43 protein-coding genes, 2 tRNA genes and 1 pseudogene (1 of these 46 running past the window's edge) are annotated in these 57,422 nt (G+C 69.2%); 21 read left to right on the forward strand and 25 right to left on the reverse strand.

Annotation, left to right across the window (positions count from 1 at the left end; all coding sequences use genetic code 11):
- From BM109_RS35250 to BM109_RS35325, 16 genes and pseudogenes are all read left to right on the forward strand, one after another.
- Window positions 1-94, forward strand: a pseudogene (locus BM109_RS35250) (elongation factor Tu); the annotation flags it as partial.
- Between the two features lie 18 nt (window positions 95-112).
- Window positions 113-188, forward strand: a tRNA-Trp gene (locus BM109_RS35255).
- Window positions 189-323: 135 nt separating this feature from the next.
- Entirely contained in the window at window positions 324-707 is a 384-nt protein-coding gene (gene secE, locus BM109_RS35260) for a preprotein translocase subunit SecE (protein ID WP_093353725.1), read from the forward strand.
- A gap of 6 nt (window positions 708-713) precedes the next feature.
- Window positions 714-1,316, forward strand: a complete 603-nt coding sequence (gene nusG / locus BM109_RS35265; protein WP_064262260.1) for a transcription termination/antitermination protein NusG — start codon at window positions 714-716, stop codon at window positions 1,314-1,316.
- A gap of 137 nt (window positions 1,317-1,453) precedes the next feature.
- Window positions 1,454-1,885: a 50S ribosomal protein L11 gene (rplK, locus tag BM109_RS35270; RefSeq protein WP_093206996.1), complete on the forward strand. Its 432-nt coding sequence runs from the start codon at window positions 1,454-1,456 to the stop codon at window positions 1,883-1,885.
- The gene (rplA, locus tag BM109_RS35275; protein WP_093353727.1) at window positions 1,886-2,584 is read left to right on the forward strand and encodes a 50S ribosomal protein L1; all 699 of its coding nucleotides are present in this window, start codon (window positions 1,886-1,888) and stop codon (window positions 2,582-2,584) included.
- A 298-nt stretch (window positions 2,585-2,882) separates the two neighbouring features.
- Window positions 2,883-3,416, forward strand: coding sequence for a 50S ribosomal protein L10 (gene rplJ / locus BM109_RS35280; protein ID WP_093353730.1), 534 nt, complete (start codon window positions 2,883-2,885; stop codon window positions 3,414-3,416).
- Window positions 3,417-3,467: 51 nt separating this feature from the next.
- On the forward strand, window positions 3,468-3,842 hold the full coding sequence (gene rplL, locus BM109_RS35285) for a 50S ribosomal protein L7/L12 (RefSeq protein ID WP_093353732.1): 375 nt from the start codon (window positions 3,468-3,470) through the stop codon (window positions 3,840-3,842).
- 301 nt (window positions 3,843-4,143) lie between these two features.
- Window positions 4,144-8,268: a DNA-directed RNA polymerase subunit beta gene (gene rpoB / locus BM109_RS35290; protein ID WP_093353734.1), complete on the forward strand. Its 4,125-nt coding sequence runs from the start codon at window positions 4,144-4,146 to the stop codon at window positions 8,266-8,268.
- A 19-nt stretch (window positions 8,269-8,287) separates the two neighbouring features.
- Window positions 8,288-12,517, forward strand: coding sequence for a DNA-directed RNA polymerase subunit beta' (gene rpoC / locus BM109_RS35295; RefSeq protein ID WP_093353736.1), 4,230 nt, complete (start codon window positions 8,288-8,290; stop codon window positions 12,515-12,517).
- A gap of 135 nt (window positions 12,518-12,652) precedes the next feature.
- Entirely contained in the window at window positions 12,653-13,273 is a 621-nt protein-coding gene (locus BM109_RS35300; protein WP_093353739.1) for a LemA family protein, read from the forward strand.
- A 116-nt stretch (window positions 13,274-13,389) separates the two neighbouring features.
- Window positions 13,390-14,715, forward strand: coding sequence for a 16S rRNA (cytosine(967)-C(5))-methyltransferase RsmB (gene rsmB / locus BM109_RS35305; RefSeq protein ID WP_093354083.1), 1,326 nt, complete (start codon window positions 13,390-13,392; stop codon window positions 14,713-14,715).
- Window positions 14,696-15,334, forward strand: a complete 639-nt coding sequence (locus BM109_RS35310; RefSeq protein ID WP_093353741.1) for a DUF4390 domain-containing protein — start codon at window positions 14,696-14,698, stop codon at window positions 15,332-15,334. The genes rsmB and BM109_RS35310 overlap by 20 nt, the downstream gene beginning before the upstream one ends.
- The gene (locus tag BM109_RS35315) at window positions 15,331-17,646 is read left to right on the forward strand and encodes a sensor histidine kinase (protein ID WP_093353743.1); all 2,316 of its coding nucleotides are present in this window, start codon (window positions 15,331-15,333) and stop codon (window positions 17,644-17,646) included. The genes BM109_RS35310 and BM109_RS35315 overlap by 4 nt, the downstream gene beginning before the upstream one ends.
- A 72-nt stretch (window positions 17,647-17,718) precedes the next feature.
- Window positions 17,719-18,420 carry a response regulator gene (locus BM109_RS35320; protein ID WP_057596622.1) on the forward strand — a complete coding sequence of 234 codons (702 nt, stop codon included), beginning with the start codon at window positions 17,719-17,721 and terminating at the stop codon, window positions 18,418-18,420.
- An 81-nt stretch (window positions 18,421-18,501) separates the two neighbouring features.
- Window positions 18,502-18,577 (forward strand) — tRNA-Phe (locus BM109_RS35325).
- An 85-nt stretch (window positions 18,578-18,662) separates the two neighbouring features.
- Here the strand turns inward: BM109_RS35325 and BM109_RS35330 are convergent.
- The gene (locus tag BM109_RS35330) at window positions 18,663-18,953 is read right to left on the reverse strand and encodes a hypothetical protein (protein ID WP_093353745.1); all 291 of its coding nucleotides are present in this window, start codon (window positions 18,951-18,953) and stop codon (window positions 18,663-18,665) included.
- Between the two features lie 260 nt (window positions 18,954-19,213).
- Between BM109_RS35330 and chrA the strand changes: the two genes are divergently transcribed.
- Window positions 19,214-20,455 carry a chromate efflux transporter gene (gene chrA, locus BM109_RS35335; RefSeq protein ID WP_093353747.1) on the forward strand — a complete coding sequence of 414 codons (1,242 nt, stop codon included), beginning with the start codon at window positions 19,214-19,216 and terminating at the stop codon, window positions 20,453-20,455.
- Window position 20,456: 1 nt separating this feature from the next.
- On the opposite strand, the gene BM109_RS35340 is transcribed toward chrA, so the two are convergent.
- From BM109_RS35340 to BM109_RS35350, 3 genes are all read right to left on the reverse strand, one after another.
- Window positions 20,457-20,885, reverse strand: coding sequence for a DUF1810 domain-containing protein (locus BM109_RS35340; protein WP_093353750.1), 429 nt, complete (start codon window positions 20,883-20,885; stop codon window positions 20,457-20,459).
- An 89-nt stretch (window positions 20,886-20,974) separates the two neighbouring features.
- Entirely contained in the window at window positions 20,975-21,955 is a 981-nt protein-coding gene (locus BM109_RS35345) for an alpha/beta fold hydrolase (RefSeq protein ID WP_093353752.1), read from the reverse strand.
- A gap of 132 nt (window positions 21,956-22,087) precedes the next feature.
- A complete protein-coding gene (locus BM109_RS35350; protein ID WP_093353754.1) occupies window positions 22,088-22,564 on the reverse strand; it encodes a MarR family winged helix-turn-helix transcriptional regulator in 477 nt (158 codons plus the stop codon).
- A gap of 239 nt (window positions 22,565-22,803) precedes the next feature.
- Between BM109_RS35350 and BM109_RS35355 the strand changes: the two genes are divergently transcribed.
- Complete coding sequence (locus BM109_RS35355; protein WP_057593223.1) at window positions 22,804-23,244, forward strand: hypothetical protein; 441 nt, start codon at window positions 22,804-22,806, stop codon at window positions 23,242-23,244.
- Window positions 23,245-23,310: 66 nt separating this feature from the next.
- Here BM109_RS35355 and BM109_RS35360 read toward each other — a convergent pair whose 3' ends face one another.
- From BM109_RS35360 to BM109_RS41400, 10 genes are all read right to left on the reverse strand, one after another.
- Window positions 23,311-24,291 (reverse strand): ferritin-like domain-containing protein, encoded by a 981-nt coding sequence (locus BM109_RS35360; protein ID WP_093353757.1) that lies wholly within the window; start codon window positions 24,289-24,291, stop codon window positions 23,311-23,313.
- 125 nt (window positions 24,292-24,416) lie between these two features.
- Window positions 24,417-24,884 carry a response regulator gene (locus BM109_RS35365; RefSeq protein ID WP_093353759.1) on the reverse strand — a complete coding sequence of 156 codons (468 nt, stop codon included), beginning with the start codon at window positions 24,882-24,884 and terminating at the stop codon, window positions 24,417-24,419.
- A 105-nt stretch (window positions 24,885-24,989) separates the two neighbouring features.
- Window positions 24,990-30,140, reverse strand: a complete 5,151-nt coding sequence (locus BM109_RS35370) for a malto-oligosyltrehalose synthase (RefSeq protein ID WP_093353762.1) — start codon at window positions 30,138-30,140, stop codon at window positions 24,990-24,992.
- A complete protein-coding gene (gene treZ, locus BM109_RS35375; RefSeq protein WP_218159443.1) occupies window positions 30,130-32,004 on the reverse strand; it encodes a malto-oligosyltrehalose trehalohydrolase in 1,875 nt (624 codons plus the stop codon). Before treZ ends, BM109_RS35370 begins: the two co-directional genes overlap by 11 nt.
- Window positions 32,001-34,145, reverse strand: a complete 2,145-nt coding sequence (gene glgX, locus BM109_RS35380; RefSeq protein ID WP_093353764.1) for a glycogen debranching protein GlgX — start codon at window positions 34,143-34,145, stop codon at window positions 32,001-32,003. The genes treZ and glgX overlap by 4 nt, the downstream gene beginning before the upstream one ends.
- A 70-nt stretch (window positions 34,146-34,215) precedes the next feature.
- Window positions 34,216-35,076, reverse strand: coding sequence for a mechanosensitive ion channel family protein (locus BM109_RS35385; RefSeq protein ID WP_093353767.1), 861 nt, complete (start codon window positions 35,074-35,076; stop codon window positions 34,216-34,218).
- 30 nt (window positions 35,077-35,106) lie between these two features.
- Complete coding sequence (gene treS, locus BM109_RS35390) at window positions 35,107-38,445, reverse strand: maltose alpha-D-glucosyltransferase (RefSeq protein WP_093353769.1); 3,339 nt, start codon at window positions 38,443-38,445, stop codon at window positions 35,107-35,109.
- Between the two features lie 11 nt (window positions 38,446-38,456).
- Window positions 38,457-40,652: an alpha-1,4-glucan--maltose-1-phosphate maltosyltransferase gene (locus BM109_RS35395; protein ID WP_093353772.1), complete on the reverse strand. Its 2,196-nt coding sequence runs from the start codon at window positions 40,650-40,652 to the stop codon at window positions 38,457-38,459.
- Window positions 40,649-42,556, reverse strand: a complete 1,908-nt coding sequence (gene glgB, locus BM109_RS35400; protein WP_093353774.1) for a 1,4-alpha-glucan branching protein GlgB — start codon at window positions 42,554-42,556, stop codon at window positions 40,649-40,651. Before glgB ends, BM109_RS35395 begins: the two co-directional genes overlap by 4 nt.
- Window positions 42,557-42,821: 265 nt before the next feature.
- Window positions 42,822-43,298 (reverse strand): response regulator, encoded by a 477-nt coding sequence (locus tag BM109_RS41400; protein ID WP_177239547.1) that lies wholly within the window; start codon window positions 43,296-43,298, stop codon window positions 42,822-42,824.
- A gap of 431 nt (window positions 43,299-43,729) precedes the next feature.
- Here BM109_RS41400 and BM109_RS35410 point away from each other — a divergent pair, with 431 nt between their 5' ends.
- Window positions 43,730-44,362, forward strand: coding sequence for a response regulator (locus BM109_RS35410; protein WP_057593235.1), 633 nt, complete (start codon window positions 43,730-43,732; stop codon window positions 44,360-44,362).
- 10 nt (window positions 44,363-44,372) lie between these two features.
- Here BM109_RS35410 and BM109_RS35415 read toward each other — a convergent pair whose 3' ends face one another.
- From BM109_RS35415 to BM109_RS35450, 8 genes are all read right to left on the reverse strand, one after another.
- A complete protein-coding gene (locus BM109_RS35415) occupies window positions 44,373-45,134 on the reverse strand; it encodes a sulfite exporter TauE/SafE family protein (protein ID WP_093353779.1) in 762 nt (253 codons plus the stop codon).
- A 52-nt stretch (window positions 45,135-45,186) separates the two neighbouring features.
- Window positions 45,187-45,813: a helix-turn-helix domain-containing protein gene (locus tag BM109_RS35420; protein ID WP_143129326.1), complete on the reverse strand. Its 627-nt coding sequence runs from the start codon at window positions 45,811-45,813 to the stop codon at window positions 45,187-45,189.
- A gap of 19 nt (window positions 45,814-45,832) precedes the next feature.
- Window positions 45,833-48,076: a hypothetical protein gene (locus tag BM109_RS35425; RefSeq protein ID WP_256222994.1), complete on the reverse strand. Its 2,244-nt coding sequence runs from the start codon at window positions 48,074-48,076 to the stop codon at window positions 45,833-45,835.
- Window positions 48,077-48,090: 14 nt separating this feature from the next.
- The gene (locus BM109_RS35430) at window positions 48,091-48,591 is read right to left on the reverse strand and encodes a pyridoxamine 5'-phosphate oxidase family protein (protein WP_093353784.1); all 501 of its coding nucleotides are present in this window, start codon (window positions 48,589-48,591) and stop codon (window positions 48,091-48,093) included.
- A gap of 240 nt (window positions 48,592-48,831) precedes the next feature.
- Window positions 48,832-49,035, reverse strand: coding sequence for a hypothetical protein (locus BM109_RS35435; RefSeq protein WP_093353787.1), 204 nt, complete (start codon window positions 49,033-49,035; stop codon window positions 48,832-48,834).
- Between the two features lie 59 nt (window positions 49,036-49,094).
- Window positions 49,095-50,108, reverse strand: coding sequence for an AraC family transcriptional regulator (locus tag BM109_RS35440; RefSeq protein WP_256222996.1), 1,014 nt, complete (start codon window positions 50,106-50,108; stop codon window positions 49,095-49,097).
- A 38-nt stretch (window positions 50,109-50,146) separates the two neighbouring features.
- Complete coding sequence (gene gntK / locus BM109_RS35445) at window positions 50,147-51,706, reverse strand: gluconokinase (RefSeq protein WP_093353790.1); 1,560 nt, start codon at window positions 51,704-51,706, stop codon at window positions 50,147-50,149.
- A gap of 13 nt (window positions 51,707-51,719) precedes the next feature.
- On the reverse strand, window positions 51,720-53,072 hold the full coding sequence (locus tag BM109_RS35450) for a GntP family permease (protein WP_093353792.1): 1,353 nt from the start codon (window positions 53,070-53,072) through the stop codon (window positions 51,720-51,722).
- 186 nt (window positions 53,073-53,258) lie between these two features.
- Between BM109_RS35450 and BM109_RS35455 the strand changes: the two genes are divergently transcribed.
- On the forward strand, window positions 53,259-54,296 hold the full coding sequence (locus BM109_RS35455) for an HTH-type transcriptional regulator GntR (protein ID WP_093353795.1): 1,038 nt from the start codon (window positions 53,259-53,261) through the stop codon (window positions 54,294-54,296).
- Between the two features lie 15 nt (window positions 54,297-54,311).
- Here the strand turns inward: BM109_RS35455 and BM109_RS35460 are convergent, their stop codons facing one another.
- Together BM109_RS35460 and BM109_RS35465 are read right to left on the reverse strand one after the other, a co-directional pair.
- Window positions 54,312-54,854, reverse strand: coding sequence for a YbhB/YbcL family Raf kinase inhibitor-like protein (locus BM109_RS35460; protein ID WP_093353797.1), 543 nt, complete (start codon window positions 54,852-54,854; stop codon window positions 54,312-54,314).
- 4 nt (window positions 54,855-54,858) lie between these two features.
- Window positions 54,859-55,650 carry a fumarylacetoacetate hydrolase family protein gene (locus tag BM109_RS35465; protein WP_057593206.1) on the reverse strand — a complete coding sequence of 264 codons (792 nt, stop codon included), beginning with the start codon at window positions 55,648-55,650 and terminating at the stop codon, window positions 54,859-54,861.
- A 121-nt stretch (window positions 55,651-55,771) separates the two neighbouring features.
- Between BM109_RS35465 and BM109_RS35470 the strand changes: the two genes are divergently transcribed.
- Complete coding sequence (locus tag BM109_RS35470; protein WP_256222998.1) at window positions 55,772-56,686, forward strand: helix-turn-helix transcriptional regulator; 915 nt, start codon at window positions 55,772-55,774, stop codon at window positions 56,684-56,686.
- A gap of 1 nt (window position 56,687) precedes the next feature.
- On the opposite strand, the gene nadE is transcribed toward BM109_RS35470, so the two are convergent.
- Window positions 56,688-57,422: the 3' portion of an ammonia-dependent NAD(+) synthetase gene (gene nadE / locus BM109_RS35475; protein WP_093353800.1), read on the reverse strand. The gene runs 111 nt beyond the window's last position; 735 of the gene's 846 nt are visible here — the last part of the coding sequence; its start codon lies beyond the right edge, outside the window — the gene reads right to left on this strand; it ends in the stop codon at window positions 56,688-56,690.

Consider the following 57,422-nt stretch of genomic DNA (forward strand, 5'->3'; position numbering starts at 1 on the left):
CCCGATCGCGATGGAAGAAGGCCTGCGCTTCGCCATCCGCGAAGGCGGCCGTACCGTGGGTTCGGGCGTCGTGGCCAAGATCCTCGACATCTAAGTCGGGCAAGAGTACCGGAGGGGTATAGCTCAATTGGCAGAGCGTCGGTCTCCAAAACCGAAGGTTGTAGGTTCGATTCCTACTGCCCCTGCCACCTAGGGTGGCCTCCGAAAACGACCCGCCGGACTCCGGCGGGAAGGCAAAAAAGCCCGTCGAGACCCGATGGGCTTCGCCGTCTCAAAACGGCGGCATGAATTGAGGCCGAAAGGCCGCAGGAAATCAGCCGAACATGGCCACTTCTCAAATCGAAACCGTGAGCACCGGTGCCGACAAGGCCAAGCTGGCCGTGGCGGCGCTGCTGGCAGTGGGCGCCATCGTGGCGTTCTATCTGCTGTCGCGCCAGGGCTCGCTGGTTCAGTGGGCCGCGCTGCTCGTGGGCCTGGCCGCCGCCGTGGCGACCTTCGGCAGCTCCGAGAACGGCCGCCAGCTCTGGGCTTTCGGCCGCGATTCGTGGCGCGAGGTCAAGAAGGTCGTCTGGCCGACCCGCAAGGAAGCGATGCAGATGACGGCTTATGTGTTCGCCTTCGTGGCGATCATGTCCGTCTTCCTCTGGCTCACCGACAAAACGCTCGAATGGGTGTTTTTTGACCTCATTCTGGGCTGGAAAAAGTAAGAACCAATGACCGACGACGCTGTTGAAACCACGCCGCCGGAGGAAAACGCCTCCGTCCTTGCGCCTGCTGCCAATCCCGATCTGCGTTGGTATGTGGTGCATGCCTATTCGGGCATGGAGAAGGCCGTCGAGCGGAACATCACCGAGCGCATCAACCGCGCCGGCATGCAGGACAAGTTCGGCCGCATCCTGGTCCCGACCGAGGAAGTGGTCGAGATCAAGAACGGCCAGAAGCGCACCACCGAGCGCCGCTTCTTCCCGGGCTACGTGCTGGTCGAAATGATCATGGACGACGAGAGCTGGCACCTGGTGAAGCACACCAACAAGGTGACGGGCTTCGTGGGCGGCGCCAAGAACCGTCCGGCTCCGATCTCGCAGAAAGAGGTCGAGGACATCGTCAGCCAGATGCAGCAGGGCACCGAGAAGCCGCGCCACAAGGTCGAGTTCACCGTGGGCGAACTCGTGCGCGTCAAGGAAGGTCCGTTCACCGACTTCAACGGCTCGGTCGAGGAAGTCAACTACGAGAAGAGCAAGGTGCGTGTCTCGGTCATGATCTTCGGCCGCGCCACCCCGGTGGAACTCGAATTCAGCCAGGTCGAGAAGACCTGACGCCCGCCCGGTCTTCGGATCGGGTCCCATTCCGGCAGCGCGCTATCCGACTCGGCGCGCGGCCTTGATCGAAGAGTCGTTCACCCCGGGGAGCCCAGGCCACAGGCCTCGGCGATATCACCCGCAAGGAGTAAAGCATGGCGAAAAAAATCGTCGGCTTCATCAAGCTGCAAGTGCCAGCTGGTAAGGCCAACCCGTCCCCGCCGATCGGTCCCGCACTCGGTCAGCGCGGTCTGAACATCATGGAATTCTGCAAGGCGTTCAACGCCCAGACGCAGAGCTACGAGCCGGGTCTGGCGCTGCCGGTGGTCATCACCGCCTTCGCCGACAAGAGCTTCACCTTCATCATCAAGTCGCCGCCCGCTGGCGTCCTGATCAAGAAGGCGATCAAGCTCGAGAAGGGCTCTGCGCGCCCGCACACCGACAAGGTCGGCAAGATCACGCGCGCCCAGCTCGAAGAGATCGCAAAGACCAAGATGAAGGACCTGACCGCTGCCGACATGGACGCAGCAGTTCGCACCATCGCTGGTACGGCCCGTTCCATGGGCGTGAATGTGGAGGGCGTGTAAATGGCCAAGATCACCAAGAAGCAGAAGTCGCTCGAAGGCAAGGTCGACAGCACCAAGCTGTACCCGCTGACTGACGCGATCACCATCGTCAAGGAAGCCGCCACCGCCAAGTTCGACGAATCGATCGACGTGGCCGTGCAGCTCGGCATCGACGCGAAGAAGTCGGACCAGGTCGTGCGTGGCGCCGTCGTGCTGCCCAATGGCACCGGCAAGACCAAGCGCGTGGCCGTGTTCGCCCAAGGCGCCAAGGCTGAAGAAGCCAAGGCCGCCGGCGCCGACATCGTCGGCATGGACGACCTGGCTGCCATGGTCAAGGCGGGCGACATGCCCTTCGACATCGTGATCGCCGCACCCGACGCCATGCGCGTGGTCGGTACGCTCGGCCAGATCCTCGGCCCGCGCGGCCTGATGCCGAACCCGAAGGTCGGCACCGTGACGCCCGACGTCGCGACCGCCGTGAAGAACGCCAAGGCTGGCCAGGTTCAGTTCCGCGTCGACAAGGCCGGCATCGTGCATGGCACGATCGGCCGTCGTTCGTTCGACACCGACAAGCTGCAAGGCAACCTCGCCGCGCTGATCGATGCCCTGGTCAAGGCCAAGCCGGCCTCGAGCAAGGGTATCTACCTGCGCAAGGTCGCCGTGTCGTCGACGATGGGCGTGGGTGTCCGCGTGGACACGCAGACCATCGCCGCTGCCTGATCGGGCGGAAGCGAAGGCAAATGTAGATTGGCCCGGCTCCGGCTCCGCAAGGATTTGGAACTGGGCGAATGTGGTGGGTCGCGGCGGCTTCGGTTGCCGCGGGCCATCCAAGACCGCTGGTGTGCAGGTTGCCTGCACTTAATCACCCGGCCCCCGCCGGGCAGCCAGCGCAGATGGCGATCCCGCTGCAAGGAATTCGAGTTTTCTGACGAATGGGTTCCGAAACAGTTGGTCGCTGCATGAGGCGCGGTCCGAGGTTCATGAAACAACCGAAGACCGCATTGAAAAGGAGTAGACCTTGAGTCTGAATCGCAGTGAGAAAGAAGCGGTCATCAATGAAGTGACCAGCCTCGCCGCAAAAGCTCAAACGCTCGTGATGGCGGAATACCGTGGCATCACGGTGGCCGATATGACCAAACTGCGCGCCGAAGCTCGCAGCAAGGGTGTGAGCCTGAGTGTTCTGAAGAACACCCTGGCCCGCCGTGCTGTGGCTGGCAGCTCGTTTGAGATCGTCGGCGACCAGATGACCGGTCCGCTGATCTATGGCTTCTCCGAAGACGCCGTGGCCGCCGCGAAGGTGGTGGCCGATTTCGCGAAAACCAACGACAAGCTGGTGATTCGCGGTGGCGCATTCGGTGGCAAGGCCCTGGACGTCGACGGCGTGAAGCAACTGGCCAACATCCCTTCCAAGGAAGTGCTGCTGGCGCAACTGCTGGGCTTGATGCAATCGCCGATCTCTCGTACCGCCCGCGTGCTCGCGGCGCTGGCCGAGAAGCGCGGTGGTGGCGAAGCTGCACCCGCCGATGCACCGGCAGAAGCGCAGGCGGCTTGATAGCCCAAGCCTTGCGTTTGAAAAATTCAACCCAATTGTTAGGAAACCAAAATGGCATTCGATAAAGACGCATTTCTGACCGCGCTGGACAGCATGACGGTCCTCGAGCTCAACGACCTGGTCAAGGCCATCGAAGAGAAGTTCGGCGTGAGCGCCGCTGCAATGTCGGCTCCGGCCCAAGGTGGTGGCGCAACCGCTGCCGTGGTCGAAGAAAAGACCGAATTCAACGTCGTGCTGGCCGATGTCGGCGCGAACAAGGTGTCGGTCATCAAGGCCGTGCGCGAAATCACCGGCCTGGGCCTCAAGGAAGCCAAGGACCTGGTGGAAGCCGCTCCCAAGGCCGTCAAGGAAGGCCTGTCGAAGGCTGACGCCGACGCTGCCAAGAAGAAGCTGGAAGAAGCCGGCGCCAAGGTGGAACTGAAGTAATTCAGACCCCCTCGAGGGCTGGAGGTGCCTGAAAAAGGCCCTCCAGCCTTTGCCGCTTTCAGAGCGCACTCAAAAGTCGGCTTGATGCCGGCTTTCCGGAGACCAGGAGGTCGAGGGAAATGCCAAATCAAGACGTTTTTTGAGTGTCTTCTGACCCCGACTGCAGAAGACCCCTTGGTTCGGGCGATGTGCAACGCATCGCTGTCCGCCAACGGCTGGTAGTGGCCAGCCGCCAAGCAGTGGTGCCGTTCGTCCCGGCATTGCTGACAAGTCGCTGAAGATCTCAAGCACCGGAGCTCTCATGGCCCAATCGTCCGCGTACAGTTACACCGAACGCAAGCGCATCCGAAAAAGTTTCGGCAGCCGCGACAGCGTCGTCGAAATTCCCTACCTGCTGCAGATGCAGAAGGACGCCTACACGGCGTTCCTGCAAGCGGGCATCGCTCCGCAAAAACGCACCGTCGAAGGCCTGCAGGCCGCGTTCGACGCCGCCTTCCCGATCGTCTCGCACAACGGTTTCGTCGAGATGAAGTTCCTCGAGTACAACCTGGCGAAGCCGGCGTTCGATGTGCGCGAGTGCCAGACCCGTGGTCTGACCTTCGCCTCGGCGGTGCGCGCCAAGGTCCAGCTCATCATCTATGACCGCGAGTCGTCGACCTCGCAGTCGAAGGTGGTCAAGGAAGTGAAGGAGCAAGAGGTCTACATGGGCGAAGTGCCGCTCATGACCGAGAAGGGCTCGTTCATCATCAACGGCACGGAACGCGTGATCGTTTCGCAGCTGCACCGTTCGCCGGGCGTGTTCTTCGAACACGACAAGGGCAAGACGCACAGCTCGGGCAAGCTGCTGTTCTCGGCCCGCGTGATTCCCTACCGCGGTTCGTGGCTCGACTTCGAGTTCGACCCGAAGGACATGCTGTACTTCCGCGTCGACCGTCGCCGCAAGATGCCGGTCACGATCCTGCTGAAGGCCATCGGCCTGAACCCGGAATCGATCCTCGCGAACTTCTTCGTGAACGACAACTTCCGCCTGATGGACAGCGGCGCGCAGATGGAGTTCGTCTCCGAGCGCCTGCGCGGCGAAGTCGCGCGCTTCGACATCACCGACAAGTCGGGCAAGGTCGTGGTCGCCAAGGACAAGCGGGTCACCGCGCGCCACACGCGCGAACTCGAGCAGGGCGGCACCACGCACATCAGCGTGCCGGAAGACTTCCTGATCGGCCGCGTGATCGCACGCAACATCGTCGATGCCGATTCGGGCGAGATCCTGTCCAAGGCCAACGACGAGCTGACCGAAGCGCTGCTGAAGAAGCTGCGCGGCGCCGGCGTGCAGGACATCCAGGTCATCTACACCAACGAACTCGACCAGGGCGCGTACATCTCGCAGACCCTGCGCATCGACGAAACGGTGGACGAGTTCGCCGCGCGCGTGGCGATCTACCGCATGATGCGCCCCGGCGAGCCGCCGACGGAAGACGCGGTGCAGGCCCTGTTCCAGCGCCTGTTCTACAACCCGGACACGTACGACCTGTCGCGCGTCGGCCGCATGAAGTTCAACGCCAAGGTCGGCCGCGACGAATCGACCGGCCCGATGGTGCTGACCAACGAGGACATCCTGGCCGTCGTCAAGATCCTCGTCGACCTGCGCAACGGCAACGGCGAAGTCGACGACATCGACCACCTCGGCAACCGCCGCGTGCGTTGCGTCGGCGAGCTGGCCGAGAACCAGTACCGCACCGGCCTGGCCCGTATCGAGAAGGCCGTGAAGGAACGTCTGGGTCAGGCGGAGCAAGAGCCGCTGATGCCGCACGACCTGATCAACAGCAAGCCGATCTCGGCCGCGCTGAAGGAATTCTTCGGCGCCTCGCAGCTGTCGCAGTTCATGGACCAGACGAACCCGCTGTCCGAAATCACCCACAAGCGCCGCGTGTCGGCCCTTGGCCCGGGCGGTCTGACGCGCGAACGTGCCGGCTTCGAAGTGCGCGACGTGCACGTGACCCACTACGGCCGCGTGTGCCCGATCGAAACGCCCGAAGGCCCGAACATCGGCCTGATCAACTCGCTGGCCCTGTATGCCCGCCTGAACGAATACGGCTTCATCGAGACGCCGTATCGCCGCGTGGTCGACAGCAAGGTCACGAACGAGATCGACTACCTGTCGGCCATCGAGGAAGGCAAGTACGTCATCGCCCAGGCCAACGCGGCCCTGGACAAGGACGGCGTGCTGACCGGCGACCTGGTCTCGGCGCGTGAAGCCGGCGAATCGATCCTGGTCGGTGCCGAGCGCATCCAGTACATGGACGTGTCGCCCGCACAGATCGTGTCGGTGGCCGCCTCGCTGGTTCCGTTCCTCGAGCACGACGACGCGAACCGCGCGCTGATGGGCGCCAACATGCAGCGTCAGGCCGTGCCCGTGCTGCGCCCCGAGAAGCCGATGGTCGGCACCGGCATCGAGCGCGTCTCCGCGGTCGACTCCGGCACCGTGGTCACGGCCACCCGCGGCGGTATCGTCGACTACGTCGACGCGACCCGTGTCGTGGTGCGCGTGAACGACGACGAGGCCGCGGCCGGCGAAGTCGGCGTGGACATCTACAACCTGATCAAGTATCAGCGTTCGAACCAGAACACCAACATCCACCAGCGTCCGATCGTCAAGCGCGGCGACAAGATCGCCAAGGGCGACGTGGTGGCCGACGGTGCATCGACCGACCTCGGCGAACTGGCCCTGGGCCAGAACATGCTGATCGCGTTCATGCCCTGGAACGGCTACAACTTCGAAGACTCGATCCTGATCTCCGAACGCATCGTGGCCGACGACCGCTACACCTCGATCCACATCGAGGAACTGGTGGTGATGGCCCGCGACACCAAGCTCGGTGCCGAGGAAATCACGCGCGACATCCCGAACCTGGCCGAACAGCAGCTCAACCGCCTCGACGAGTCCGGCATCATCTACGTGGGTGCCGAAGTCATGCCCGGCGACACGCTGGTGGGCAAGGTCACGCCGAAGGGCGAGACCACGCTGACGCCGGAAGAGAAGCTGCTGCGCGCCATCTTCGGCGAGAAGGCTTCGGACGTGAAGGACACCTCGCTGCGCGTGGACCAGGGCTCGCAAGGCACCGTGATCGACGTGCAGGTGTTCACCCGCGAAGGCATCCAGCGCGACAAGCGTGCCCAGCAGATCATCGACGACGAGCTCAAGCGCTTCCGCCTCGACCTGAACGACCAGCTTCGCATCGTCGAGGCCGACGCGTTCGACCGGATCGAGAAGCTGCTGATCGGCAAGGCCGCCAACGGCGGCCCGAACAAGCTCGCCAAGGGCACCAAGCTCGACAAGGCCTACCTGTCGTCGGTCGAGAAGTTCCACTGGTTCGACATCCGTCCGGCCGACGAGGAAGTGGCCTCGCAGCTGGAGTCGATCAAGAACTCGCTCGAGCAGACGCGCCACAGCTTCGACCTCGCGTTCGAAGAAAAGCGCAAGAAGCTCACGCAGGGCGACGAGCTGCCCGCGGGCGTGCTCAAGATGGTCAAGGTCTACCTGGCCGTCAAGCGCCGCCTGCAACCCGGCGACAAGATGGCCGGCCGCCACGGCAACAAGGGCGTGGTGTCGAAGATCGTTCCGATCGAAGACATGCCGCACATGGCCGACGGCACGCCGTGCGACATCTGCCTGAACCCGCTGGGCGTGCCCTCGCGGATGAACGTGGGGCAGGTGCTCGAGGTGCATCTGGGCTGGGCCGGCAAGGGCATCGGCCAGCGCATCGGCGATCTGCTGCAGCAGGAGGCCAAGGCGGCCGAGCTGCGCAAGTTCATGGAGCAGCTGTACAACGGCTCGGGCCGCGAAGAGAACATCGCCTCGCTGAGCGACGGTGAAGTGCTCGAGATGGCATCGAACCTGCAAAACGGCGCGACCTTCGCGACGCCCGTGTTCGACGGCGCCTCGGAAGAGGAAATCCGCGGCATGCTGAAGCTGGCCTACCCGGACGACATCGCGAAGGCCAAGGGCCTGACCGAGACGCGCACGCAGGCCTACCTGTTCGACGGCCGCACCGGCGACCAGTTCGAGCGTCCCGTCACCGTCGGCTACATGCACTTCCTGAAGCTGCATCACCTGGTGGACGACAAGATGCACGCCCGCTCGACCGGCCCGTACTCGCTGGTCACGCAGCAGCCGCTGGGCGGCAAGGCGCAATTCGGCGGCCAGCGTTTCGGGGAAATGGAAGTGTGGGCGCTCGAAGCGTACGGCGCTGCCTACGTCCTGCAGGAAATGCTGACCGTGAAGTCCGACGACGTGCAGGGCCGTACCAAGGTCTACGAAAGCATCGTCAAGGGCGAGCATTCGATCGAAGCCGGCATGCCGGAATCGTTCAACGTGCTGGTCAAGGAAATCCGTTCGCTGGGTCTCGACATCGAGCTCGAGCGTTCGTAAACGAAGGGGATAGAGTCTTATGAAATCGCTACTCGACCTGTTCAAGCAGTTCACCCCGGATGAGCATTTCGATGCCATCAAGATCGGCATGGCTTCGCCCGAAAAGATCCGCTCGTGGTCTTTCGGCGAGGTGAAGAAGCCCGAGACGATCAACTACCGCACGTTCAAACCCGAACGCGACGGCCTGTTCTGCGCCAAGATCTTCGGCCCGATCAAGGACTACGAGTGCCTGTGCGGCAAGTACAAGCGCCTCAAGCACCGCGGCGTGATCTGCGAGAAGTGCGGCGTCGAAGTCACGCAGACCAAGGTCCGCCGCGAGCGCATGGGTCACATCGACCTGGCCGCTCCCTGCGCGCACATCTGGTTCCTGAAGTCGCTGCCGTCGCGCCTGGGCCTCGTGCTCGACATGACGCTGCGCGACATCGAACGCGTGCTGTACTTCGAAGCCTACGTGGTGACCGACCCCGGCATGACCCCGCTGAAGAAGTTCAGCATCATGTCCGAGGACGACTACGACACGAAGCGCAAGGAATACGGTGACGAGTTCATCGCCAAGATGGGCGCCGAAGGCATCAAGGACCTGCTGGAAGGCATCGAGCTCGACAGCGAGATCGAGAAGCTGCGCGGCGACCTGACCGGTTCCGAAGTCAAGGTCAAGAAGAACTCCAAGCGCCTGAAGGTGCTCGAGGCCTTCCGCAAGTCGGGCATCAAGCCCAACTGGATGGTGCTCGACGTGCTGCCCGTGCTGCCGCCGGACCTGCGTCCGCTGGTGCCGCTGGACGGCGGCCGCTTCGCGACCTCCGACCTGAATGACCTGTACCGCCGCGTCATCAACCGCAACTCGCGTCTGCGTCGCCTGCTGGAGCTCAAGGCCCCGGAAATCATCGCGCGCAACGAAAAGCGGATGCTGCAGGAAGCCGTCGACTCGCTGCTGGACAACGGCCGCCGCGGCAAGGCCATGACGGGCGCCAACAAGCGCGCGCTCAAGTCGCTGGCCGACATGATCAAGGGCAAGAGCGGTCGCTTCCGCCAGAATCTGCTGGGCAAGCGCGTCGACTACTCGGGCCGTTCGGTCATCGTGGTGGGCCCGACGCTCAAGCTGCACCAGTGCGGCCTGCCGAAGCTGATGGCGCTCGAGCTGTTCAAGCCCTTCATCTTCTCGCGCCTCGAAGCCATGGGCATCGCGACCACGATCAAGGCGGCCAAGAAGGAAGTCGAATCGGGCACGCCGGTGGTCTGGGACATCCTGGAAGAGGTGATCAAGGAACACCCGGTGATGCTGAACCGTGCGCCTACGCTGCACCGTCTGGGCATCCAGGCCTTCGAGCCGATCCTGATCGAAGGCAAGGCGATCCAGCTGCATCCGCTGGTGTGCGCGGCCTTCAACGCCGACTTCGACGGCGACCAGATGGCCGTCCACGTGCCGCTGTCGGTGGAAGCGCAGATGGAAGCCCGCACGCTGATGCTGGCCTCCAACAACGTGCTGTTCCCGGCTTCGGGCGAACCGTCGATCGTTCCCTCGCAGGACGTGGTGCTGGGTCTGTACTACACGACCCGTGACCGCATCAACGGCAAGGGCGAAGGCCTGATCTTCTCGGACATCGGTGAAGTGCAGCGCGCGCTCGACGCCAACGTGGTCGAGCTGACCGCCAAGGTCGCCGTGCGCATCACGGAGTACACCAAGAACAAGGAAAGCGGCGAATTCGAGCCGTCGACCTCGCTCGTGGACACCACCGTGGGCCGTGCCCTGCTGTCCGAGATCCTGCCGAAGGGCCTGCCGTTCTCGAACATCAACAAGGCGCTGAAAAAGAAGGAAATCTCCAAGCTCATCAACGTGAGCTTCCGCAAGTGCGGCCTGAAGGAGACCGTGGTCTTCGCCGACAAGCTGCTGCAGAACGGTTTCCGCCTCGCGACCAAGGCCGGCATCTCGATCGCCATCGACGACATGCTGGTGCCCGCTGAAAAGCACGGCATCATCGATCGCTCGGCCAAGGAAGTGAAGGAGATCGAACAGCAGTACGTCTCCGGTCTCGTGACCTCCGGCGAGCGCTACAACAAGGTGGTGGACATCTGGGGCAAGGCCGGCGACGAAGTGTCGAAGGTCATGATGGCCAAGCTGTCGAAGCAGAAGGTCATCGACCGCCACGGCAAGGAAGTCGAGCAGGAGTCCTTCAACTCGATCTACATGATGGCCGACTCGGGTGCCCGCGGTTCCGCGGCCCAGATTCGCCAGGTGGCCGGCATGCGTGGCCTGATGGCCAAGCCGGATGGCTCGATCATCGAGACGCCCATCACCGCGAACTTCCGCGAAGGCCTGAACGTGCTGGAGTACTTCATCTCCACCCACGGTGCCCGTAAGGGTCTGGCCGACACGGCGCTGAAGACGGCGAACTCGGGTTACCTGACCCGCCGTCTGGTCGACGTGACGCAGGATCTGGTGGTGATCGAGCAGGACTGCGGTACGCACGACGGCGCGCTGATGCGCGCGATCGTGGAGGGCGGTGAAGTCATCGAATCGCTGCGCGACCGTATCCTTGGCCGCAGCGTGGCCGAAGACGTGCTGCACCCCGAGACGCGTGCCGTGCTGGTCAAGGCCGGCGACATGCTCGACGAAGACACGATCGACGCCATCGAAGCCGACGGCGTGGACGAAGTCAAGGTCCGCACCGCGCTGACCTGCGCCACGCGCTTCGGCATCTGCGCCAAGTGCTACGGCCGCGACCTCGGCCGCGGCGGCCTGGTGAACAACGGCGAAGCGGTCGGCGTGATCGCGGCGCAGTCGATCGGCGAACCGGGCACGCAGCTCACGATGCGTACCTTCCACATCGGTGGTGCGGCTTCGCGCGCGGCGGTCGCTTCGAGCGTCGAGGCCAAGTCCAACGGCGTGATCGGCTTCAACGCCACGATGCGCTACGTGACCAACAGCAAGAACGAGCTGGTGGTGATCGCACGTTCGGGCGAGATCGTCATCCATGACGAGCACGGCCGCGAGCGCGAACGCCACAAGGTGCCGTACGGCGCGACGCTGACGGTCAAGGCCGACCAGCAGATCAAGGCCGGCCACGTGCTCGCCAACTGGGACCCGCTGACGCGCCCGATCATCACGGAATTCGCCGGCAAGACCCAGTTCGAGAACGTCGAGGAAGGCCTCACGGTCGCCAAGCAGGTGGACGAAGTGACCGGTCTGTCGACCCTGGTCGTGATCGACCCGAAGCGCCGCGGCGCTGCCAAGGTCGTGCGTCCGCAGGTCAAGCTGATCGATGCCTCGGGCGCCGAGGTGAAGATCCCCGGCACCGACCACTCGGTGACGATCGGCTTCCCGATCGGCGCGCTGATCCAGGTGCGTGACGGCCAGGACGTGGGCCCCGGCGAAGTGCTGGCGCGTATTCCGGTCGAAGGCCAGAAGACCCGCGACATCACCGGCGGTCTGCCGCGCGTGGCCGAGCTGTTCGAAGCCCGTTCGCCGAAGGACAAGGGCATGCTGGCCGAGATGACCGGCACCGTGTCGTTCGGCAAGGAAACGAAGGGCAAGATCCGCCTGCAGATCACCGACCCGGAAGGCAAGGTCTGGGAAGAACTCGTGCCGAAGGAAAAGAACATCCTGGTGCACGAAGGCCAGGTGGTGAACAAGGGCGAAAGCGTGGTCGACGGTCCGGCGGATCCGCAGGACATCCTGCGCCTGCTGGGTTCGGAAGAACTCGCGCGCTACATCGTGGACGAGGTGCAGGACGTGTACCGCCTGCAGGGCGTGAAGATCAACGACAAGCACATCGAGGTGATCGTTCGCCAGATGCTGCGCCGCGTCGTGGTCGACAACGTCGGCGACACCAGCTACATCTCGGGCGAACAGGTCGAACGCAGCGAAATGCTCAACACCAACGACGCCCTGCGCGCCGAAGGCAAGATCCCCGCGACGTTCACCAACCTGCTGCTCGGTATCACGAAGGCGTCGCTGTCGACCGACTCGTTCATCTCCGCCGCTTCGTTCCAGGAAACGACGCGCGTGCTGACCGAAGCCGCGATCATGGGCAAGCGCGACGAGCTGCGCGGCCTGAAGGAAAACGTCATCGTCGGCCGCCTGATTCCCGCGGGCACCGGCATGGCGTACCACCTGGCACGCAAGGCCAAGGACGAGATGGACGAGGCCGAGCGCCGCGCCATCGCCGAGTCCGAAGCCGCCGAGCTCGCCGGTTCGTCCAGCGATGCCACCAGCACGGTCGACGCCAGCGAAGGCGCCGCGACCGAATAACTGGTTAGCATCGCCCGGCCGTGACCGGTCGTGAACGCCTCCCGGCTTGACGGTCGGGAGGCGTTTTTCATGGGGGGCCGCGGTTTTCCGCGCGTCCTCCCGTCTTCCTTTTCAGCTTTTCCTGGAGTGCCATCGATGAGCGTGTTGCCCGATTCGCTGGCCGGCTGGATCGTCGTGGCCGTGCTGCTGTTCTGGTTTGTCGGCGCTTACAACCGGCTGGTGCGCCTGCGGGCCGCGGTGCTGCAGGCCTATGCCACGCTGGACGCCGCGCTGACGCGCCAACTCGACTTCGTGCAGACCAGCCTGAGCGCGCCGTCGGCCGCCGAGGAATCGACCGATCCCGCGGCGGGCGCCTCTTCGCTGCAGGCCGCGACCACGCAGATGGCCACCCTGCTCGGCGCGACCCGGCAGCGTCCGCTCGAGGCCGGCAGCATGTCGGCGCTCGCGACCGCGCTGCAGGTGCTGCTGACCGCCTGGCAGCGCCGGCATCCGGATGCGGTGACCTCCTTCCATCCCGACGGCACGCTGTCGCGTCCCGCGGGCCAGGCTTCGACGGCGAACGCGCTGGTGCCCGTGACGGCCACCGGCGCGATCGCGGCCGAGCCGATGGCCTGGCCCGAACCCTCGGCCGCCGCCGAGATCGCGCGCACCCAGTTCAACCTCGCGGTCGCCAGCTACAACGCGGCGCTCGCCCAGTTCCCGGCGCTGCTGGTGGCATGGGCCGTGCGTCTGAGGCCCGCGGCGCCGCTGCACTGAACTTCGGCCGCCGATTTCGTTCATGACATTGCCTGGGTGGCGGACATCCGGGCCCTTTAACATCGCCCGCATTGCCTGCTCTTCCTTCTGACCCCTCGCACGGCGGCGCTTCGCCGCTGCAACCTCCGCTCTGGCGCCAACTGCAATTGACCGCAGGGGCGCTGGCGTCGATCCGCGCCGGCACCTCGGGCTCGGTCGCCTTCGAGGCCGTCGAACCCGCGCTGCGCCCCGGCGTCCAGGCCCTGGGCTTCCAGGTGCTGCGCTGGCTGGGCCGTGCCGAAGCCCTGCGCCGCCACCTCGCCAAGCGCACGCCGCCGCCGCTGCCCGATGCGCTGCTGTGCACCGCGCTCGCGCTGGCCTGGGACGCGGGGCAGTCGCCCTACGAGCCCTTCACGCTGGTCGACCAGACCGTGGAGGCCGCCAAGCGCAACCCGGCCACGCGCGCGCAGGCCAGCTTCATCAATGCCTGCCTGCGGCGCTTCCTGCGCGAGCGCGACGAACTCGTGGCCGCGACCGATGCCGAACCGGTGGCGCACTGGAACCATCCGCGCTGGTGGATCGAGAAGCTCAAGCGCGACCATCCGCGCGACTGGCAGCGCGTGCTGCAGGCCGACAACGCCCAGGCGCCGATGACCTTGCGCGTGAACCTGCGCAAGACGGCCGCCGGCCCTTACCGCAACGAACTTGCGGCACTCGACATGCCGGCCACGCCGGTCGCGGCCAGCGGGCTGCAGCTCGCGCGCGCGCGGCCGGTGCAGCAGCTGCCCGGTTTCGCCGACGGCGCCTGCTCGGTGCAGGACGCCGCGGCCCAGCTCGCGGCGCCGCTGCTGCTCGACGGGCTCGCGGCGCCGGCCGGCCGGCGGCTGCGCGTGCTCGATGCCTGCGCCGCGCCCGGCGGCAAGACCGCCCACCTGCTCGAACTCGCAGGCCCCGATGTGCTCGAACTGACCGCGCTCGAGGTCGACGCCGTGCGCAGCCGCCGCATCGACGAGACCCTGGCCCGCCTGGACCTGCAGGCCAAGGTGGTGGTGGCCGACGCGGGACGGCCCGCCGACTGGTGGGACGGCCAGCCTTTCGACGCCATCCTGCTCGATGCCCCGTGCACCGCCTCGGGCATCGTGCGCCGCCATCCGGACGTGCGCTGGCTGCGCCGCGAGAGCGATACCGCCCAGCTCGCCCTGCAGCAGGCCGCGCTGCTGGCGGCGCTCTGGCCCCTGGTCCGGCCCGGCGGACGGCTGCTTTACTGCACCTGTTCGGTGTTTCGGGAAGAGGGTTCGCAACAGATCGATGCGTTTCTTGCACACAACACCGACGCCCGATTGCGGCCATCGCCGGGGCATTTGCTGCCTCAAAGCGGGGCGAATGCCCGTGCCGTCCAGGACAATCCCCTGGGTGACCACGACGGCTTTTTCTACGCCCTGCTTGAAAAGCACCCGGGTTGAACCGCGCAAGCCCCGGTGGCTGGTGCTGCTGGCGCTGGTGGTCGTGCTGCTCGTCACGGTGCTGGCGCCGCCCGTGCTGGCCCAGACGCGCAATGCCGCCGCCGTCACCCAGATGCGGCTCGAGCAGTCCGACGATGCCGTCTACCTCAATGCCGCCGTGCAGTTCGAGCTGCCCGCGCTGGTCGAGGACGTGCTCGACAAGGGCATCGCGATCTACTTCGTGGCCGAGGCCGAGATGTTCCAGGAGCGCTGGTACTGGACCGACCGCAAGGTCGCGCAGGCCACGCGCCACATGCGGCTGGCCTACCAGCCGCTGACCCGCCGCTGGCGGCTCAACATCTCGCCGCTGCCGCTGTCGGGCTCGGCCAGCTTCAGCCTGTCGCTGAACCAGAACTTCGACAGCCTCGCCGATGCGCTCGAGGCCGTGCGGCGCGTGGGCCGGCTGCGCATGGGCGATCCGGCCGAGATCGGCGACGACCCGCTGCATCAGGTCACCTTCCGCTTCCGGCTCGACACCTCGCAGCTGCCGCGGCCGTTCCAGATCGGCGTGGCCGGCCAGGCCGACTGGAACATCTCCGCCGAGCGCAGCGCGCGCCTGGCGGTGGAGAAGCAGCGGTGAGTTCCAAGCCGCGCAGCGGTGCCGCGGCCACGCCCGCCGCGCGCCGCTCGCGCGCGATGCGCTGGGCCGTGGGCGTCGGGGCCGCGCTGGTCACCGCCATCGGCCTGGTGCTGATGTTCCTGCTGGCCCAGGCCACCAACAACCGCGAGCTCTACGAGCGCTACTACGTGCGCCTGTTCGGCATCAACGTCGTGGTGGCGGTGGTGCTGGTGCTGGTGATCGGCTGGGTCGCGTTCCGGCTGCTGCGCCGGTTGCGGCAGGGCAAGTTCGGCAGCCGGCTGCTGATCAAGCTCGCCGCCATCTTCGCGCTGGTGGGCGTGGTGCCGGGCGCGCTGGTCTACGTCGTGTCCTACCAGTTCGTCGAGCGCTCGATCGAGAGCTGGTTCGACGTCAAGGTCGAGGGCGCGCTGAACTCGGGCCTGAACCTCGGGCGTGCCACGCTCGATGCGCTGTCCGACGACCTCGCGGCCAAGACGCGTGCGGCCGGCGGCCAGCTCGCGCAGGTCTCCGATGCCAGCGCCGGCCTCGCGCTCGAACGCATCCGCGACCAGCTCGAGGCCACCGACGTGGTGCTGTGGACCAACGCGGGCCAGCTCATCGCCACCGCGGGCGCGTCGCGCTTCCAGCTCAATCCCGAGCGGCCCACGCCGCAGCAGTTGCGCCAGGTGCGCGCCGACCGCGCGATCGCCCACATCGAGGGACTCGACGAGCCGCCGCCGGGCATCCTGCTGCCGCCGGCCACCGTGCGCGCGCTCGCGATGGTGCAGCGCCCGGGCTTCGACCTCGATGCCGCGCCGCGCTTCCTGCAGGTCACGCGGCCGCTGCCGCCCAACGTGGTGGCCAACGCGCTCGCGGTCGACAAGGCCAACCGCGAATACCAGGAGCGCGCGCTCGGGCGCGTGGGCCTGCGCCGCATGTACATCGGCACGCTCACGCTGAGCCTGTTCCTCGCCGTGTTCGGTGCCGTGCTGCTCGCGGTGCTGTTCGGCAACCAGCTCGCGCGGCCGCTGCTGGTGCTGGCCGATGGCGTGCGCCAGGTGGCCGCCGGCGACCTGCGGCCCACGGCCGTGTCGCAGGGCAAGGACGAGCTCGGCGGCCTCACGCGTTCGTTCGCCGTCATGACGCAGCAACTGGCCGAGGCACGCACCGCGGTCGAGAAGACCATGGGCCAGCTCGATGCCGCGCGCGCCAACCTGCAGACCATCCTCGACAACCTGACCTCGGGCGTGATCGTGCTCGATGCCGGCGGCACCGTGCTGTCGACCAACCCCGGCGCCACGCGCGTGCTGCGCGCGCCGCTCGCGGCCTACGAAGGCCAGCTGCTCACCGAGGTGCCGGGCCTGGCCGACTTCGGCGCCGCCGTGCAGCAGCAGTTCGAGGACTTCCTCGTGGAGCGCATGCAGCATGGCCTCGACCACTGGCAGCATGCCTTCGAACTGCACGCCACCGGCACCGACCTGCCGCAGCAGGAAGGCGCCATCAACATCGTGGCGCGCGGTGCCGAGCTGCCGGGCGCCGCGCGGCTGCTGGTGTTCGACGACATCTCCGAGATCGTCTCGGCGCAGCGCGCGCAGGCCTGGGGCGAGGTCGCGCGGCGGCTTGCGCACGAGATCAAGAACCCGCTCACGCCGATCCAGCTCTCGGCCGAACGGCTCGAGATGAAGCTCTCGGGCAAGGTCGCCGCGCCCGAGCAGGCGGTGCTGGTCAAGTCGGTGAAGACCATCGTCGACCAGGTCGATGCGATGAAGCGGCTGGTCAACGAATTCCGCGACTACGCGCGCCTGCCGGCCGCCGACCTCAAGCCCGTCGACCTCAATGCGCTGCTGGTCGACGTGCTTCATCTCTACAACGTCGAGACCATGCCGATCGCGCTGCGCTTCGAGCCCGACGAGCGCTGCCGCCCGATCCGCGGCGACGCGCAGCAATTGCGCCAGGTCATCCACAACCTGCTGCAGAACGCGCAGGATGCCGCCGAGGCCGCGGCCGGTGCCACCGGACGGCGCGGCGAGGTCGTCATCCGCACGCGGCTCGGCGATTCTGGACAGCGCGTGCGGCTCACCGTGCAGGACAGCGGACCGGGCTTCGCCGAGAACATTCTCAAGCGCGCGTTCGAGCCCTACGTCACGACGAAAACAAAAGGTACAGGTTTGGGGCTCGCGGTCGTCAAGAAGATCGCCGACGAGCACGGCGCGCGCATCGAGCTGTCCAACCGCGTCGTCGACGGGGCTATAGCCGGGGCGCAAGTCTCGCTATCATTCGCGCTGGCAGGCGAGCCGCAGGCAGCGGCCGCTCACACCGAAGATTCGAAGTAAGTCTTCCGCCGCGCGGCGCGACCGAACGAGGCCGTCGCACCAACACACCAGCGCATACAACAAGCAGCACTCATGGCAAACATTCTCGTGGTCGATGACGAGCTGGGCATCAGGGACCTGCTCTTCGAAATTCTCAATGACGAAGGCCACAACGTCGAACTCGCGGAGAACGCGGCCGAGGCACGTGCCGCGCGTCAGCGTGCGCGTCCCGATCTCGTGCTGCTCGACATCTGGATGCCCGACACCGATGGCGTGACCTTGCTCAAGGAGTGGTCCACCGCGGGCCTGCTCACGATGCCCGTCATCATGATGAGCGGCCACGCCACCATCGACACTGCCGTCGATGCCACGCGCATCGGTGCCTTCGCGTTTCTCGAAAAGCCCATCACCCTGCAGAAGCTGCTGAAGGCCGTCGAGCAGGGACTCGCGCGCGAGAGCGCGCGCCGCGCCGCGGCCGGTGTCGTTCCCACGCCCACCGGCCATGGCCAGCCGAGCGCCATCACCACCACCGGCGACAGCCTGCTGATGGCATCGCTCGCGTCGGTGCCCGTGCCCGACCAGGGCCCGCAGTCCACGCAGAGTTTCGATCTCGACCGTCCGTTGCGCGATGCGCGCGACGGTTTCGAGAAGGCCTACTTCGAATTCCACCTCGCGATGGAGAACGGTTCGATGACCCGCGTGGCCGAAAAGACCGGCCTCGAGCGCACCCATCTGTACCGAAAGCTCAAACAACTTGGTGTGGATCTTTCGCGAGGCCGCAGAAGCGCTGTATAATCGCAGGCTCCACACCGCAGCACGGTGGTTGAACAGGCCTCAAAGCCGGTTCTCCCGGTGATTCGGTGAGGTGCCATACCAGGCCCGGTAGCTCAGTTGGTAGAGCAGCGGATTGAAAATCCGCGTGTCGGTGGTTCGATTCCGCCCCAGGCCACCAAATTGCGAGGCGCTGCAACTTTCCGAGTTGCAGCGCCTTTTGCTTTTGGGCGTTGGTTCGAGTGCGCCAGCGGTAGCGGGCCCGCTCAGCGATAGGCCACGAGCAACAGCAGAATCAGCGTGATCCCCGCAGCGAGCATGCCCGCCTTGAGCAGCCTGCCGCCCAGTCCCTGGTGCGGCAGAAACTGCCGATCCGCCAGCGAGCGCAGGTCGAGGGCATCGGGATCGAAGCGCGCGAGGCCGACGCGGCGCCGGGCCTCGGTCTCGAGCAGATGGGCCGTGCCCCTGGCGTGCAGCTCGCCCTCGAGCGCGCGCTTGCGCCAGACGCGTGCCTGCTCCTCGAGTTCTCGGTCCGACAGTCCCTCTACGTTTCGCATGCCTGGATTTTGCCTACGGAATTCGGTTGACGTTGTCGCGCGCGCATTTGCGTCAAAAAGGCCAATGGAACGCGGGCCGAAAAAAAGCCCGCACGAGGCGGGCCGAATGGTCCGTACTCGCATGGGACCAGGGAGGAAGCCCACCCGAGGGGGGAGGAGAGGTGGGCGGATGGATTCTGGCGATCGATCTGGGAGACATCTTGTCGATGCAGGGCCGGTCGAACTTTCATGGGCGTGACCGATACTGCCGCGCCGCCTCCATGAACCCGCAGCAGCAATCCGACCCAGGCCCTTCCGATGAAGGCCACGACACCGCCCGCGCACGCGGCTCGGTGCTCGAGGTCTTTCTCGCCTTCCTCCAGCTCGGCCTGACTTCCTTCGGCGGCCCGGTGGCCCATCTGGGCTACTTCCGCGCGGCCTTCGTAGAACGCCGCGGCTGGCTCGACGACAGGAGCTACTCGGACCTGGTGGCGCTGTGCCAGTTCCTGCCCGGGCCCGCGAGCAGCCAGGTGGGCATCGCGCTCGGCTTGGGTCGTGCGGGCTGGGGCGGGGCGATCGCGGCGTGGATCGGGTTCACGCTGCCATCGGCCGTGGCGCTCGTGCTGTTCGCGACCGGCGTCACGCAGTGGTCCGCGCTCTCGCAGTCGGGCGCCGTGCATGGGCTGAAGGTGGTCGCGGTGGCCGTGGTCGCGCAGGCGGTCTGGGGCATGGCCAGGACCTTGTGTCCCGATCGCTTGCGCGCGGGCGTGGCCATCGTCGCGGCGCTGCTGGTGCTCGCGGTGCCTTCGGCATGGGGGCAGATCGCGGCGATCGTCGCGGGTGGCGTGGTGGGGCGATGGGCGCTGCAGCTGGTTCCTCTGCCCGCGGCCCGGCATCGCGATTACGGCGTGGGCAAGACGACCGGCGCCGTACTGCTCGGGTTGTTCGTCGTGCTGCTCGTGGCGCTGCCCTTCGTGGCCGCCGCATGGCACTCGCCAGGGCTTGCCGTCGTTGCCGACTTCTACCGGGCCGGTGCTCTGGTGTTCGGCGGCGGGCACGTCGTGCTCCCTCTGCTGCAGGCCGGCGTGGTGCCGAGCGGGCTGGTCTCGAACGAGGTCTTCCTCGCGGGCTACGGCGCCGCGCAGGCGGTGCCGGGCCCCTTGTTCACCTTCGCCGCATTCCTCGGCGCCGTCATGCCCGGCCCCTTCGGTGGCTGGCTCGGTGGACTGGCCTTGCTGCTCGCGATCTTCCTGCCCGCGTTCCTGCTGGTGGCGGGTGCGCTGCCGTTCTGGGAGACGCTGCGCCAGCGCGAGGGCGTGCAGCGCGCGATGGCCGGTGTCAACGCGGCCGTGGTCGGCGTGCTGGTGGCGGCGCTCTACGACCCGGTGTGGACCAGCGCCATCCGCACGCGCGCCGATTTCGGATTGGCGCTCGCGGCCTTCGGGCTGCTGGTCTGGGCGCGCATGTCGCCGGTGCTGGTGGTCGCGTTGGCGGCTGTCGCCGGCGGGTTGATGGCGCTCTGAATCAGGCGCCGAGCAGCGCGAGCGTCGCTTCGTCGCGCACTCCGCCGTAGTAGCGCGCGAGCACCTCGCCGAAGACCGGCTCGCCGCGCGCGGCGACCTCGAACAGCGTCATGCACGAACACAGCTTCAGATCGTCGGGCGAGCCGAAGATCTGGTGCGCGCTCTTGCCTTGCACGTCGAGCACGAGCTGCGTGCACTGCCGCAGCCTTTGCGAGAGCACCGGATGCGCCCAATAGGCCGCCGCCTCAGCTATGCCCTCGAGCCCGAAGAAGCGCGCCGTCGAGCTGCGTCCCAGCGCCGCGAGCTGCGGGAACACGAACCAGATCCAGTGGCTGCGCTTGCGCCCCGCGGCGAGTTCGGCGCAGACCTCGGCGTACACCGGGTCCTGCGCGCTCACGAAGCGTTCGAGGTCCCAGGGGGGCGATGTCATCTCGAGGTCCTTGGTGGATGCGGCGTGTGCATGCCCGCATCAGACGCAAGCCCGGCGCGCGCGTCAAGCCCGCGCGCCGGATGTCCCGCTCAGGACTTGATGAACGCGAGCAGGTCCGCGTTGAAGCGATCCTTGTGCGTGTCGGTCAGGCCGTGCGGCGCGCCCGGGTAGACGATCAGCTTGTTGTTCTTCACCAGCTTGGCCGAGGCCAGGCCGGCGGCGCCGATCGGCACGATCTGGTCGTCGTCGCCGTGCACGATCAGCGTGGGCACGTCGAACTTCTTCAGGTCCTCGGTGAAGTCGGTTTCCGAGAAGGCCTTGATCGAGTCGTAGGTGTTCTTGTGGCCCCCTTGCATGCCCTGCGCCCACCACGAGTCGATCAGGCCCTGCGAGGGCTTGGCGCCGGGCCGGTTGAAGCCGAAGAAGGGACCCGAGGGCACGTCCTTGTAGAACTGCGAGCGGTTCGCGAGCTGCGCCGCGCGCAGGCCGTCGAACACCTCGATCGGCAGGCCACCGGGGTTGGCGGCCGTCTTGAGCATCAGCGGCGGCACGGCCGAGATCAGCGCGGCCTTGGCCACGCGCTTCGTGCCATGGCGGCCGATGTAGCGCGCGACTTCGCCGCCGCCGGTCGAGAAGCCGACCAGCACCACGTTCTTCAGGTCCAGCGTCTCGATGACGGTGGCGAGGTCGTCGGCGTAGGTGTCCATGTCGTTGCCGTTCCACGGCTGGCTCGAGCGGCCATGGCCGCGGCGGTCGTGCGCCACCGTGCGGAAGCCCTGCGAGGCGAGGAACAGCATCTGCGATTCCCAGCTGTCGGAATTCAGCGGCCAGCCATGGCTGAAGACCACGGGCTGCCCGCTGCCCCAGTCCTTGAAGTAGAGCTGCGTGCCGTCCTTGGTGATGATGGTGTTGCCCGAGCTGCGCTGGCCCTTGGCCGCGCGCGCGGGCGCGGCCTCGGCGTTGCGCGCGAGGCCCGCGCCGACGAGGGCACCGGTCGCGAGCGTGGCGGCGCTGCCGGTCAGCAGGCTGCGGCGCGTGGTGGAAGAAGAGGTGGTCTGGTTCGAGGACATGGTGATTTCCTTTGGCTGGAGGGGAGGGAACGGGTGGACGGGAGAACTAGCGTATGAATGAATATCGCATGCGATATAAATGCCTTGAAAAAAGGCAGCCGGCAAGGGCTGCCTCGCGAGGGAGTGGAGTGGTCATGCGTTCCTGTCGAGGCTGGCGCGCAGCGTCTGCAGTTGTTGGCGCAGGCCGTCGATCTCGTCGCCCGACAGCTCCATCGCCTGCGCGACGCAGGCCGGGATGGCCTTGGCCTTGGTGCGCAGCGCGCGCCCCTCGGCGGTGAGCGACACGATGACCTGCCGTTCGTCGAGCGCCGAGCGTGCGCGCACGATGAGCCCGCGGGCCTCGAGCCGCTTGAGCAGGGGCGTGAGCGTGGTGGTCTCGAGCGAGAGGCGCGTGCAGATCTCGGACACGTTGAGGCCGTCGCGCTCCCACAGCACCAGCATCACGAGGTACTGCAGGTAGGTGAGATCGAGATCGCGCAACAGGCCGCGGTAGACCTTGTTGAGGCTCAACATGGTCGAGTAGACGGAGAAGCACAGCTGCTCGTCCAGCGTGAGCCGGTCGGCACTGGGGGCGACAGGCTGGGCGGAGGAAGCTTTCTTGGCTGGCATGGGCCGAATATTAGATCGCATGCGATTCAATTGCAAGCGCTTTATTTGGTGGGGTGCGATGCGGTCCACGAACAGGCACGCCCGCCTGCGACGGCGCCGCGCGCCTTTCTCCTACGGCATCGCGCCGCTCGGCCGCTATCTTGAAGCTTCGCGGCGCAGGCCTTCGGCCTCCTTCGAGCCAGGCGGGTCCTCGATCCGCCCGCCGGCGCCATTCCCCGATCCCAGCCTTTGCATCCATCATGAAGACTTCTCGCACCCTCTGGCCCCTGGGCCTCGCCGCCGCGCTCGCGCTCGGCGCCTGTTCCACCGGCACGCCCAAGGTCTCGGCCGTCGACAACCAGGCCGAGCCCACCGTGCTGCTCGTGCCGCTGCGCGTCGAGGACCCGGCGCACGGCTCCGGCTGCTGGGCCCAGTTCTATTCGAAGCGCGACTTCCAGGGCGACGTCGTGACGCTGGTCGGCCCCGCCACCCTGCAAAGCCTCGACAAGGGCACGGCGCGGCAGCTGCAGCGCGACATCGACAGCGTGACCGTGGGCCCGCGCGCCACGCTCGAGGTCTACCAGCACGCGATGTTCCGCGACCGCACCGTGAGCTTCCCGGCCAACAGCCGCGAAGGCGGGCTGATCAGCCGGCTTGGCTTCGGCGGGCGCATCGAGGCGATGAAGCTCAACTGCAAGTAATCGCCACGCGGCCCCCCAAAAAAAGAGCCCGGCATGCCGGGCTCTTTCTCGTTCATGACGCCGCGATCAACGCGCCGCGCGCTCCGCGTTGCGCAGGTCGCGGATCTGGTCATGGTTGCGCTGCGCCCCGCGTGCCTGCGTCGCGACGATCTCGCGCACGCCCGCCGGCAGCATCTGCTTGAGCGCCTTGCGGTAGCGCGCCACGGCCGTGTCCTCGCCGCGCTCGCATTCCTCGAGGATCGACAGCTTGCTGTTGGCGCCGACCGCGCCCTTCACATGCACCCAGCCGCGATGCATGGCACCACTGGCCGTGCCGCCCGCGGCCGGCTGGCCGCCATAGGACTCCACGACGCGCACCAGCTGCGCCGCCGCATCGGCGCATTCGACCGCGCGCGCCGCGAACACGCGCTTGAGCTGCGCGTCATCGATCTCCTCGGCGCAGACACGGAAGCCGTACTCGCCATCGCGGCTGGTCTCAAGCAGGTCGTTGATCACGTCGACCACGTCGTCGTTGGCCAGCGGGACCCCATCCACCGCGGGAATCGCGCTGTCCTCGTCGCTGTAGTAGAGACGATCGGCACGCTCCCAGGCGGCCTGCGACGCGGGCCGGGCGCGCGTCCAGTCGAGTGTCGAAGTACCGCGGCGCGCTTCCCATTCGCGCGCGAGCGAGGGCTCGACGGACGCGAACTCGTCATGGCCCGCGGCACGTCCGCTCCAGCCCAGTTCGTAGGCCGGTGCGTAGTCGTCGTAGCTGCGGCCGGCTTCGTAGTAGGGCTCGCGTTCATAGGCCGAGGCCCAGTGCGCGCGTTCCACGCTCGGGTTCACGCGTTCCGCGACGGCCTTGCCGCCCATGCCGCCGAGCACGGCGCCCGCGATCAGGCCGGCCGCCGCGCCCGCGGGGCCGCCGACCGCGCCGACCGCCGCGCCCGCGAGCGCGCCACCGGTGGCGCCGACGCCGGTGCCCACCGGGTGCGAGCCGGGCTCGCCGGTGATCGGGTCGCGGTGCAGGTTGTTGTTCGTGTCGAGCAGATGCTTTTCCTTGGCCATGTCTGACTCCTTTCAGTGAGTGAGGTGTGTGGATGAAGTGGGGAAAGAAACTTCATCCTGGGACCGCACCGGCCGCGCATCGTCGGTGCGCCGCCTGCATCGCTGTAGGCGGTGGCGCGCGCCGCTCAGACGCGTCCGGTCGCGCGCGACGTGGCCGCCGGCTGCGCCGCCGGCAAACCCATCGACCTGCTCTCGCAGAAGCTCAGGAACTCGTTGATCTCTTCGGACTTGTCGAACACCGCATCGGCGCCGAGCTGCAGGCACTGCGCGCGGTTCGCGCGCGTGGCCGCGTTGGTCAGCGCGATCACCGTGCGGCCGTTCTTCATCGGCGCGAGCCACGACAGCACGCCCAGGCCGGTGCCCTGCTGCAGGAACAGGTCCACCACGGCGATCCGCCAGGCATCGTCGTGCGCCTGCAGCCACGAGATCGCCTCGGCCTCGCTGTTCGCCGAGCCCACCACCTCGGCGCCGAGGAAGCCGCCGAGCACCACGCGCAGGCTGTCCTGCACCAGCGGCTCGTCCTCCACCATGAAGATGGAGAGCGGGCCGCGCGGCGGGCGCGCGCGGCGGGTCGTGGCGGATGCGGTGGGCATGGCAAAGGGACGTGGAGCGGTGTGCTGGCACTGTGGGGCCACGCCGCCGCCCAACGAGGCGCCCTTCGTCGCGACAGCGCGTAGGACCGCGCCGCCGCGCGCGGCTCAGTCGCCGGGCGCGCCGCGCCACAGCGCGGCCCATGGCAGGTGCGCGAACAGCAGTGCGAGATCGAGCTCGCTGCCCGATTCGAACGGTGCGTCGGTCAGCAGCTCGGTGAAGCCCGCCCTCGCATCGGCCGTGCCTTCCTCGGACAGCCACACCCGCGTGCCGCGCCAGGCCTCGCCCACCGGCAGCACCGGCGCGGCCTCGTCGGCCATGCCGCCGCACAGCCCCGCGAAGAAGCGCGCGGCCACCACCACCAGCGTGCGTCCCTCGTGGCGCCGCTCGAACGCGACCACGTGCCGCGCGAGCGGTCCTTCGACGCGCAACCCGCGGTAGTCGGCATCGCGAAAGAAAGCATCCTGCGCGCGGCGCAGCGCCAGCAGCCGCCAGGCGAACCAGAGCTTGGCGCGGCCGTCGTGCGGCGCGCGCGCGAACGCCTCCACGCTCTCGGCGGAGCGCGCGCCCGCCGCGCGCTGCTCGAAGTCCTCGAGCAGGTCTTCGCGGCACGCATAGTCCACGGCGCGCCGGTTGTCGGGGTCCACCAGCGTCAGCGGCATCAGCTCGGTGCCCTGGTAGACGTCGGGCACGCCGGGCGAGGCGAACTTCAGCAGCGTCAGCGAGAGGCTGTTCCAGGCCCCGAACAGCGCGATGCGCGACGCGAAGGCCCGCAGGTCCGTCCACCACGCGGCCGGTTGCGCCGCATCGAGCGTCAGTTCCACGAAGCGCCGCAGCGCGTCCTCGTAGCCCGCGTCGGGCCGGGTCCACGCGGTGCGCAGCTTGGCTTCGCGCGCGGCCTTGTGCATGTACTGCACGATGCGTTCGCTGTAGTCGGCCAGCGCCTCGGCTTCGAGCCCTTCGGCGGGCAGCGTGCCGACCAGCGTCTGGCACAGCAGGTAGAGGTCGGCGCCCGAGGGCGCATCGGCCGGCGCACCCTCGGCGGCCATGCGCTCGCGCAGCGGCTGCTGCAGCCGGCGCCAGCGCATCAGCGCGGCGCGCCATTCGCGCGGGATCTCCGACAGCACGTCGATGCGCGTGCGCACGTCCTCCGAGCGCTTGTTGTCGTGCGTCGAGGTCGCGAGCATGGTGTGCGGCCAGCGCGCGGCGCGGTCGGCGCTCGCGGCGTGGAAGTCCTCCACGTCGACGCCGAACACGTCGGGATCGCCGCCCACTTCGTTGAGCGCGGCGAGCGGAAAGTAGCGGTAGAAGGCCGTGTCTTCCACGCCCTTGGCCGCCACCGGCGCGCTGAACTGCTGGAAGCGCACCGCGAAGCGCCGCACCCGGTCGCGCAGCGCGGGGCCGGCCGTGGGCACGGCCTCGCCGCTCAGGGTCTGGCGCAGGAACTCGTAGACCGAGGTGTCGCCGTCGCCGAAGTGCCGCTCGGCCGCGGCCACCGCTTCGTCGATGAAGCGGCGGTCCTGTGCCGAGGGCACGTCGACGATGTAGCTGCGGTAGACCGGCAGGCAGGCCACCACCGCCGCGAGCGCGCGGCGCAGCGTGTTGAGCGTGTGGTCGCGCGTGTCGCGGTCGGCGCGCGCGATGCGCAGCAGCGCGTTCGACAGCACCGAGAGCTCCGAGGCCAGCGCATGGCGCATCACGGCCGCCTTGCCATCGCGCACATGGGCCTCGAAGTGCGCGGGCGATCCGGTGAAGCGATGCCACAGCACCGCGAAGCGTCCCGCGGCGGCGGTGTCGATCAGCACGCCGTTGGCCACGTTCGCGAAGCGGTAGCCGGTGGTGCCGTGCACGTGCCAGTCCTCGGGCACCTCCTCGCCGCGCGCCACGATCTTCTCGGCCACCACGTACAGCGGCCGCGCCGGGCGGCCCCGCGCATCGTCGCCGGCCAGCGGCAGGCCGGCGCGGCGCGCATAGCCTTCCTGCAACTGGCGGAAGTAGCGCGCCGGATCGTGCAGGCCGTCGGGATGGTCGATGCGCAGCCCGTCGACGATGCCCTGCGCCGCGAGGTCCAGCGCCAGCGACTGCGTGGCCTCGAACACCTCGTCGCGCTCCATGCGCAGTGCCGCGAGGTCGTTGATGTCGAAGAAGCGCCGGTAGTTGATCTCGTCGGCCGCCACGCGCCAGTAGGTCAGGCGCCAGTGCTGGGCCTCGATCAGCGCATGCAGCGCATCGCGCGCGCCGCCGTCATTGAAGGCTGCCGTGGCCTGCGCCAGCGCCTGCGCCACCTCGGCATGCGCATCGGCGAGCTCGCCCAGCCGCGCCTTCAGCAGCGCATGCTCGCGCGAGCGCGCCTCGCGCACGGCCGAATCGGCAGCGGGCGCATCGTCGGCGCTGGCATCGTGCACCGGCCATTGCGCCCAGGCCTCGGCCAGCGCCAGCAGCCGCGCGCGCGGTCCTTCCGCGAGCTGTTCGGCGGCGCGCGCCAGCGCCGTGGCGTGGCTGCGCGGCGCGATCGGGAAGCGGTGCTCGTAGTAGCGCAGCGCGAAGCCGGCCTCGCCGCGCGCCGTACCTTCGCCGCGCTCGAAGTGCAGCACCAGCGCGCCCTCGGCGAGCGCCTCGCCGTAGGGCACGCCGAGCACCGGCAGCAGAACCTTGCCGCGCAGCTCGGGGTTCAGCGGCTCCCAGTCGATGTCGAAGTGCTGCGCATAGACGGAGGCCGGCCCGTGCTCGAGCACGTCCATCCACCAGCCGTTGTCGGCGCCGAACACGCCCATGTGGTTGGGCACCATGTCGAGCAGCAGCCCCAGGCCCTGCGCATGCAAGGTGCGCGTGAAGCGTTCGAAGCCCTCGGCCCCGCCGAGCTCGGGATTGATCTGGTCGTGCGCGACCACGTCGTAGCCGTGCATGCTGCCGGCGCGCGCGCGCTGGATCGGCGAGCAGTAGACATGGCTGATGCCCAGCCGCGCGAGATAGGGCACGATCGCAGTCGCGGCATCGAAGCCGAAGTCGCGGTGCAGCTGCAGCCGGTAGGTGGCGCGAGGAATGCGCGCCGCGGGCACGTGCTGCCCGGTGTCCTGCGTGGGGCTCGCGCGTGGCCGCTCGGCGGCCAGCCGCGCCGCCACCGCGCGCACCGTCTCGCGCGTGGCCAGGGTCTCGAGCTCGGCCTCGAGCTTGCGCCGCCAGTTGGGCTGCAGCTCGTCGGTGGTGCCCGGCAGGTTCGCCTGGTCGAGCGTGCCCAGCAGGTCCTCGGGCTGCACCATCGCGAGCGTGCAGGGCGTGGCACCGATGTAGGCATGCACGGCGGCCGTCAGCGCGGCATCGGGCTGCGTGGCCGTGGCGGCCGCGGCCATCTGCTCGGCCGACAGCAGGCCCTGCCGGTGCAGCGCGCGCAGCAGGCCCACGCGCTGTGCCGCGCGGTCGGCCTGCTGCTTTTCGAACAGTTCCTGCGAGGGGAACAGCCCGAGCTGCGCGCGCAGCCGCAGGTCGTGGCCCGACCACCAGCCGGCCAGGGTCGCGAGGTCGTGCGTGCCGAAGGTCGCGAGCGCCGCGCCCGGGTAATCGGCGGGCGGCAGGAACTCGCTGCCGCGCGTCTCGAAGACGAGCACGCGGTACGACAGCACGTCGGCCCGGGCCAGCGCCTCGCGCACGCGCGGCGCCACCGTGCCCAGGTCCTCGCCGATCACCATGCAGCGGTGGCGGTGGCTCTCGAGCGTGAGGATCGCGAGCATCTCCTCGAGCGGGTACTGCACGTAGGCGCCATCGCGCGGCGAGCTGCCCTCGGGAATCCAGAACAGCCGCATCAGTCCCATCACGTGGTCGATGCGCAGTGCGCCGCCATGGCGCATGTTGGCGCGCAGCGTGTCGGCGAACAGCCGGTAGCCGCTCGTGCGCAAGCGGTCGGCGCGCAGCGGCGGCAGGCCCCAGCCCTGGCCCTGGGGGTTGAACTCGTCGGGCGGCGCGCCCACGCTCGCGCCGAGCGCGAACACCGACTGGCCACCCCAGGCGTCCGAGCCCGCGCGGTCGACCGAGATCGCGAGGTCGAGGTACAGGCCCACGCGCATGCCGAGCGCGCGGCAGCGCGCCCCGGCCTCCGCCAGCTGCATCGATGCCAGCCACTGCAGGTACTGGTGGAAGTGCAGCTCGCTCGCATGCGTGCGCTCGAACTGCGCCACCGCCTCCGAGGCCGGATCGCGATAGGCCTCGGGCCAGCCGGTCCAGCCATGCACCGAGGCGTCGGCGGCATGGAAATGCGCCTGCAGCGCCTCGAACAGCGCATGGCGGTGCAGCGCCTCGCCGCGGTCGGCCACGAAGGAGCGGAAGATGCGCGCGCGATCGCTGCCGGGCTCGGTGTCCGGGCCCAGGTGTGCGCGTTCGAAGTGCGCGAACAGGCAGCGCAGCACCTCGTGCTTGGCCTGCGCCACGCCCGCGCGGTCGACCAGTGGCGCGGCGCGCAGCGCCTTCAGCCGGGTCTGGAACGCGGGCTCGGCGACCATGCGCCGCGCCTCCTCGCACTCGGCGAAGTCGGGTACCGCTTCCACCGCGATGTAGAGCGCGTCGATCTGTTGCCGCGTCGACGGGCTGTAGGGGCTCGCATGCAGCGGGTTGTGGGCGAACAGCGCATGCAGCGGATTGAGACCGATCGCATCCACGCCCAGCGGCGCCATGCGCGCGGCCAGTTCCGAGAGATCGCCGAAGTCGCCGATGCCCCAGTTGCGCCGCGAGCGCAGCGCGGGCAGTTGCACCGCGAGGCCCCAGGCGCGGCCGCCGCCCTCGGGCGCGAGCGAGGGCGGGCGGTAGCAGCGCCCCGGCGTCGCGATCAGCAGCGTTTCGCCCTCGGCGCCTTCGATCGACAGGCGGTGGTAGCCGGGCTGCAGCTCGACGTCGAAGCTCAGCGTGCCATCAGCCTCGATCCGCGCATCGCCCGTGCTGGGCTCGCCGTACTCGTCGCGCAGGTGCCAAAGGTGACGGCCATCGGCCGAAGGTGGCAGGACAGCAGGATCGAGCGCCAGCGACCACGGCGCCTGCTCGGCGCGCACCACGTGCACCGCGGGCAGCACGGCACCGGCCTCGGGCGGCACCGCGGCCGGCGTGTCGTCGTCGTCGCCGCGCCAGGCCACGCCGAAGGCCGACAACAGCGCGCGCAGCGTGGCGCGCGGCGCCTGGTGCTCGGTGCCGAAGACGTCGTGGTAGCGGGTGTCGATGCCGAAGCGCGCGCACAGCGCCTCGATCGTGGGGGGCTCGCGGGATTCACTCGACATCGGACACCTGCAGGCTCAGATGCACCGCGCCGCGCGCGAGGCGCAGCCGTTGCGGATGTTCGTCGGGTGCGCTCGCGGCATCCACCGCCTCGCCGAGCGCGCCGACCGAATGCAGCGTCTCGCCCGGTGGCGCGTCGACCGCATGTTGATGCTCGCCGAAGCAGGCCAGCAGGTGCAGCACCGTGCCGTCCGACAGCGTCCAGCGCACGCGCAGCAGGTCGTCCTCGACGTCGTAGTCGCCGCCGTGCTGGCGGCCGCCGAAGTGCGGCACCAGCCGCTCGCGGCGCAGCTGCAGCAGCTGCCGCACGCCCTCGAGGTTCTCGCGGTGCGGCGAGCGCTCGCGCTCGCTCCAGTCGAGCTTGGCGAGCGCGAAGCTCTCGGGCGCGTTGCAGTCGGGGATCGCCGCGCGCGCTGCTTCGTCGGCGAAGGCGGCGAAGCGGCCGAACTCGTCGCGCCGGCCCTGCGACACCGCGGCCGCGAGCTCGGGCCCGAAGTCGCAGAAGTAGGGGAAGGGCGTGGCGGCCGCGTACTCCTCGCCCATGAACAGCATCGGCGTGTGCGGCGACAGCAGCAGGCAGGCGCGCGCGGCGCGCACCAGCACCGGGTCGGCCAGCGCATCGATGCGTTCGCCGAAGGCGCGGTTGCCGACCTGGTCGTGCGTCTGCAGGTAGGACACGAAGGCGCCCGAGGGCAGGTTGGCGCTCGGCTCGCCGCGCGTCTCGCCCTCGCGGAACACCGAGGCCTGGCCCTGGTAGACGAAGCCCTCGGCCAGCGCGCGCGCGAACAGTTCGAGCGGCTGCTGCGCATAGTCGGCGTAGTAGCCGTCGCGCTCGCCGGTCAGCAGCACGTGCGCCGCATGGTGCAGGTCGTCGTTCCACTGCGCGGTGGCGATGCGTGGCCGGCCCTGCGCGTCGCGCTCGAGCAGATGCGCGAGGTTGCGGTCTTCCTCGAGCACCACGTGCACCTCGCGCGTGCGGCCCGGGCCTTCGCGCAGCGCATCGCAGATGGCCTGCACGATGCCCACCGGCGAGTCGTCGCGGATCGCATGCACCGCGTCCATGCGCAGGCCGTCGGCATGGAACTCCTCGATCCAGTAGAGCGCGTTGTGGATGAAGAAGTCGCGCACGGTCGCGCTGCCGGGCCCGTCGTAGTTGATCGCGGCGCCCCAGGGCGTGCGGTGCGCGTCGTTGAAGAACTGCGGGCAGCAGGCGTGCAGGTAGTTGCCTTCGGGCCCGAAGTGGTTGTAGACCACGTCGACCAGCACCATCATGCCGAGCGCGTGGGCCTCGTCGATCAGCGCCTTGAGCGCCTCGGGCCGGCCGTAGATGGCATCGGGCGCGAAAGGCAGCACACCGTCGTAGCCCCAGCCGCGCCGGCCCGGGAAGTCCGCGAGCGGCATCAGCTCGATGGCCGTGATGCCGAGTGCCGCGAGCTCGGGCAGCCGCGCGCGCGTGGCGTCGAAGGTGCCCTCGGGCGTGAAGCTGCCCACGTGCAGTTCGTAGATCACGGCCTCGGACCAGGGCCGGCCGCGCCAGCCGCCATCGCGCCAGGCGTAGGCGGCGGGGTCGATCACCTCGCTCGGGCCGTGCACGTCGTCGGGGTTGAAGCGCGAGGCCGGGTCGGGCACCTGCAGCCCGTCGGGCATGCGGAAGCGGTAGCGGTCGCCGGCGCGCGCCTGCGCGAGCCGCAGCCGGTGCCAGCCCTCGGCATCGCGCGCCATGGCATGCGCCTCGGTGCCGAGCTCGAGCTGCACCTGCGGCGCATCGGGCGCCCAGAAGCGGAAGTCGACGCCACCGGCGGGATTCGGCAAGGCGCCGAAGGGCATCGCGTGTAGGCGCGGCTGCGTGAAGATGGCATCGTTCATTCGGAAGCTCCCGTGTTCTCTCGTCCCAGCAGCACCAGCGAGCGGCTCGGCAGCGCATAGGTGGCGCCCTCCAGCTTTCCTGCCTCGCCGGCGCCATCGTCCTTCGTGGTGTCGAGCAGCACGCGCCAGGGCGCCGCGCTCGGCGGCAGCTGGAACGGGATCGCGTCGTGGTGCGCGTTGAGCAGCAGCAGGAAGTCGTCGTCGCGCAGCGTCTCGCCGCGCGGCCCGCGGTCGGGCAGGGCGCTGCCCGAGACCAGCGCCGCGAGGCAGCGCACGTGGTCGGTGTTCCAGTCCTCGGAGCTCATCTCTTCGCCGTCGGGGCGCAGCCAGCAGATGTCCTTGGCCGACTGCCCCTCGGGCACGCGGCCCTCGAAGAAGCTGCGACGGCGGAACGCCGGATGCCGGCGCCGCAGCGCGATGGCGCGTTGCACGAAGCGCGTGAGCGCGCTGCGCTCGGGCGTGTCGCTCCAGTCGATCCAGCTCAATGCGTTGTCCTGGCAGTAGGCGTTGTTGTTGCCGTTCTGGCTGTGGCCGCGCTCGTCGCCCGCCAGCAGCATCGGCACGCCCTGCGACAGCAGCAGGGTGGCCAGCAGGTTGCGCTTCTGCCGCGCGCGCAGCGCGTTCACCTCGGCATCGTCGGTCGGGCCCTCGGCGCCGCAGTTCCACGACACGTTGTGGTTGCTGCCGTCGCGGTTCTCTTCGCCGTTGGCCTCGTTGTGCTTGTCGTTGTAGGAGACCAGGTCTTCGAGGTTGAAACCGTCGTGCGCGGTCACGAAGTTGATGCTCGCGAACGGCCGCTTGCCCGACCAGCCATAGAGGTCCTGCGAGCCCGTGAGGCGCTGCGCCATCTCGCCGGTGACGCCCGCGTCGCCCTTCCAGAAGCCGCGCATGCCGTCGCGGTAGCGGTCGTTCCACTCGGCCCAGCCGAGCGGGAAGTTGCCGACCTGGTAGCCGCCATGGCCCAGGTCCCAGGGCTCGGCGATCAGCTTCACGCGGCTCAAGGTCGGGTCCTGGCGGATCGCGTCGAAGAAGCCGCCGAGGTTCTCGACCCGGCCCGACTCGCGCGCCAGCGCCGAGGCCAGGTCGAAGCGGAAGCCGTCGACGTGCATCTCCTCGACCCAGTAGCGCAGCGAGTCCATCACCAGCTGCAGCGCGCGCGGATGCTCGAGGTTGACGGTGTTGCCGCAGCCCGTGAAGTCGTCGTAGTAGCGGCGCTGGTCGCCGTTGAGGATGTAGTAGGAGGCGTTGTCCACGCCGCGCATCGACAGCGTGGGCCCGAGCTGGTTGCCCTCGCAGCTGTGGTTGTAGACCACGTCGAGGATCACCTCGATGCCGGCCGAGTGCAGGGTCTTGACCAGGGTCTTGAACTCCTTCACCTTGCCCGAGGCGCTGTAGCGCATCTCGGGCGCGAAGTAGGTCAGCGTGTTGTAGCCCCAGTAGTTCTGCAGGCCGCGCTCGGCCAGGTGGCGATCGTTGAGGAAGCCGTGCACCGGCAGCAGCTCGACCGTGGTCACGCCCAGGCGGCGCAGGTGGTCGATCACCGGCGCGCAGCCCAGGCCCGCGTAGGTGCCGCGCAGCTGCGGCGGTACCTCGGGATGCTGCATCGTGAAGCCGCGCACGTGCAGCTCGTAGATCACCATGTCCTGCCAGGGGATCGACGGCCGGCGGTCCTCGCCCCAGGTGAAGGCGGTCTCGAGCACGCGGCTCTTGGGCATCAGCGGCGCGCTGTCGCGGCGGTCGAAGGACAGGTCCTCGCGCCGGCCGCCCACGGTGTAGCCGTAGAGCGCGTCGCCCCAGCGCAGCGAGCCCACGAGGTCCTTGGCATAGGGGTCGACCAGCAGCTTGTGCGGATTGAAGCGGTGGCCCTCCTCGGGCTTGTAGGGGCCGTGCACGCGGTAGCCGTAGGCCAGGCCGGGGCGCGCCTCGGGCAGGTAGCAGTGCCACACGTCGTCGGTGCGGTCGCGCAGCTCGATGCGCTGCAGCTCGCGCCGGCCGCTCTCGTCGAACAGGCACAGCTCGACCTTGTGCGCATGCTGCGTGAACAGCGCGAAGTTCACGCCCTGGCCGTCCCAGGTCGCGCCGCGCGGATAGGGCTCGCCGGGCCAGACGGCGGAGATGGGGCTGTAGGTGGCCTTCTTCATGAATGGGTCAATGCGAGGAATCGGTCGGGGTCGGGAAACACGAAAAAGGTCGAAGTGCCGATGGCCGCGTTCAGCGCGGTGGCGGCCAGCGCTCGCCGCTGTCGTACGGGCCCGGCGCGTGGTCGCTGCGTGGTGCCACGGGCTGGCGCACGGCGGGTGCCGGGGCGCTTTCGGTGCCGGTGGCGGCAGGCGTTGTCGGTGTGACGGGCGTGACCGGCGTGGTCGGCGTCACCGGCGTGCGCGCCGGCACGCCAGAACCGCGCGGGCGTTCGCGCGGCCACCAGTGCTCGATGCGCTCGGCCGCCCAGTCCTTGCCCGCGAGGCCGAAGGCCAGTGCAAGAGCAAGAACGATGCCGGCGAGCATCACGAGGAAGGTCTCGCGCACGATGTCGCCGCCCACCTTCACCTGGTCGAGCGCGATCAGCACCACGAACACCATCACCGCGTACTGCGCGGCCTTGCCCAGCAGCTGGCCGTCCTGCATGCCGGCATTGCGGCAGTAGGTCTGCACGGCGCCGCCGACGAAGCGCGCGAAGTAGGCGCCGAAGGCCAGCACCAGCAGCGCGATGAAGATGTTGGGCACGAACCAGACCGCGCGCCCCAGCAGGTCGGCGATGTAGCTCAGCCCCAGCCCGTTGAAGGCGATCAGCAGCGCGGCCAGGATCACGAGCCAGTAGAACAGCACGCCGATGATGGCCGAGGTGTCGCTCGTGAGCCCGCCCTGGCGCCAGAAGTTGTCCAGCCCCGAGCGCTCGGTCAGCACGTTGAAGTTGAACGCGCGCAGCGCCTTGATGACCGCGAAGCGCACCACCTTGGCGATCAGCCAGCCCGCGAACACGACCACCAGCGCGACCAGCAGCCGCGGCAGGTAGGCGCCGATCTGGTAGAGGATCGCGCGCAGGGGTTCCAGGTGGAAGCCGAAGTTGTCCATGATGAGTTCCTCCTTCTGTGGACCGTCGCGTCAGCGCGCGGTGGAATGGTTCGGCGCAACGAGGGCGAGCAGGCCGTGCAGCGGCACCTCGACCCAGTCGTTGCGGTTGTTGAGCTCATAGCGCAGTTCGTAGAGCGCCTTCTCGATCTCGAACAGGCGCAGCAGCCCGGCATCGGCCGGCACCGCCTCGGCCGCGCCGGCCAGCGTGCCGGTGTAGGCCGAGAGGAAGGCGTCGCGCGTCACGCGCTCCCAGTCGCGCACCGCGGCATCGAGGCGCGCGGCCTCCTCGGCGTTCTGCGCCACGCGCCGCAGCGCGGTCCAGCGTGCGTAGTTGAACGAGCGCAGCATGCCCGCCACGTCGCGCAGCGGCGAGGCCTTGGCGCGGCGCTCCTCGAAGTCGCGCGCGGGCTCGCCCTCGAAATCGATGATCACGAAGTCGTTGCCGCTCACCAGCACCTGGCCCAGGTGGTAGTCGCCGTGGTAGCGGGTCTTGAGGCCGCCGCCCTGCGCGGGCACGCTGGCGGCCACCGCCGCGTGCAGCGCCTCGCGCAGGCCCAGCAGCTGCTGCGCCTGCTCGCGCACCGGGTCGCTCAGCTGGCCCAGCCGCTGCTGCAGCAGCGCCAGCGTGGTGTCGACCTCGGCCTGCGCATGCGTCTGCAGCGCCGTGGCATCGGCCGCGCTCGTGGGCTCGGGATCGAAGGCCGGGTCGCCGGTGCGGCGCGCCAGCGCGAGGTGCAGCTCGGCGGTGCGCTGGCCCAGCGTCGCGGCCAGCGCCACGAAGCCGCCGTGCGCATCGGCCGGCGCCAGCGCGTCGGCCGGCGCGGTGCGCAGCTCCTCGAGGTAGCGCTCGACGTAGTCGCGCGTGAAGGTCCAGCCGTCGCCCTGGTTCGCCATGTACGACTGCACCATCGCGAGCGCCATCACCCGGCCGTCGTTGCCCACGTACTCGAGCGCGCCGAGCACCGGCACGCAGTTGGCGTACTGCACCACGTCGGTCAGGAAGCGGCCCATCTCGAGCTCGGGGTTGATGCCCCAGCGCACCCGGCGGTAGCCCTTGAGGAACAGCGTGTCGTTGAGCGTCACCACCGTGTTGCTGCTCTGCGCACTCGGCCGGCCCACCGGCAGTGCATCGATATCCAGCCCGAGCTTCGCGAACGCCGCCGTGGGACGGAAGTGCAGCCGGCCCGCGGCCGTGGGCAGCTCCAGTCCCTGCGCGATGGTGCGCACCAGCGCGCGGCAGAAGGGCTCGTCGTAGAAGGCGTCGCCCATCAGTCCCACCTGGGCCTGCTGGCGCACCTTCGCGAGGCCGGCCTGCGCCAGGCGGTTCATGCGTTCCTCCTCGCGCTCCTCCCAGGCCAGGGTCAGCGGCATGAAGTAGGTGGCGCTCTCGCGCGGGCCCTCGAGGTCGAACAGCGGCAGCAGGTAGCGGTCGGCGCCGTCCTCCCACACCGCGTGGTCGGCCAGCCGCGCACGCTCGATGGTCTCGCCCTTGGAGGCATACCAGCGCTGGATCTCGATGTGGCGCGGCAGCGTGTCGGTCTCGAACTGCGTGCGCATGCGCTCGGCCATGCCGATGCGCCACGGCATCACGCGCTCGCGGAAGAAGCTGTCCCAGCCGTCGAACAGCACCAGCGTCGGCTGCTCCTGCAGCGCCACGCCCTCCTGGTGCCACACCGGCATCTCGGCATCGAGCGTGAGCTTGAACCAGTAGAAGCCGTACGAGGCCAGCGTGAGCAGGTAGGGCAGCTCGCCGATCGGCGGGAACGGCGCGCGCCCGAGCATCTCCACCGGCACCCGGCCCTTGAAGGCCGCGAGGTCGAGCTCGACTGGCTGCGCCGCGCGCGACAGGTTGAACACCGTCAGGATGATGTCGTCGTCGTACTCGCTGACATAGGCCAGGATCTTGCGGTTGCCGGGCTTGAGGAAGCGGCGCCGGCCGCGCCCGAAGGCATGGCTGGTCTTGCGCACCGCGAGCATGCGGCGGGTCCAGTTCAGCAGCGAGCTCGCGTCGCGCGCCTGCGCCTCCACGTTGAGCGCCTCGTAGCCGAACATGGCGTCCATGATCGGCTGCAGGTACAGGCGCTGCGGGTCGGCGCGCGAGAAGCCGGCGTTGCGGTCGGGGCTCCACTGCATCGGCGTGCGCACGCCGTTGCGGTCGCCGACGAACACGTTGTCGCCCATGCCGATCTCGTCGCCGTAGTAGATGATCGGCGAACCCGGCATCGACAGCAGCATGCCGTTCATGAGCTTCACGCGGTCGAGGTCGTTCTCCATCAGCGGCGCCAGCCGCCGGCGGATGCCGAGGTTGATGCGCGCGCGCTGATCGGCCGCGTACATGTTGTACATGTAGTCGCGCTCCTTGCTGGTCACCATCTCGAGCGTGAGCTCGTCGTGGTTGCGCAGGAAGATCGCCCACTGGCAGCCCTCGGGGATGTCGGGCGTCTGCTGCAGGATCTCGACCACCGGGTGCCGGTCCTCCTGCGCGATCGCCATGTACATGCGCGGCATCAGCGGGAAGTGGTAGGCCATGTGGCACTCGTCGCCGTCGCCGAAGTACTCGCGCACGTCCTCGGGCCACATGTTGGCCTCGGCCAGCAGGAAGCGGTTCTTGTACTCGGCGTCGATCGCCGCGCGCAGCTTCTTGATCACCGCGTGCGTCTCGGGCAGGTTCTCGTTGCTGGTGCCGTCGCGCTCCACCAGGTAGGGGATGGCGTCGAGCCGGAAGCCGTCCACGCCCATGTCGAGCCAGAAACGCATGACCTTGAGCACCGCCTCCAGCACCGCCGGGTTGTCGAAGTTCAGGTCGGGCTGGTGGCTGAAGAAGCGATGCCAGTAGTAGGCCTTGGCCACCGGGTCCCACGACCAGTTCGAGGTCTCGGTGTCGGTGAAGATGATCCGCGTGCCCTGGTAGAGCTGGTCGGTGTCGCTCCAGACGTAGAAGTCGCGCTCGGGCGAGCCCGGCGGCGCCTTGCGCGCGGCCTGGAACCACGGGTGCTCGCTCGAGGTGTGGTTGATGACCAGCTCGGTGATCACGCGCAGCCCGCGCTTGTGCGCCTCGTCGAGCATCTCGCGGAAGTCGTCGAGCGTGCCGAACTGCGGGTTCACGTCCTCGTAGGCCGAGATGTCGTAGCCGTCGTCGCGCAGCGGCGAGGGATAGAAGGGCATCAGCCAGATCGTGTTGACGCCCAGCTCCTTCACGTAGTCGAGCTTCGCGGTCACGCCCTTGAAGTCGCCGACGCCATCGTTGTTGGTGTCGAAGAAGGCCTTGACGTTGAGCTGGTAGATCACCGCATCGCGGTACCACAGCGGATCGTCGCTGTTGTCGATCTCGACGGTTTCCAGCGCGATGCGCGAAACGGGTGCATTCATCGCTCTCTCCCTCAGAGGAAGTAATCGAAATCGCGCTCGCTGCGCACGCGCCGGCGCACCACGAGGATGTGGGCGGGCACGCTGTGCGGATCGAGCTTCACGTAGTGGTGGTGGCCGCGCCAGGTGTAGCGCTGGTTGGTGAGCAGGTCGTGCACCTGGAAGTCCTCGTCGGGACCGACGCCGATGCTGGCCGGGTCGAGGTGGATCCAGCCCGACTGCGCCTGGTGCGGATCGAGGTTGACCGCGACGATCACCACGTTGGCCTCGAGCGCGTCGTTCTCGGGCGTCGACTCGCGCGCATAGGCCAGCAGCATGTCGTTCTCGACCGGCAGGAAGCGCACGCCGCGGTGCGTCTGCAGCGCGGGGTTGTCGTGGCGGATGCGGTTCACGCGCGCGATGAAGGGCGCGAGGCTCTCGGGATCGTCGTGGTTCCAGTGCCGCAGCTGGTACTTCTCGGAGTCGAGGTACTCCTCGCTGCCGTGCTCGCGCGGGCGGTGCTCGCGCAGCTCGTAGGCCGGCCCGTAGATGCCGTAGCTGCCCGCGAGCGTGGCCGCGAGCACCAGCCGCGCCATGTAGGTCGGCGCGTCGCCGGCCTGCAGCTGCTCGTGCAGGATGTCGGGCGTGTTGGGCCAGGCGTTGGGGCGGAAGTAGTCGGCGCCCGGGCCGCTCGACAGCTCGGTGAAGTACTCGACCAGCTCGGCCTTGCCGGTGCGCCAGGTGAAGTAGGTGTAGGACTGGGTGAAGCCCAGCTTCGCGAGCCGGTGCATCACCTTCGGCCGCGTGAAGGCCTCGGCCAGGAAGATCACCTCGGGATGCTCGCGGTTGACCGCGCCGATCGCCCACTGCCAGAACGCGAAGGACTTGGTGTGCGGGTTGTCGACGCGGAAGATGCGCACGCCCTCGCCGATCCAGTGGTCGAGCACGCTCTTGAGCTCGGCCCACAGCGCGCGCCAGTCGTCGCTCTCGAAGTGGAAGGGGTAGATGTCCTGGTACTTCTTCGGCGGGTTCTCCGCGTACTGCACGCTGCCGTCGGGCCGGCGGCGGAACCACTCGGGGTGGTCCTTCACGTAGGGATGGTCGGGCGCGCACTGGAAGGCGATGTCGAGCGCGATCTCGATGCCCTGCGCGTTCGCGGCCTGCACCAGGTGGCGGAAGTCCTCGGGCGTGCCGAGCGCGGGCAGGATGGCCTTGTGCCCGCCTTCCTTGGCGCCGATGGCCCAGGGGCTGCCCACGTCGTCGGGGCCGGCCACCAGCGTGTTGTTCGGGCCCTTGCGCTGCTCGCGGCCGATCGGATGGATCGGTGGCATGTACAGCACGTCGAAGCCCATCGCGGCGATCGCGGGCAGCCGTGTCTCGACGTCGCGGAAGGTGCCGTGGCGGCCGGGCTCGGGCGAGGCCGAGCGCGGAAAGAGCTCGTACCAGGTGCTGAAGCCCGCGCGCGTGCGCTGCGCCCACAGCGGCAGCTCGGCCGAGGTCACGGCGAGGCTGCGGTCGGGATAACGGCGCGCCACCTCGGCCAGCGAGGCGTCGAGCGCGAGTGCCTGCACCGCGCGCAGCTCGGTCGCGCCATCGGCCGCGGCGCGCGCCAGTTCCTCGCCCCAGCGCGCGAGCGCCTCGCGGTCGGCGCCGTCGGCGCGGCCCGCAGCCGCCACGATGTCCTTGGCCGCGGCGAGCGCCGCGATGCGGATGTCCTCGCCCACGCGGCGCGCCATCTCGTGGCGCCACGACTCGAAGGAATCGACCCAGGCGCTCACGCTGTAGAGGTAGCGCCCGATCGCGGGCGGCGCGAACGCGGCCTCCCAGACATCGTTGCCGAGCGCGCGCATCGGCAGTTCGCGCACCGCGTCGTGCGCCTCGGGGCGCCAGCGCAGCATCACGCGCAGCACGTCGTGGCCGTCGGTGAAGCAGTGCGCCGTGATCGTCGTGCGCTGGCCCACGATGGCCTTGACCGGGAAGCGGCCCTCGTCGACCGAGGGCAGCACCGCGCCGATCACCGCGCGGATGCGGCCGTCGGAGCCGTCGGCCGGGGCGGGTACATCGGGCGCGACGGTTGCTGGCGCGAAGCTCAGCGGCGGCTCGGGCGGCGGCAGCGAACGCTTGCGCGCGGGGGCCTTGGTCTCGGTGCGGGGGAGGGGAGTGCTTTCGCTCGCGGTCTGGGTCTTGCCCTTCGGTGCCTTGGCGCCGATCGGGGTGGTTTCACGCTTCATCGTTGGCCCTCGGATTGCAGGATCACGGTGGACAGCGGCGGCAGCGTGAGGCTCAGCGAGTGGCGCCGGCCGTGCGAACGCACGGGCGATGCCTCGACCTCGCCGAAGTTGCCCCAGCCCGCGCCGCCGAACTCGGTGGCGTCGGTGTTGAGCACCTCGCGCCAGATGCCGCCGCACGGCACGCCGACCAGCAGGTCGGTGCGCGGCACCGGCGTCATGTTCACGGCCACCAGCACCGGCGGGCCGTCGTGCGCGGGCTTGCGCAGGAACACGAACACGCTGCGCTCGGCATCGTCGGCCTCGATCCATTCGAAGCCCGCGGGCGTGAAGTCCTGGCTGTGCAGCGCCGGCTGCTCGCGGTAGACGCGGTTGAGCTGCCGCACCATGCGCTGCAGCCCGGCATGCGCCGGCAGGCCGCAGACCCACCACTCGAGCTCGCCGTCGTGCGTCCATTCGCGGCGCTGGCCGAATTCGGCGCCCATGAACAGCAGCTTCTTGCCCGGGTGCGCCCACATGAAGGCCAGCAGCGCGCGCAGGTTGGCGAACTGCTGCCAGTCGTCGCCCGGCATCTTGTTGATCAGCGAGCCCTTGCCGTGCACCACCTCGTCGTGCGAGAGCGGCAGCACGAAGTTCTCGTGAAACGCATAGACCAGCGAGAAGGTCAGCGCGTGATGGTGGTGGCGGCGATGCACCGGGTCGTGGCGCATGTAGTCCAGCGTGTCGTGCATCCAGCCCATGTTCCACTTGAGGCCGAAGCCCAGCCCGTCCATCTCGATCGGGCGCGACACGCGCGGCCAGGCGGTCGATTCCTCGGCCACGGTGAAGGTGTCGGGATGGTCGCGGTAGACCGCGCGGTTGAGTGTCCGCAGGAACTCGATGGCCTCGAGGTTCTCGCGCCCGCCGTGGCGGTTGGGCACCCAGCCGCCCGGGCCGCGCGCGTAGTCGAGGTAGAGCATCGAGGCCACCGCGTCTACCCGCAGGCCGTCGATGTGGTACTTGTCGAGCCAGAACAGCGCCGACGACACCAGGAAGCTGCGCACCTCGGGCCGGCCGTAGTTGAAGATCGCCGAGTTCCATTCGGGATGGAAGCCCTGGCGCGGATCGGCATGCTCGAACAGGTGCGTGCCGTCGAAGAAGGCGAGGCCGTGCGCGTCGGTCGGGAAGTGCGAGGGCACCCAGTCCAGCAGCACGCCGATGCCGCGCTGGTGCAGGTGGTCGACGAAGTACATGAAGTCCTCGGGCGTGCCGTAGCGCGCGGTCGGCGCGAAGTAGCCCGTGGTCTGGTAGCCCCAGGAACCGTAGAACGGATGCTCGGTCACGGGCATCAGCTCCACGTGCGTGAAGCCCATGTCGTTCACGTAGTCGGCCAGTGCGTGGGCCAGCGCGCGGTAGCCCATGAACTGGCCGTCCTCGCGCCGCCACGACCCCAGGTGCACCTCGTACATGGCCATCGGCGCATCGAGCGCGTTGCGTGCATGGCGCGTGGCCATCCACTCGCCGTCGGCCCAGTCGTGGCCCTCGCCGAGCCGGTGCACGCGCGAGGCGGTGGCCGGCGCGAGCTCCGACGAGAAGGCGAAGGGATCGGCCTTGTCCTCGACGTGGCCGCGCTGGCGCGAGCGGATGCGGTACTTGTAGGTCTGGCCCGGCCGCACTTCGTCGACATGGCCGCGCCACACGCCGCTGTCGCCGGGCACGGGGCTCAGCGGATCGGCATCGCCGTTCCAGCCGTTCCAGTCGCCCACCACCGAGACCGACTCGGCATTGGGCGCCCACACGGCGAAGTCGGCGCCGCCGTCCTCGTGCGGATGGCAGCCGAGCTTGTCGAACAGGCGCGCGTGGGTTCCTTCGCGAAAAAGATAGGCGTCGGTGTCATCGAAGACAGCGGGGGGGTGGACAGCAAGCACGGTGGTTCCTTGGAACGGTGTCCCGGGCGCGGACCTCTTCGCGGGTCCATCGCCGAAGACCGGTAAGGCGGGGAGAAATCCATTTCCCCCGAAGCGCGCGTGCTTGCGTCGAAGCGTTCACCGCTTCGATCTGTCGGAGAAGAAGCCGTCCGGAAAAATGGAACACCGATGCAACGCGCGGGCGTTGCGAAGGACGGTGCGCTCGCGCGGGCTGGCGAGCGGGAAGAGGGAAAAAAGAAGGGGCCGCGCGGCCCCGTTCAATCGATCAGGCCGCGTCGCGCACGGGGCCCGAGCAGGCGCGCGTGAGTGCGCGGTTCAGATCCTCGAGCGCGTAGGGCTTGCGCAGCCACACGCTGCCGGCCGGCGGCTGCGCGGGCTCGGGTTCGCCCGAGGCGAAGATCACCGGGATGCGCTCGATCGCCATCAACTTGGCCGCGAGGTCCTTGCCCGAGAGGCCCGGCAGGCCCACGTCGAGCATCAGCAGGTCGAAGGCGCCGCGCATGTAGCGCGTGATCGCCGACTCGGCGCTGCGCACGCCGGTGGCCCAGTGCCCGATCGCGCGCAGGGCCTCGAGCGAGGTGGCCATCGCGTCCGCGTCGTCCTCGACCACGAGGATGCGCAATCGGTTCGGGTCGGCGGACGGTGGTGAATCGGAGGACAAGGAGGAAGGGCGGTCGACGAAGCTCGGTGCGTTCGCGGAGGGGGCCGAAGGTGCGGAGGGCGTGCTGGCGGTGGCGTTCATGTCGGGATGACGGAAATGCCGTGCACCCGGGGCTTCGGCGCAAGACGTCGACGCGACAGGCGGCAGGGCGATGCCGAATGAATGTGTGTGGTGGATGAAGGGATTGCATCCCAAGCTAACCAGCGTAAGAGGATGCGTCTGTCGGACGGCACCGCGTGCGGGCGCGGGGAATGCGCCGCGCACTCGAAGGCCGGGCCCATGCGGGAGGCCGCGGCGAACGCCAAGGAATTCCTCGCTTCCTACCCTTTTCGCACCCGGAGGCAGCGCCGTGTCGGCGCAGTCCGGCGATCGCGCAAGACGCCGTTCCATTCCCGTGCAGGACAAGGGCCCGTGTTGGGTGCGAGGCCTGCCGCACGGGCCTTCGCTATGGCATCGTTGCGCCCTGCCCGAATTCCGGGCGCCTCATGTGAATGGACCAGGAGAAACGCATCATGATCAAGATCGGAATAGTGGATGACCATGCCGTGGTTCGCGAGGGCCTCAAGGCGCTGTTCTCGGGTTTCGTGGAATTCCGCGTCGCCGGCGAGGCCTCGTCGGGCCGCGAGGCGATCGACCTCGTGCGCACCACCGAGCTCGACGTGCTGCTGATGGACCTCTCGATGCCCGGCCAGAGCGGGATCGACGCGCTCGGCATGATCCGCGCGAAGGCCCCCGACCTCGGCATCCTCGTGCTGAGCGCCTACCCCGAGGAGCACTACGCGGTGAACCTGATCCGCCAGGGTGCCTCGGGCTACCTCAACAAGGACTGCGAGCCCGAGGAGATCGCCAACGCGATCCGCACCGTGGCGCTGGGCCGGCGCTACATCACGCCCTCGGTGGCCGAGATCCTCGCCAACCAGCTCGACCGCAAGGACGACGCGCCGCCGCACAAGCACCTGTCGGAGCGCGAGTTCCAGGTGTTCCTCAAGCTCGCCAAGGGCGAATCGGTGGGCAGCATCGGCGATGCGCTGTCGCTGTCGGTCAAGACCGTGAGCACCTACCGCACGCGGCTGCTCGAGAAGCTGCACCTCAACACCAACAGCGACCTGACCTACTACGCGATGAAGGCGCAGCTGATCGACTGAAGCCGCGGCTTCAGAACCAGATCCGCGCCGCGTAGTACGCGCTCATGAAGAGGCCGGCCGCGATCACCACGCGCCGCACCGCCCGGGCGGGCAGCACCCGCACCAGCTGACCGCCGGCCCAGCCGCCGGGCAGCGCGCCCGCGAGCATCGCGAGCGTGGCCTGCCAGTGCACCGTGCCGCGCGCGATGAAAATCACGATGGCCGCCAGGCTGACGGCCGTGGCCAGCAGGTTCTTCATCACCTTCACGCGCCGGATGTCGTCGGGGTCCTCGATCGCCAGCAGCGCGCTGAGCATCACGCCGAGTCCCGCACCGAAGAAGCCGCCATAGACCGAGACGGCCGTGAGCGCGGCCGTGCCCGCGAGCGCATTCGGCGCCGCGCCCTCGCGCCGCCGCGCGGCCCAGGCCTGGATCCGCGGCGCGAACGCGAACAGCGCGGTCGCGAGGCCGATCAGCAGCGGCACCGGCTGCAGGAACGCGGCCTCGGGCAGCGCGAGCAGCAGCAGCGCGCCCGCGATGCCGCCCAGCGTGGCGGCGGCCAGCGAGAGCGCGAGCCGGTGGTCGGCCGCGGGCAGCTTCTCGCGATCGGCCACCGCGGCGAGCAGATGGCCCGGCGAGATCGCGACCGCATTCGATGCATTGGCCACCACCGGCGGAAGGCCGGCCGCGAGCATGGCCGGGAAGGTGATCAGCGTGGCGCCGCCCGCGATCGCATTGACCACGCCGCCCACCACGCCGGCCGCGAACAGCAGCGCCATGACCCTCGGTTCCATCGCCCACCTCCCGTGCAAAAGACGGGATGCTAGGAACGCGCGCGGCCCCGATCTAGGACGTTTGTGAGGGAGGCCGCATGCCGCGCCGGTAGCGGCCCGGCGAGACGCCGAACACGCGGCGGAAGTGGCGGCCCAGGTGGCTCTGGTCGGTGAAGCCCAGCTCGAGCGCGAGATCCGCCAGCTCGGCATCGCCGCGCAGCCGTTCGCGCGCGACGTTGAGCCGGTCGACCAGCCGCCAGGCATGCGGCGGCAACCCGGTCTGCGCGGCGAAGCGGCGCGTGAAGGCCTCGCGGCCCAGGCCGAGCCGCCGCGCGATCCTCGACACCGGTTCGTGCCATTCGAGCGCATCGAGCGCCTGGCCGTCGAGCACGCAGGCCGCAGCCGTGCGCTCGGCCGGCGCGTAGACGTTGAGGCAGACCGTGCCCGCGTGCGTGTGCGCGAGGCCGCGATGCGCCACGCCCGCCGGGATCGCGAGGCAGTCGCCGGCCCGCAGTTCGAAGCGCTGGCCGCCGGCCTCGACGACGCGGCTGCCGCGCAGCACGAAGCTCAGTTGCGTCTGGCGATGGAAATGCGGCTGCAGCAGCGGCACCTGCGTGCCCTGCCAGTGGGCGAGCTCGACGCCGTCGTGCGGCGCCGGCGCGTAGTGCCAGCAGGGCGGGGCGGCATCGGGCCGGGTCATGGCCCGATTATTGGCGCGCTCAGGCGCCCGGTGCGCTCGCCGCGGCCGGGTCGTGCTGCAGCTGCGGCGGCAGCCGCTCGTCGAGCCAGTCCATGCGCCAGGCCAGCACCGCCACCGCGCCGACGATGCAGACGGCGGCCACCGCGCCCGTGAGCCCGTGCCGCTCGCGGTAGGGATCGGGCGCGATCCGCCGCGCGCCCGGCGGCACGTGCGCGGTCTGCGACAGCATGCCGCCGAGCCGCACGTTGACCTTCATGCGGCCGTTGATGGCCCAGCCGCTGGCATCGAGGATCGGCCCCAGGCTGCGCTGGCGCAGCTTGAGCCAGGCGATCAGCATGCTCGGGCCCGAGATCGCGATCACGATGCCGACCAGCGCCACCGGGATCCACTGCCCCAGGTCGATGAACTTGCCGAAGATGCCGACCAGCACCGCGCTGATGCTGCCGAGCGCCACGCCGATCGCGGCCACCGTGCCGACATCGACACGGCTGGTGGCGGGCAGCGGCGGCTTGGCCGGCGCCTTCGCGGGATCGGCGCCCGCGGCCTGGTCGGCGGTCGCGACCTTGCCGGCCAGCGACTGCAGCGCCGTCTGCGAACCGGCCTCGCTCGCGGCCGCGCGCTTGGCCACCTGTTCCTCGATCATGCGGACGAACTTCTTGTAGGGCGCGAAGAAGGCCTGCGCCACGCTGGTCGGGTTCTCGATCAGCTTGGTGATGGTGGCGTCCCAGTCGCGGCCCTGGCGGTCGTAGAACACGCCGTTGCGCCCGACGAACAGGAAGTCCACGTCGCCCGCGGTGAAGGCCGCGACGATGCTCATCTTCTGCCCCTGCCGCGTGCAGTCGCAATAGGCCAGGCAGGTCTTCGCGAGGCCCGCGAGCACCGCGTGCTTGGCCGTGTCCTGCACCTGCACCGTGAGCTCGCAGCTGCGCCCGTCGAGGTAGAGCGTGCCGGCCTGGAAGATCGCGCCCTCGCGCCGGTAGAAGGCCTTGAACGAGACGAAGTTGTCGAGCAGCAGCTTGAGGTCGCGCTGCAGCCGCAGCAGCTTCTCGAGATCGACCAGCAGCTTGTTGTGGGTTTCGGCCGCCTCGTCCTCGGCAATCAGCGCCAGCAGCGCCTCGCGCGTGGCGAGCAGCGCCTCGATGCGTTCGTGCGACAGGCTCGCGAGCGCGTTGGCCGGCCGCGATGCGATCCAGCCCTCGCAGGCGCCTAGCTGCTGGCGCAGCGCCTGCCATTCGTCGTCCTCGAGCGTGTCGCGCGCGCCGAGCAGCGGCGCGACCGCGTCGCGCGCGAAGGCCGCGATGGCCTCGGACCAGGCCGGGTTGAGGCTGGTGCCGCGCAGCGGCAGCGAACGGTGCGGCGTGATCGGCGCCAGCGGCAGCTCGGCGATCGGATGCGCGTTGGCATCGAGCGTGTGGCCAGCGAGCGCGTCGTAGGCCTCGGCGGAGGGGTTGAGCGCCGTCACGGCCTGCACGTCGTAGGCGGCCACGCGGCAGCGCGCGAAGAAATCGTCGATCTTGGCCGCCACCTTGCGCATCGCCTCGGCCGCGGCCAGCGTGCGGTCGCCGAGCGCCAGCAGCGCGGCATCGGCGCCCTTGGCGTACCAGTCGCGCATGGCGGCCGCGTCGGCCATGAAGGCTTCGGCGCGCGCGCGGTCGATGCCGGCGGTCTGCTTGTGGCGGTCGGGCGTGCTGCCGTGGCTGCGCATCGCCTCGGCGATGGTCGCGCGCAGCGCCTCGTCCTCGGCGGTCTCGGGCGTCACCACGCCGTCGCCGTTGAAGCGCATCGCGGCCAGCCATTCGCCGCGGTCGGAGATGTCGGCCAGCGTGAGCGTGTTCGTGTCTTCCCGGCCGAGCAGGTCGAGGATGCGCCGCCCCTCCTTCGCGAGTTCGGCACCGGGCGCCTTCGCGTCATCGAGGTCGTCGAGCGACAGCGTGCCGCCGCCCGAGAGCAGCACGTCGGCGCTGCGCAGCCGCTCGCAGGCCCACTGGCAGGCCGCGATCACCTCGGGCGGGCGCACGCGCCCGTCACGGTCGGTGTCGATCAAATCCAGCGTGCGCGGATCGAAGTCGATGCCGCGCGTGGGGCAGGCCAGCGCGACCCAGAGCTTCTGGTCGAGCTCGGCGATGCGCGCGATGTCCTCGCCGCTGCGGAACACCACCTGGTCGACGCCGCCGGCGCGCATGAACTGCCAGCGATGCGGTGCCGGCGAGGGGGCCGTGGCGCCGGGCGTGCCGGCGGCTTGTGCGGTCGTTGCCTCTGTCATCGCTCCGGCTGCCCTCAGACCGCGACCTTCTTGTGCTCGCCGAGGTTCTTCGGCGGCTCGCCGGTGAGGGCGGCCTTGGCCATCTTGTAGAGCTGGACCATCTTGCTGTCGTCCACGTCCCAATACTCGGCCTCGACCACGTTCACGGCCAGCAGGCCGAGGTTGGGATCGTCCACGCCCTTCGGGAACCAGGCCTCGACCATCTTGCTGAACAGCGCGCGCTTCTTGGCGGCGTCCTCGCGCAGTTCGGCGCGGCCCGAGATCGACACGTAGCTGTCGCTGTCGGTGTTGGCATAGGCGATGTTCACGACCGGGTCGCTCGCGACATGGCGCGCGATGTCGCCGTTCTTCGGCACGAAGAAATAGAGCGTGCCGGCCTCGTCGCCGTCCTTGTTCTGCGTGGTCAGCGGGTGGCTGTGCAGCTGGCCGTCGCTGTGGCGGTGCGTGAGCATGCCGTAGCGCGTGTCCTTGATCAGGTCCCAGAGCTTGCTTTGGTCGGTGGTGGTGGCGGTCATGGAGGTCTCCTTCAAGACGAAAGGGATGGAAGAAAAAAAGCGGGGGATCGACCGGCGAAGTGCCGATGTCTGGGGACCACCGTACGGTGCGAGCCGGGGCTGTCGCGCGGTCACACGGCGCGCGGCCATGTCATCCGATGCCGACAGCGGGCGGGGTGCGATCGCGAGCCGGCGCGGCACAGCCCTGCGCCGCGGGCCGCGCGCGTCCGCCGATCCAGGAAGAGAGAAGCCGCAGCGCGCTCAGGCCGCGGTGGCCGCGCGCTGGCGTATTTCGCTGTGCAGTGCGCGCTCGCCGGTCGCGAGCGCCACTTCGTAGCTGTCGGCAGGGTCGAAGGCGCTGCGCAGCACGCGGGGATGACCCCCGCTGTCGTCGGTCTCGAGCAGGCGCCAGACAAAGGATCCGGGTGCCGGCTCGTCCACGATGAGTTCGATCGGATGTGTCATGGCCCGACCTTGATCCGATCGGCGGGCCCTGTCTGTAGGCCGTGGGCGACGAATCTTCCTCAGCTGCGCGCCGCGGCGCGGAACTCGCCGGGCGTCATGCCCTTGATGCGGCGGAAATGCCGATTGAAGTTCGAGATGTTGTTGAAGCCCACCTCGTAGCAGATGCTGCTCACATGCTGGCGCGTGGAGGCCAGCAGGCGGCAGGCGCGCGCCACGCGCAGGCCGATCACGAAGTCGGTGAAGGTCTGGCCGGTGGCGCGGCGGAAGCTGCGCGAGAAGGCGTTCTCGCGCATGCCGACGATGGCACCCACCTCGGCCAGCGACAGCCCCTCGGCATAGTTGTCGCGGATGTGGTCGAGCGCCTTGTGGATGCGCAGCGCGGCACCATGCTCGCCGAGCGAATCGTCGGTGAAGGCGGCGTCGGCCAGCAGCCGGTACTCGGACCACTGCGAGAGCTCGTTGAGCAGCACGGTGAACTCGGCGAAGCGCGCCAGGCCCTGCAGCATCTCGATGCGCCGCAGCCGCGAGACGATGCCTTCGCCCAGGCCCACGAAATGCACGCCCTGGCGCGCGCGCGCCAGCAGCGGCGCCGCGTCGCGCAGTTCGGGAAACAGCTCCATGCCGCGGCGCAGCGGCTCGTCGCCGAAGCGCAGCACCAGGCCGCCGGCATTGCCGCCGCCGTGCAGCGGATGGTGCTCGAAGGCCAGGCTGTGCGGCAGCCGCGGCCCCAGCAGCACCAGGCTGCCGGGCGCGAAGCGATGGGTTTCCTCGTCGAGGCCCTGGCCCACGCGCAGGCGCGCGGGCGCGGCGCCGATCAGGTGCAGTTCGTGCTCGTGCAGGCAGTTCGTTTCCTGGCCGCGGGCCGACGAGGTGGGCGAGCTTTCGCAGTGGAGGGTGACGCGCGTGTCGGCCGGCTCGGGCGCGGCGGCGGCCGCGTTGCGCCGCGCATCGAGTGCGCGGGCGCGCGCGCCGCCGCGCGGGCGCGGTGCCACCGCAGGCAGTGGCAGCTTGGGGCGCGGCGCGCTGGGCGTGTGGGCGCGGGAGGCGGAGGCCGGGGGGATCGTGTTCAGCAAGACCGAATCTCCAACGGACGTTCGAGGGTGGGGCCGCGTCAACCGCGGCGCGGCGGCGGCGGCGCGGCCGTCTGCTGCTGGAACGCGGCCAGCAGCCGGTATTCCTCGCCGAGCTTGCGCGGCAGCGAGAGGTACACCGGCAGCAGCTGCCGGTAGAGCGCGGCGTTCTTCGCATTGGGCGTGTGGCGGTGCGTGGCGCCCACCATGCCCGCCACCACGTCGAGCGAATCGACATGGCCCAGCGCATAGAGGCCCAGTACCGCGGCGCCGAGGCAGGAGCTCTCGAAGCTCTCGGGCACCACCACCTCGCGGTCGAACACGTCGGCCATCATCTGGCGCCACATGCCCGAGCGCGCGAAGCCGCCGGTGGCCTTGATGTGGGCGCTGCGGCCGGCGATCGCCTCGACCGCCGGCAGGATGCTGTGCAGGTTGAAGATCACGCCCTCGAGCACCGCGCGGATCATGTGCTCCTTGCGGTGGTGGATGCCCAGGCCGAAGAAGGAGCCGCGCAGGTTGGCGTTCCAGTAGGGCGCGCGCTCGCCGGTGAGGAAGGGATGGAACACCAGCCCCTCGCTGCCGGCCGACACGCGCTCGGCGATGCGCGTGAGCACCTCGTAGGTGTCGATGCCCAGGCGCTTGGCGGTCTCGGCCTCGGCCGCGGCGAACTCGTCGCGCACCCAGCGCAGGATGATGCCGCCGTTGTTCACCGGACCGCCCACCACCCAGCGCCGCTCGGCCAGCGCATAGCAGAAGGTGCGGCCCTCGGGGTCGGTCATCGGATGGTCGACCACGGTGCGCATCGCGCCGCTGGTGCCGATGGTCACGGCCACCTCGCCGGGCGAGACCGCGTTGACGCCGAGGTTCGACAGCACGCCGTCGTTGGCGCCGATCACGAAGGGCGTGTGCTCGGCCAGGCCGAGCTTCGCCGCCACGTCGGCCGCCAGGCCCTCGATGTGCCAGGTGGTGGGCACCGGGCGCGAGAGCTGCTCGGCGCGCACGCCGGCCAGTTCGAGCGCGCCCTCGTCCCAGGCCAGCCGCTCGATGTTGAACAGGCCCGTGGCCGAGGCGATCGAGTGGTCGACCTGCCACTGGCCGAACAGCCGGAAGAACACGTACTCCTTGATGCCGACGAAGCGCTCGGCGCGCGCGAACAGCTCGGCGCGCTCGTGGCGCAGCCACACCAGCTTGGCCAGCGGCGACATCGGATGGATCGGCGTGCCGGTGCGGCGGTAGATCGCCAGCCCGTCCCATTCGTCGCGGATGCGCTCGGCCCAGGGCGCGGCGCGCTGGTCGGCCCAGGTGATGCTGGGCGTGAGCGGCGCGCCCGCGCCGTCGACCAGGATCAGGCTGTGCATGGCCGCGCTGAAGGACACGGCGAGCACGTCGGCGGGCGCGGCCTTGCTCTCCTGCACGCAGCCCGCGATGGCCGCGAGCACGGCCTGGAAGATCTGCTCGGGATCCTGCTCGGCGGCGCCGGCCTCGGGCTGCAGCAGCGGGTAGCCGACCGCGTGATGGGCCAGCACGCGCCCCGCGGGCGTGAAGGCCACGGCCTTGGTGCTGGTGGTTCCGATGTCGACGCCGATGACGGTGCGGCCCATGGGTGCTTCCTCCTCAGACCACCATGCTCAGCAGCATGATGAAGACGATGGCCACGACCGAGATCAGCGTTTCCATCACGGTCCAGGTCTTGAAGGTCTCGGCCACCGTCATGTTGAAGTACTGCTTGACCAGCCAGAAGCCCGCGTCGTTGACGTGCGACAGGATCAGCGAGCCCGCGCCCGTGGCCAGCACCAGCAGCTCCCGGTTCACGCCCGGCACCATGGTGGCCAGCGGCGCGACGATGCCCGCGCCCGTGATGGTGGCGACCGTGGCCGAGCCGGTGGCGATGCGGATCAGGCCCGCGACCAGCCAGGCCAGCAGGATCGGCGAGACCTGCGCGTTCAGCGCCATGTGGCCGATCGCGTTGCCCACGCCGCTGGCCACCAGCATCTGCTTGAAGCCGCCGCCCGCGCCGATGATCAGCACGATGGCGGCCGTGGGCGCCAGGCTGTCGTCGACGAACTTCATGATCTGCTTGCTCGTGAAGCCGCGCGCGAAGCCGAAGGTGTAGAGCGACAGCAGCAGCGCCGCCAGCAGCGCGGTGATCGGGTGGCCGATGAAGTCCATCCACTGGCGCACGATGTTCTTCTCGTCGAGCGCCACGTCGGCGAAGGTCTTCAGCAGCATCAGGCCCACGGGCAGCAGCACCGTCAGCAGCGTGACGCCGAAGCCCGGCAGCTCGCGCGCCTCGGGCTCGCGCGCCAGCTGCTCGAGCAGCTCGGGCGAGGCCTCGCCGGGCACGTACTTCGAGATGAACTTGCCGAAGATCGGGCCCGCGATCATCGCGGTGGGCAGGCCGACGATCAGGCCGTAGAAGATGGTCTTGCCGATGTCGGCGCCGAACACGCCGATGGCCAGCAGCGGCCCCGGATGCGGCGGCACCAGGCCGTGCACCACCGACAGGCCCGCCAGCAGCGGAATGCCGATGCGGATCAGCGACACGCCGGTGCGCCGCGCCACGATGAACACCAGCGGGATCAGCAGCACGAAGCCGATCTCGAAGAACAGCGGGATGCCGACCAGGAAGGCCGCGAACATCATCGCCCAGTGCACGCGCTCCTTGCCGAAGGCGTCGATCAGCGTGCGCGCGATGCGGTCGGCGCCGCCCGACTCGGCCATCATCTTGCCGAGCATGGTGCCCAGGCCGAGCACGATGCCCACGAAGCCCAGCACGCCGCCGAAGCCGTCCTGGAAGGACTTCATCACCAGGTCCACCGGCATGCCCGAGGTCAGGCCGAGGAAGCCCGCGGCGAGGGTCAGCGCGATGAAGGGGTGCACGCGCCAGCGCGTGATCAGAAGGATGAGCCCGAGGATCGCCACCAGGGCGTCGACGAGCAGGAACACCTCTTTGCTCATTCCGAACATGTCTGTCTCCTGAAGCCGGGCGCTGCAAAGGCGGCCGGCAGGGTCGGGATAGCGCTATCCTGCACAACCCAAAAAAACCAGCCTCTGAAGCATCCTCGGGTTTTTCCGAGGCGGCAAGGGCCGGGACAGCGCTATCCTAGGACAGCGCTGTCCAATCCCGGATCGGTAGTAACCCTAGATTTCGCCATGGCCGATGCCCTCGAGCGCCCGCGCTCCCGTTCTTCCAGCCGCGTGACCCTCGACGACGTGGCGCGCGTCTCGGGCGTGAGCCCGATCACCGTGTCGCGCGCGCTGCGCGGCGCGCGCAACGTGGCGCCCGACCTGAAGGCGCGGGTGCAGGCCGCGGTCGACGAGCTCGGCTACGTGCCCAACGTGGCGGCGCGCGCGCTGGCCTCGGCGCGCAGCTCGCATGTGGCGGTGCTGATCCCGTCGCTGACCAACCAGCTGTTCGTGGAGCTGCTCGAGGCAGTGCAAGACACGCTGGCGCCGCACGGCTTCCAGTCGCTGATCGGCGTGACCCACTACGACCCCGCGCAGGAGGAGGCGCTGCTGCGCAGCTACCTCTCGCAGCGGCCCGCGGGCCTTTTGCTGACCGGCTTCGACCGCAGCGCGAGCGCCACGCGCCTGCTCGAGGCCAGCGACGCGCCCTGCGTGCACCTGATGGAGACTTCGGAGGCGCCCGGCATCCACAGCGTGGGCTTCTCGCAGCAGGACGCGGGTCGCGCCATCGTCGAGCACCTGCTCGCGCGCGGCCGCCGCCGCATCGCCTATGCCGCGGGCCAGCTCGATCCGCGCGTGCTGCAGCGCCTGGCCGGCTATCGCGAGGCGCTGCGCGCGGCCGGCTGCCACGATCCGGCGCTCGAGCTGCTGACGCCCGGGCCCACCTCGCTCGCGCTCGGCGGGCGCCAGTTCGAGGAACTGCTGGCGCGCCATCCCGACCTCGACGCGATCTTCTATTGCAACGACGACCTGGCCCAGGGCGGGCTGCTGGCCGCGCTGCGCACCGGCGTGCCGGTGCCGCAGCGCGTGGCGATCGCGGGCTTCAACGACCTCGGCGGCAGCGACCAGATGCTGCCGCCGCTGACCACCGTGCGCACGCCGCGCCGCGAGATCGGCGAGCGCGCGGCCGGCATGCTGCTCGCGCTGATGCGCGACGAGCCCGTGGCCGACGCGCGGCGCACCGTGGACCTGGGCTTCGAACTGGTGGTGCGGCAGAGCAGCTGAGTCGCGCCCCGTCGCTCACTGCCCGTAGAGGCCCACCACGCTCTGTCCCATCAGCGTGCGGCCCTTGAGCGCCGCCAGCAGTTCGTCGCGCGTCAGGCCCTCGGGCAGCGAGCCGGGTTCGGCCTCGGTGGCGATCACCGTCAGCACGTAGTGGTGCGGCAGGTCGCCGGCCGGCGGGCACATGCCGCGGTAGGCGAGGGCGCCGGCCACGTTCTTGCCGACGGTGAAGCCGGCGTTCGCGGTCTGGCCCTCGCCCTGCCGCAGCTGGCCCTTGGCGGCCGGGATGTTGTAAGCCACCCAGTGCGAGACGCCGAGGCCCTTGCCGCCATCGGGATCGCTCATCAGCACCGCGACCGAGCGCGTGCCCGCGGGCAGGTCGCTCCAGGCCACGGGCGGCGACACGCCCTGGCCGCCGCAGCCCGGTGCGTCGCCCGCGTGGATCTTCGGAATGGTCGCGCCGTCGGCGAAAGCGCTCGAGGTGACCTTCATGCCCGCGGCCTGGGCGCCGAGCGCGAGGCCGGCCAGCAGGACCGTGCAGAGGATGCGTGTGTTCTTCATGGCTTCAGACCACCTTGACCGACAGGTTCGGCAGCCCGTCGATGTGGATCTCGATCAGGTCGCCGCGCACCACCGGGCCCACGTTCTCGGGCGTGCCCGCGTAGATGATGTCGCCGGGCTGCAGCTCGAAGGCCTGCGACAGCCGGCTGATCTGCTCGGCCACCGACCAGATCATGTGCTTGAGCGTGGCGCTCTGCTTCGTCTCGCCGTTGACCTTGAGCCAGATCGCGCCGTCGCTGAAGTGGCCGACCTGCGCCACCGGATGGATCGGGCCCACGGGCGCCGAATGGTCGAAGCTCTTGCCGATCTCCCAGGGCTTCTTCTGGTCGCCCATGCCGCGCTGCAGGTCGCGCCGCGTCATGTCCAGGCCCAGCGAGTAGCCGTAGACCAGGCCCAGCGCATCGTCGATCGACACGTCGCGCCCGCCCTTGCCGAGCGCCACCACGAGCTCGGCCTCGTAGTGGTAGTTCTTCGTCAGCGTGGGATAGGGGTGGTCGGCCACGGTGCCGGGCAGCACCACCTGCACCGCGTCGGCCGGCTTCTGGAAGAAGAAGGGCGGCTCGCGCGTCGGGTCGGAGCCCATCTCGCGCGCATGCGCGGCGTAGTTGCGGCCGATGCAGTAGATGCGGCGCACCGGGAACACCTGATCACTGCCGGCGATCGGGATGGTCGCGGCGGGCACGTCGAACGGCGTCTTCGCATTGCGCGCGGCGCCCGCGGGCAGCGCGCAGCCGGCGATGGCGCCGGTGGCCATGGCGGCGCCGGCCAGCAGGCCGCGGCGGGAGGAATTGCTCATGCAGGGGTCTCCTTCGGTAGTAGCCAGACGATTCTGGGAGAGCGCGTGCGCGCGCTTGCGCACGCATCTACGCAAAAGCAGGACGCAGGCAACACCCGGGGCCCGGGCGTACCATCGCGCGATGCCCGCTTCGACCTCGAGCCATCGCCTCTACGGCATGCAGGAGCGCGCCGACCACCTCGATTTCGACATCCGCTTCGAGGGCGCGCGCGACGTGCTCGCGCGCCCGCACCGCCACGAGTACTTCCAGATCCAGGTCGGCATCGAGGGCGAGTCGCAGCAATTGATCGGCGGCGCCGCGCGGCCCTTCGGCGCGGGTTGCCTGAGCTTCGTGCTGCCGTACCGGTTGCACGTGGTGCCGCATCCGCCGGGCGCGCGCTACGCCATCGTCAACTTCGACCAGTCCTTCCTCTGGCCCGAGCTGGCGGTCGAGCCGCTCGATCTCGAGGAGGTGCCGATCGCGCGCCATCCCGAGCTCGCGCCCTTCCTGTTCCAGGAGTACGTGGACTTCCATTTCGAGGCCGAGGACTTCGCGCGCATCCTCGGCTGGCTCGAGGAGCTGTCGGCGCTCAACCGCGAAGGGCGCTTCGCGGCCGGCGGCGCGATCCGCGGCATCCTGCTGCAGCTGCTCTCGCTGGCCTGCCGAAGGCACGAGGCGGCGCTGCACGAGCAGGCGGCGCGCCACCGCGGCCACAGCTCGCGGCGCGATGCGCTGCAGCGCGTGCTGCACTACGTGCGCGAGCACCTGGGCGAGGAGATGTCGCTCAACGACGCGGCCGCGGCCGCGATGCTGTCGCCGAACTACCTCGCGCACCTGCTGAAGAAGCAGACCCAGCGCACCTTCACCGAACTCGTGACCGAGCGGCGGCTGGAACGCGCGCGCGAGCTGCTGCTGGCCTCGGACGGCCGCATCGCCGACATCGCGCGGCAATGCGGCTTCGCCGACGCGGTCTATTTCAGCCGGCGCTTCCGGCAGCACATGGGGCTGACGCCGCGCGAGTTCCGCGCGCAGTCGCCGGCGCGGCCCGGGCCGTAGCTCAGGCCGCCGGCGGCTCGACCGGCAGCGCGCGCTTGTGCGCGCTCTTGCGGTGCGTCGACAGGATGACCTCGCGCGCCGCGGCCGACACCGGCTTGCCCTCGAGGAAGTCGTCGATCTGCTCGTAGGTCACGCCGAAGGCGTCCTCGTCGGGCTTGCCCGGCACCAGCGACTCGAGGTCGGCCGTGGGCACCTTGTAGACCAGCGCATCGGGCGCGCCGAGCAGCTGCGCCACCGCGCGCACGCGGCGCTTGTTGAGGCCGGTCAGCGGCGTGATGTCGGCCGCGCCGTCGCCGAACTTGGTGAAGAAGCCCATCAGCGCCTCGGCCGCGTGGTCGGTGCCGATCACGATGCCGTTGTGCGCGCCCGCCACCGCGAACTGCGCGATCATGCGCTGGCGCGCCTTGATGTTGCCGAGCACGAAGTCCTCGTGCGCCGCGTCGCGGAAGGCCAGGTCGCCGGCCTTGAGCGCCGCGAGCATCGCATCGGCCGCGGGCCGCACGTCCACCGTCAGCAGGCGGTCGGGCCGGATCACGGCCAGCGAGGCCTGCGCCTCGGCCTCGTCCTTCTGCACGCCGTAGGGCAGCCGCATCGCGATGAAGGTGGCTTCGCGGCCCTCGGCGCGCAGCCGCTCGACCGCGCGCTGCGCGAGGCAGCCGGCGGTCAGCGAATCCACGCCGCCGCTGATGCCCAGCACGTAGGTCGACAGACCGGTGCGGCGCAGGTAGGCGGCGAG

The sequence above is a fragment of the Variovorax sp. PDC80 genome, assembly GCF_900115375.1.
In the GTDB taxonomy this organism is placed as follows: Bacteria; Pseudomonadota; Gammaproteobacteria; order Burkholderiales; family Burkholderiaceae_C; genus Variovorax.

What these genes read in the sequence shown, in the direction of transcription:
- secE (WP_093353725.1), top strand. Translation starts at nt 324, where the DNA reads ATGGCCACTTCTCAAATCGAAACCGTGAGCACCGGTGCCGACAAGGCC.
- nusG (WP_064262260.1), top strand. Translation starts at nt 714, where the DNA reads ATGACCGACGACGCTGTTGAAACCACGCCGCCGGAGGAAAACGCCTCC.
- rplK (WP_093206996.1), top strand. Translation starts at nt 1,454, where the DNA reads ATGGCGAAAAAAATCGTCGGCTTCATCAAGCTGCAAGTGCCAGCTGGT.
- rplA (WP_093353727.1), top strand. Translation starts at nt 1,886, where the DNA reads ATGGCCAAGATCACCAAGAAGCAGAAGTCGCTCGAAGGCAAGGTCGAC.
- rplL (WP_093353732.1), top strand. Translation starts at nt 3,468, where the DNA reads ATGGCATTCGATAAAGACGCATTTCTGACCGCGCTGGACAGCATGACG.
- rpoB (WP_093353734.1), top strand. Translation starts at nt 4,144, where the DNA reads ATGGCCCAATCGTCCGCGTACAGTTACACCGAACGCAAGCGCATCCGA.
- rpoC (WP_093353736.1), top strand. Translation starts at nt 8,288, where the DNA reads ATGAAATCGCTACTCGACCTGTTCAAGCAGTTCACCCCGGATGAGCAT.
- BM109_RS35300 (WP_093353739.1), top strand. Translation starts at nt 12,653, where the DNA reads ATGAGCGTGTTGCCCGATTCGCTGGCCGGCTGGATCGTCGTGGCCGTG.
- BM109_RS35320 (WP_057596622.1), top strand. Translation starts at nt 17,719, where the DNA reads ATGGCAAACATTCTCGTGGTCGATGACGAGCTGGGCATCAGGGACCTG.
- BM109_RS35330 (WP_093353745.1), bottom strand. Translation starts at nt 18,953, where the DNA reads ATGCGAAACGTAGAGGGACTGTCGGACCGAGAACTCGAGGAGCAGGCA.
- chrA (WP_093353747.1), top strand. Translation starts at nt 19,214, where the DNA reads ATGAACCCGCAGCAGCAATCCGACCCAGGCCCTTCCGATGAAGGCCAC.
- BM109_RS35340 (WP_093353750.1), bottom strand. Translation starts at nt 20,885, where the DNA reads ATGACATCGCCCCCCTGGGACCTCGAACGCTTCGTGAGCGCGCAGGAC.
- BM109_RS35345 (WP_093353752.1), bottom strand. Translation starts at nt 21,955, where the DNA reads ATGTCCTCGAACCAGACCACCTCTTCTTCCACCACGCGCCGCAGCCTG.
- BM109_RS35350 (WP_093353754.1), bottom strand. Translation starts at nt 22,564, where the DNA reads ATGCCAGCCAAGAAAGCTTCCTCCGCCCAGCCTGTCGCCCCCAGTGCC.
- BM109_RS35355 (WP_057593223.1), top strand. Translation starts at nt 22,804, where the DNA reads ATGAAGACTTCTCGCACCCTCTGGCCCCTGGGCCTCGCCGCCGCGCTC.
- BM109_RS35360 (WP_093353757.1), bottom strand. Translation starts at nt 24,291, where the DNA reads ATGGCCAAGGAAAAGCATCTGCTCGACACGAACAACAACCTGCACCGC.
- BM109_RS35365 (WP_093353759.1), bottom strand. Translation starts at nt 24,884, where the DNA reads ATGCCCACCGCATCCGCCACGACCCGCCGCGCGCGCCCGCCGCGCGGC.
- BM109_RS35370 (WP_093353762.1), bottom strand. Translation starts at nt 30,140, where the DNA reads ATGTCGAGTGAATCCCGCGAGCCCCCCACGATCGAGGCGCTGTGCGCG.
- treZ (WP_218159443.1), bottom strand. Translation starts at nt 32,004, where the DNA reads ATGAACGATGCCATCTTCACGCAGCCGCGCCTACACGCGATGCCCTTC.
- glgX (WP_093353764.1), bottom strand. Translation starts at nt 34,145, where the DNA reads ATGAAGAAGGCCACCTACAGCCCCATCTCCGCCGTCTGGCCCGGCGAG.
- BM109_RS35385 (WP_093353767.1), bottom strand. Translation starts at nt 35,076, where the DNA reads ATGGACAACTTCGGCTTCCACCTGGAACCCCTGCGCGCGATCCTCTAC.
- treS (WP_093353769.1), bottom strand. Translation starts at nt 38,445, where the DNA reads ATGAATGCACCCGTTTCGCGCATCGCGCTGGAAACCGTCGAGATCGAC.
- BM109_RS35395 (WP_093353772.1), bottom strand. Translation starts at nt 40,652, where the DNA reads ATGAAGCGTGAAACCACCCCGATCGGCGCCAAGGCACCGAAGGGCAAG.
- BM109_RS41400 (WP_177239547.1), bottom strand. Translation starts at nt 43,298, where the DNA reads ATGAACGCCACCGCCAGCACGCCCTCCGCACCTTCGGCCCCCTCCGCG.
- BM109_RS35410 (WP_057593235.1), top strand. Translation starts at nt 43,730, where the DNA reads ATGATCAAGATCGGAATAGTGGATGACCATGCCGTGGTTCGCGAGGGC.
- BM109_RS35415 (WP_093353779.1), bottom strand. Translation starts at nt 45,134, where the DNA reads ATGGAACCGAGGGTCATGGCGCTGCTGTTCGCGGCCGGCGTGGTGGGC.
- BM109_RS35420 (WP_143129326.1), bottom strand. Translation starts at nt 45,813, where the DNA reads ATGACCCGGCCCGATGCCGCCCCGCCCTGCTGGCACTACGCGCCGGCG.
- BM109_RS35425 (WP_256222994.1), bottom strand. Translation starts at nt 48,076, where the DNA reads ATGACAGAGGCAACGACCGCACAAGCCGCCGGCACGCCCGGCGCCACG.
- BM109_RS35430 (WP_093353784.1), bottom strand. Translation starts at nt 48,591, where the DNA reads ATGACCGCCACCACCACCGACCAAAGCAAGCTCTGGGACCTGATCAAG.
- BM109_RS35435 (WP_093353787.1), bottom strand. Translation starts at nt 49,035, where the DNA reads ATGACACATCCGATCGAACTCATCGTGGACGAGCCGGCACCCGGATCC.
- gntK (WP_093353790.1), bottom strand. Translation starts at nt 51,706, where the DNA reads ATGGGCCGCACCGTCATCGGCGTCGACATCGGAACCACCAGCACCAAG.
- BM109_RS35450 (WP_093353792.1), bottom strand. Translation starts at nt 53,072, where the DNA reads ATGTTCGGAATGAGCAAAGAGGTGTTCCTGCTCGTCGACGCCCTGGTG.
- BM109_RS35455 (WP_093353795.1), top strand. Translation starts at nt 53,259, where the DNA reads ATGGCCGATGCCCTCGAGCGCCCGCGCTCCCGTTCTTCCAGCCGCGTG.
- BM109_RS35460 (WP_093353797.1), bottom strand. Translation starts at nt 54,854, where the DNA reads ATGAAGAACACACGCATCCTCTGCACGGTCCTGCTGGCCGGCCTCGCG.
- BM109_RS35465 (WP_057593206.1), bottom strand. Translation starts at nt 55,650, where the DNA reads ATGAGCAATTCCTCCCGCCGCGGCCTGCTGGCCGGCGCCGCCATGGCC.
- BM109_RS35470 (WP_256222998.1), top strand. Translation starts at nt 55,772, where the DNA reads ATGCCCGCTTCGACCTCGAGCCATCGCCTCTACGGCATGCAGGAGCGC.